A 57,671-nucleotide genomic window follows, 5' to 3' on the forward strand; every position below is an offset into this window, starting at 1 on the left:
CCGGAATTCCGGAAAAAAACCCCGGTACGCTGCTATAGTAAGTTTTTCCCGCACATACCGGACCGCTGATTCCGAAGGATCGATGCCCACACAGGAGAACCCTTCGGACCGGGCGGCTTCCAGGAAGGGGCCATAGGCGCAGCCGATATCCAGGAGCCGCGGGGGACCGCCTGAATCATCCGGGGTATTGCTCCGGGACGCCAGGGCCCGTATCCGGGAAATCCGTTTTTTTCCCGCTTCCACAAGATTGGGAAAATCCTCCAGGTAGGTTTTGCCGTACTGCCTGCGGTAATCCTCAAAAAAATAATCCTCGCCGTAGTGTATGGACGAAGGATACGCCCGGAGCATGTATACCATGCCGCATTCGGCGCAGCGCCGGTAGGTCCGGTGGGAAAACCGCCCTATATTTCCGTGGGCACGGGTCCGCTCATCACCGCAGGCAGGGCATTTTTCGGGAACCGAAAGGTTCAGTTTTCCGATAAACGAGCCCAGGGTCTGGACCGGGTCACCGGCGATTCCGTGGCGGGCGGCGCATTCACTGCAGATGGTACGGATTTTTTTTACGAATCCGGAGACCGATTCATATCCCGAGGTACACTGTTTCCTGAGATTTTTGAGTCCCCGTGTGCCGGTTCCCAGGGAAAAAAAACCCGCGGACCGGGCAAGTTTTTCGTGGTATTCCGTTGGAGAAATAAGCAGCACCGGCACTTTGGCGCGGAGCACCTCAAAGGCGGTAAGTCCGTAATGGGTTATGACCAGATCGTAGCCCGCCAGGGTTTCCCTGAGGGCCGGGACCGGCCCCCTGACCCGGATGCCCGATCCGCCCCGGGCCGGATCGGGGGGCCCTTCCCCGGAATGCCGGGGAAGGATCAGATCCACCAAAGTGCCGGGGATACGGCTGGCGCTTTCCGCGGCGGACATTCCCAGGGACGCGGAATCCTCCAGGCCGAAACTGACCAGTATGCGCAGCCGGCCGTCGGGACTGACCGTATCAAAGGAAGGCCGCCGGTTCTGGGGAAGGGGCAGCAGTTCCGGCAGGGTCCAGTTCGCCGGGGACGTTCCGGGCAGGGCCGGAAGCAGGTCAAGGAGGAAATCAAAATCATCCCGGCTGGGGCCGCCTTCATCGATGCCGAGCACCGGCCCCAGGGATGACCAGTATACAAATTCCTGCCGGTCCGTTCTGAACCGGTCAAGGACAATTAAATCCCAGGGAATCAAGCCGGGATCATCCTCCGCGGAAAACCGTATTCCGGGATCTACCGGAACCGCGGAGCCGCTCCCGGTTTCCGGCGTCCGGGGAATAAAAAGGTAGGATTCAAATCCCAGTTCCCGCAGTTCTTCCGTCAAAGAAACGGAACGGACTATATGGCCTCCGCCGCGGCCTTTTTCGAATGCCGGTACCACCAAGACCAGCCCGCGCTCATTCATTGATCGGCTCCATTTTTTTACATGCATCGACGGAGGGACCGCCGCAGGATTCCCGGTACGCCGCGATGATGCTGCTGCCCCGGAACCGGGCTTTCCCGGATTCTCCGTAGAGCCCGGTAAGCGCCCCATCAAGAACCGCTGCCTGTTCATAATCCGCCAGGGTATCCACGGTAAGCCGTATTCCGGGGCTGTTCCACCGGGCCGGGGCCGGGGGACGGTATACCGAAAACAGCTCGGGATGGTTGTACAGGTAGGGACAGACGTGTTCCCGTTCGCCGGGCAGATCCGCCTCACGCTCCGCCCTGAGGAGCGCCTCGGAGGAAACCGATTCAACTCCGGCGCCGTAGGGCAGCTCCAGGTACCCGCCGTAGTGGGCGCCCCGGGCAAGGGCTTCCCGGTGGATCTCCGCAGCGGCGTCCGCAAAAACAAAGGGATTATCCCCGGTGGCCCGGATTATCCGGTCCGGGGAAAAACGGCGGATCACGTCGCAGAACCGGCTGAGGACATCTTCCTTTGATCCGGCGACTATCTCGAATTCCGCGTCCTCGGCTAACAGGAGAAAATCGCCGGCGCTGTCCTCGGGGCACGCCAGAACCCGGACATCCGCGGGCACTTCCCTGAGGGCCGCCATGACCGCGGAAATCAGGGGGCGCCTTCCCAGAGGCAGGAGGGATTTCCCCGGGAGCCGTGAGGAGTCGATCCGGGCCTGGACAACAACGGCGGTCACGGCTCGGGATGCTCCCAGTTTTCCGTTAACGCCTTTGCGTCCGCCGCGAACCGGTACCGGTTCGTTTCAACCCACTTCCGTGCTTCTGAAAAATCATCCCAGGCGATAAAGGGACCGTCACCGGATTTCAGCACGTACCCGGGGTAGCGCCGCAGGGGCAGATGGGCGCTGTCGCCCCGGAAAACCGGGGCCAGGTTTTTCAGGTAAAACCGTTTGTAGCTTTCATCGGCGGTGCTGTCCTGGGGCGGCGCGTCCCCGTCATAGGAAACCCGGATAAGCTGGGTCGACGCGATGGATTCGCCCCAGAGATGGGCCCGGAAGCCGAAATCCATGAGCTGCCAGTACGTACTGGACAGGGTCGCATCGAAGCCCCCAAGCCGCACGAACCGTTCCCGGTCATAGATGCCGACCCCGTCAAAGGGATACAGCGTCGGGCTGCCTTCCCGGGACGGCGCGTACGGAAGCGCTTTTACGCTTCCCTGGTACAGCCCCGGGGAAACCAGGGTCGGCAGGGTTTCAAAATTTGAATTCTGGATAACCGGAACCGTACAGAGCCGTTTGTAGGGACTTTTTACCTGGGATTCCTTTCCGGCTTCCTCCGGGGAAACCAGGAGACGTTCGGCTATTTTTCCGGCGCTGCCGCCGTGGAGGATACGGATATCGTTCCACAGGACAAAAAAGAGCGGACTGGACAGTTCCGACGCGGCCAGATTTATCTGTTCTCCCAGGCTGATGGCCTGTTTAAGAAGGATAAACCGGACAAAGGGAAAACGGCCGGAGAGTTCCTCCAGATCGTACCGGTCCTGGGTTCCTTCGATTGATATAATAAAATCGAAACCGGTTTTTTCGAATTCCTGAAACAGAGTCCGCCGGGGATACCGCCCGCCGCGGTTGAGCAGAACCGCGGAAAGCCCCGAGGAAGCGCCCCGCTGGGTTCCGCCCACGGCGGTATAGGACGGCAGGGTATCGTTAAAAATTGTAGGTATAGTATTCATCACAGTCCGCGCAAATTCCGGGATATTTTTTTGAATAATGGGCTCCGTAGAGCTCATCTCCTTTTTTCCATATATCATCGATTGAATCGGTAAATAGATTCCCCAGAATACAGGTTCCTTCCAGATCCTCCCGGCAGACCCGGACAGTACCGTCTATGAGGACCGGCAAGTCCCGCATCAGGTGCCAGCAGGGAAACCGGTGCAGCGGGGATAAGTCCGAAGCCTGAAGATCCGGCAGGTACCCCGAGAAGGAATCGTATTTCTGAATAATGACCTGGGCTCCCGCTTCTTTCCAGGAACGGTAGAAAGCTTCGGTATCATCCTCGGAACCTTTGGTCCGTACCGCCTGCACATAGGTGTCACCGGGGAAAAGGCCGAGAACAGCTTTGGCGCAGCCGGCGGCTTCGGCATAACCGTCGCCCCGGACCTCGCGGTACCGTCCGGGATCGTGGGCATCCAGCGAAAGGATCCAGGAAACCGGCGCCATCCGGTTTTTCCGGGGTTTTGCCGCGGCCGCGGCTCCGGCAATGGCTTCCAGATCATCCGGACTCCAGCCGAGCCCCGAGGTTTCGATGATAAGGGAAAGCTCCGGACGGTCCAGAACGGCCTTGATAAGGGGGATCTTTTCCGGGTGGAGGGAGAGTTCCCCCCAGAGAGAAAGATCGATTACTCCGTCCCCGGAATATCCGGCGATGGAATCCAGGATGGACTCGAATTGGCCGAGGTCCATAAAATCGGCGCGTTCCGTTATGGGTGTTCCCCGGACCGATCCGAACTTTGGATAAGGGCACAGGGAACACGCCTGCGGACACGGTCCTGATACCTGGATGGGGAAAAAAGCCGGCAGAGTCCTGAGCAGTTCCGGATTGCCGGTGATCACTTCCGCGGCGCCGGCGGCGCCGGAAAGGCCCGCGCCGGCAAGCCTGGTTAACAGGAGGAGGTTCCGTCTGGAATCCGCCGCCAGGGTCAGGCGGCAGCCCCGGAGGTCAACCGGGGAAATTTCCGTTTCAATATCAAAGGCATTGATATCCTTCTGGATCACCGAAAAAAGCGCGTCCCGTTCCACCGGTCCGTCGCTGTCCCCGGTAATCTTCGCCAGGATCGCCGCGGTTCCCGGGGAAAGGATTTCCGGCGCGAACCCGTAGGGCCATCCGTCACCGTAGGAATATTCAGCGCCGTACCGTATATGCCGTTCCGCCATGGCACCGGCCAGGTCTCTGTCCAGGAAGGGGCAGTCCGCCCACGCAAAGTAGGTAAGGTCAAACCCGGCGGCAAGCTCACCCAGGCATTCCAGGAGGCGTTTTTTTGTCCAGTCTCCGGCGCGGATAACCTGGATGTTTCCGGAAATTCCCGGATACTCCCGGCCGTCGGCTCCCAAAAGCACGGTTTTGGTAACCCCGGGAAAAGCCGAAACCCCTTCCAGCGCCCGGGCCAGGGCGTGTCTGCCTGAGAAAACGGTCTCGAAGGCCTCATCCGAAAGCCGGCCTCCGTACAAAACGGCGATCGCATTCATACCTTCAATGTATCGGCAATTTCTTTGGCCCTCAATAGGGAGGGGGAGCACCGAGTATTCCAAGCCAGGAATCATCCGTGTTTAACCAGTGCCGCGGGGCCTGTCGGATATACCATTGCGGCCCGGATGATTCCTGGCTTAACCTGCTCGGTGCTGCCCCGGCCGGGGGGCTGCTCCCCCTGCGGACGGGCTTCCTCACCCGCTGTGCCGATCCCGCGGTGCGGTCTCACAGAGCCCGCACCGTTACAATTTTCCAACGGGTTCGGCGATCCCGTCCTACCCCCACTCCGGGTTTCCGGGTTATTGTTGAGTCCGGATCTGTCATCCATTCATACCTACCGTTAGGTATATTTTTTCCGCAAACATAATTCCATGTCACCGCCTATACTCCGCTCCAACCAAGCCCCTGACCACAGTATATCCGCATTATTTTACAGAAGGCAAAGAAGCATGGGTGTTTGATGGTAACGCGGGGTGTCCGGGTACCGGGGATATGAGCGACTTTCGAGGCCGCAGGCCGCTGAGGAGCCATATCCCCGGTACCCGGACAGGACCCCGAAACCAATCCCACCCATGCTTCTTTGCTTTTTTTAATAATGCAGATATACTGAATTCCCATGGAGCAGCAGAAACTGACCGTTTCGGAACTTACCGAACTGATACGCCTGAGCCTGGAGGGAAATTTCTCATCCCTTTCGGTGGAAGGGGAATTATCCAACTGCAGGCCCTCCAGCACCGGACACCTTTACTTCACCCTTAAGGATTCGGGGGCGGCTATTTCCGGAGTAATGTTCAAAAACCGCCTGCGGTATCTCGGATTCGAGCCCAAGGATGGTATGCTCCTGCGGGTAAAGGGCAGTCTGTCGGTGTATGCCCAGCGGGGAACCTACCAGATAGTATGCGAGGAAATGGAACAGGCAGGCACCGGGGAACTCCTGGTGATGCTGGAAAAACGCAAGCAGATGCTCGCCGCTGAAGGCCTCTTTGATGAAGACCGGAAACGCCCGATTCCCCGGTATCCCGGTACCGTCGGAGTCGTGAGCTCACCCACGGGCGCCGCGGTCCGGGATATTCTGAATGTCCTCGGCCGGAGGGCGGCGGGGCTCCGGATTGTGGTTCTCCCCGCCCCGGTCCAGGGGAACGATGCCGCCCCGATTATAACGCGGCGCATTGAACAGGCCAACGAATGGAAACTGGCTGATGTGCTCATCGTCGGACGCGGCGGCGGTTCTCTGGAAGACCTGCTTCCGTTCTCCGAGGAATCGGTGGTCCGGGCCGTGGCGGCTTCGGAAATTCCCGTAATAAGCGCCGTAGGCCACGAAATAGACTGGACCCTCTCGGATTTCGCCGCGGACCTCCGGGCCCCTACCCCGTCGGCGGCGGCGGAGCTGGTCAGCGAAAGCCGGCGGGAAACCCTGGACCAGGTCCGCGCCCTGGGAGAAACCCTGTATGAAACCCTCGAAGCCAGGCTTGACCGGGCCCGGCTCCTGCTCAAGCCCTTTTCCGCTGAGGACCTGGAATACCGGTTCCGGTCGATACTGCAGCCCCGGCTCGTCCGGTTCGATGACGCCAAGGAGGATCTGCTCCGGGCCCTTTCGGAGCGGATCGGGGAAATCCGGCGGCGCCTGGAGCTGGCCCGGACCAGCCTTGAAGCGGGAAGCCCCCTGTCCGTCCTGGAGCGCGGTTTTTCCGTGGTTATTAATGAAACAAACGGCAAACTCCTCCGGAGCGGCGGAGACGCGAAACCCGGGGATCGGCTCAAAATCCGGCCCCTGGAAGGAATTGTATATGCACAGACCGAGGCCTCCGGGCCGGAGGAGAATTCATGAAAAATTTTGAAGAACGCCTGGAAAAACTTGAAGCCCTGGGAGAAGCCATACGGCAGCCCGATATTCCCCTGGATGATGCCCTCAAGGCCTTTGAGGAAGGCATCAAGCTCGCCCAGTCCCTGGAAAAGGATCTTGAAAAAGTTGAAAGCCGCATAGAGCTCCTCATGAACGGCCCCGAGGCGGCTCCCCCGGCGCGGCCTGAACTGGATCTGTTCGACCAGGAGGACTGATTGATGGATAGCGCCGGGTCCGGAATTCCGCAGAGCCGTATTCAGATACTGCCTCCCGGGGAAGCCCGGAAAATCGCCGCCGGGGAAGTCATTGACCGGCCCGCGGCTCTGGTCAGGGAATTCATCGATAACGCCATAGACGCGGGGGCCGCGATGGTGGAGCTTGCCGTTGAAGGCGGCGGCATCCGGCGGACCGAGGTAATCGACGACGGAAACGGCATGGCCCGGGAGGACCTGGAACTGTGCTGGCACACCCACGCAACGAGCAAAATCCGCTCGGTGGAGGATCTCTCCACGTCCGGGACCCTGGGATTCCGGGGCGAAGCCCTAGCCGCGGCGGCGGCGGTTTCAAACCTGGAAATCGTGAGTTCCCAGGACGGCCGGGAAGCGTGGCGCCTCGAGGTGGCACCCGGGGGCGGTACCGCGGAAGTCCATCCCGCCCGGCGTTCACGGGGAACCACTGTCCGGTCACTGGGCCTTTTCGACGCCCTGCCCGCCCGGAAGCGCTTCCTCAAACGGGAAGGAGCCGAGGCGAATCTCTGCAGGCAGGCCCTGATAGACAAGGCCCTGGCCTTTCCGGAAATCAGTTTCCGCTTTGTGCAGGACGGCAGCCTGAAGCTCTTTCTGCCCGCGGCGCCGGACCGGAAATCGCGCTTCGGCGACGCCCTTCTGGGCCGGGCGGAATCGGCCTTCCTGAACGAGATTTCCTGCGCCGGGGAAGGTTTTTCGGTGACCGTAGTGGTGGGCGGCCCGGAACTGTTCCGGCGGGACCGGCGCCAGCAGTATGTCATCGCCAACGGCCGGAGAATCCAGGATTTTTCCCTGCTCCAGGCCCTGGAATACGGGGTCCAGGGATGGTTTCCCAACGGAACCCATCCCATTGGGGCGGTATTCGTCGATATTGATCCGGCTCTGGCGGATTTCAACATACACCCGGCGAAACGGGAAGTACGGTTCCGGGATCCCGGGGCCATTCACCACGCCGTAACCAGTACCCTTTCGAATTTTATGCACCACCGGGGAGTTGCCCAAAACCGGGAATCTACCGGATCCGCGGACAAGCCCGGAATCTGTTCCGGCGGCGGGTTCCGGTTTTCCGGCGCCGAAGGCGGTTCTTTTCAGCCGGAAACCAGCCAGGGCAGAAGCGGCAGTCTCGCCATGGAAGCCCTCCTGGAAGACCCTCCCGGTTTCGCGCCGCCCCCACGGAGTATTCCCGATACGCCCGGTTTCGCGGTACGGGATCAGGCTCCGCCGGGGTATCCTGCGGAAACCGGGGCAGTCCCGCCGGAGGGGTCAAAAATCCGGTACGCGGGAAGGCTTTTCGGCCTGTTTATCCTCGCCGAGCGGGGAGATGAACTGTACATCATAGATCAGCACGCCGCCCATGAGCGGATACTGTTTGACGGATTCCTTTCAAAACCCGTATCCGTACAGGAACTGCTCGTCCCGATTCCCCTGGAAACCGAAGGCCCCGAGGACGACCGATTTCTTGAAATACGCCGGGAAGAACTGTACCGCCTGGGTATCCACATCCGGAAGGACGAAGACGGCCAGTGGCTCATAGAAGCCCTGCCCCCGGCCTGGCGGGCGGGAGACCGGGAAACCGTAAAGGAAATTCTTGATCTCAAAAACGCTGGAGAAGATCTGGCCCGCCGCTGGGCGGCGACTCTCTCGTGCCGGGAAGCCGTCAAGGACGGAGACTACCTCGACCCGCAGGCAGCCCTGGATCTGGCGGAACGGGCCTTTGCCCTTCCCGATCCCCGCTGCCCCCACGGCAGACCCATCTGGATGAGGATCCGCCGGGAGGATATATTCCGGGCGGTACGCAGGGAGTAACAGGGGCCCCGCATTATTTGAATCGTCAAAGAAGCATGGGGAAACTGGTTAAGGGGGCCTGTCACATGAAAAAAATCCCGCGGCGCGGTATTTCTTTTCATGCGACACCCCGCGTTGCCATTTTAACACCATGCTTCTTTGCTGTTTCTGTATATCTAATGCGGGGTCCGTGTTTGAAAAAGGTGTTGGGTATTGTTATACCGGGAACCAGAAGTTAGGCAGCGCGGAAGCGATTACGTCACTTGTGGCACAAACATTCTGAGTGAGGAGCCGTGTCCTTCGGACACGCGCAGCCCCCGTTAACTGGGCATAAGGGTAACGCCAGGATCCGCGGCCCTAGTAAAACCGGGTGCTTTCCGGATTTAAAGCCCCTGCGCTCCCCCTTTATAATTGACGTTTTCGGAAAATACGGTAGAATACTGTGATATGGCAGCAGACGGTCGAAGAAAACGTAACCCCCTGATAATAGTACTGTGTGTTCTTCTTGTTATCGTAATCGGTGTTCCTTTGGTTTGTATCGGGATATCGTTTATTGGAAGAATAAGCGCCGAATCGGTCATTCCCGATTCTTTTTCCGCCTATTTACACATACCAAATCCGGTAAAGCTGGCGGACAATGTCCTTGCCCATCAGCCGCTTCCCGAGATACTGGCGGAGCCGGCCATGGCCTCCCTGCTCCCGGTCATAAACCAACTGGAAGAAAGCGGAATTTTGCAGAACAGCCTCTTCCGGTTTGCCGCCCGGGGATCCCTGGACGGCGCTTTGCTTCCGGAGGAGCGGATCCTTGCGGTCTGGGATGCGGGAATTGTATCGCCCTTTCTCCGGTTTCTGCCGTCAATAGTGGGAAGAATGACCGTTCCCAACCTTTACTATGTACAGGCGGGCAAACTTTCCCGGTTTGAGTACCGCATGGATGACGGTACGGTGTATTTTATCGGCCCCTACCGCAATCTCCTGGTAATCGCGAACAACCAGAAATTGTTTGAATCGGTACTGGACGGGACCTCCCGGGACGGCGACATCCGGGGTGCAGAGGGAAAAAACTTTACATCGGGGAATTTCGACATTGCCCTTCTGGTATCCTCCGCCTCGATCCTGGGCAACCTCGCAGACTCCGATCCCGCGGTCGGCCAGATTCTCAGCCAGATACAGCTCCCGGGTCTGGTGGAAGCGGCGATATCGTTTTTCCCGGATAAACTCGACATAGCCCTCACTCTGCCCCTCTCGTCACAGAACCCGGCGATTTCCGGGCTGATTGACCGGAATTCAACAACCTCCGCGCTGGTGCAGCTGCTTCCCGATACGACCCAGTACAGTACGATTCTGTCGGCCGGGTCCCTGGAGGACCTGGTTGCCGCAATATCCTCGGTTTCGGGGCCCGATTTTGACAGAATGCTCAAGACCGCGGATAATTCCTCCAGGATGCTCCTCAAGGTGGGCATCGAAGAGCTGCTTTTCTCCTGGACCGGAAATGAGTTGGGGGTATTCGGCCTGGAAGGACGGCCCGATCCTGTTTTCGCGGTTAAAATCGGGGATGAAAACAAGCGGAAGGAAATTTTCGACAGGGTATTTTCTTCATTCTTAATCAACGAAAATATTTCCGTCATTCTCGACGGAACCAGAATTCCCCAGATACGGCTTCCGGGTTTTCTGGACTCGCTGCTGCGGATGATGGGAGCAACGATTCCCTCTCCCTACTATACGGTTCAGAACGGATACCTCTTTGTCTCCGAGTCCCCGGAAAACCTGCTGTCCGCCGTGAGCAGTATGCGGAAAAACGCGGTGCTCCCCAAAACAGCGGCGTGGAAAACCCTTTCGCAGTCGGGGTCGGACCAGAATTCCTTCAGCCTTTTTTATTCCCTGGACCGGTCCCTGCCCTTTTTCCTTAAAGGAAATACCGCGGCGGACGCGGTTCTGAAGCTCTACCGCCAGGGCCTCGCCCGGATGTCCGTCAGAAACCGGACCGCCATGGTCACGCTTTCGGTAATCCCCGGGCCGGGCAAAGGGATCCTGGCCATGCCCGGATATCCCCTTGACCTGGGCGGAAACGCCGGGAAAGAGGTGCACGGGATTTTCTCCGAGAAAAAAGGCGAAAGCCGGCTCCTGCTGACCCGGGGTACGGCCGCGTTGGCGGTGGACCCCGCAAACAATACCATACTTGAATTCAATGACACCCATCCCGTGTGGAATATTCCCGCGGAGGGAATCCGCACCGGAACGATGGCGGATCCCGCGGCCTGGGTAGTTAATAGCCAGGGCATTGTGACCCTGGTAAACGGGAATATGCAGCCCATGGAGGGATTCCCCCTGATAACCGGCTGCAGGCCATCCGCCCCGCCGGCGGCCTTCGGCGGGAAACTGTTCCTTCCCGACGGGGATGGCTCCCTGTATACGGTGGACGCCAGGGGAACCATTTCGGAACTGCCCCTGCCCTTCCGGGAGGCCCTCAGGGCGCCGCCGGGATTCCTGCGCCTGGGCGGAGCGGTCTACATGGCTTCGTATCCTAAAAGCTTCCTCGGCGAGATATGGCTTTCTTCGGAGACCGGAGAAGTTTATCCGGGATGGCCGGTTTTCGTATCGGGAATAGCCTTCGGCGCGCCCCTGGTATTTACCGCTGGAACGGAACCGAATGTCGCTTTTATAACCCAGGCGGGGGCTCTGTCGGTATATGATAAAAACGGCGGTCTCCTTCCGGGTTTCCCCGCGGACATCCCCGGGGTATTTTACGTACAGCCTGTTTTTGACGGGCAGTTCCTGTGGACAGTTTCCGGCGACGGTATTCTGTACAGGATTTCCCTGGATGGAACCATTCTGTTCCAGCAGATCCCCGGGTTCAGTGTCGGCGAAGGCGGCAGCATAATCGCGGCGGATACCGACGGAGACAAAGTACCGGAAATATTTGTTACCGGGGACGGAAACCTGCTGTACGGCTTCTCCCGGAATTTCATATCCCTGGAAGGGTTCCCCCTGCCGGTCTGGGGCAGACCGTTCTTCGGCGATCTGAACGGTGACAGAAAAATTGAATGTTCCGGTGTGGGGCTCGATAATAAGCTGTACCGCTGGCAGTTCAAATGATTCTTTGCGCCGCGGAGGCTCGTTCGAGAGGGAATGTATTATACAGTCCGGTTTAAACGCGGCCTGCCGCGTTTAAACCGGACCAGCGAATAAAGGGGTGTCTATGAAAACCACGGCCTGGAAAACTTTCTGCCGCATTCTAAGATCCCGGCAGCTTGCGGTGTGCCTCCTGGCGGGCTTTTTCGTTTCCTGCCAGAGCATACAGAAGGATATGCTGGTCTCGACTATTGAAGAAACCGGCTCTTCGGATATCACCGAGCTGGAACGGATGATCATTCCCATGGACACGGGGTTTACCCGGCAGGAACTTCAGCAGGCCCGGCAGCAGATACAGGGGATTGAAAAAAAAGCCATCCGGGACGCCGTATTTGAGGCGCAGCTTGCCGCGTGGTCCGGGAGACTGTACGTCCTGGAAGGGAAAAGAAGCGACGCGGAAAAACAGCTTAAACAGTCCCGGGACCTGTACCCGGGGAATATCCAGGCTCTGGTCCTGACGGTCCGCCTGGAGACAGACCCCGAGAAACGGCTTGCCCTAGCTGATCAGGCGCTGGCCCTGGAAAGCCGCTCCGGGGAACTCCAGATAGAACGGGCACGGGTTCTCCTTGAACTGAACCGCTACCGTGAGGCGGTCGCTTCCTTTGATACGGCCTTCGCGGCGCTCAATTCCGATATTTACGAGCAGACCTACCGGAACGAACGGAACCGGGCGTGGGAGCTGCGGGATGTGGCTCCCGGGACCGGTACCCTGACCGCGGATATTCTCCGGAAAGAAACTCTTACCTGGCGGGATGTGATTGACCTGACGAAAAACGAAACCGACCTTCTGGGGTTCTTTACCGCGGGCCGGGACTGGCCCAGCGACCAGCTTTTCAGCCGCCTGGCGGAACGTTCATTTATACCGGTTCTCCAGGACGCGGAGCAGACGGAATGGCCGTCCCGGAGGTCTCCTTCTTCGGATGAGACGGTGCTCCGTTCGGGAGCCGCCTGGTTCCTCTGGCACCTTACCGCCGAAAACCAGGCGGATAAACAGCTGCTTACCAAATATTCGTCCCGGTACAGGAGCATCAGGGATGTCCGGAGTCCGATTCCGGATATTCCCGTGGATTCGCCCTATTTCGATTCCGTTCTGGGCTGTATTGAATGGGAAATCATGGCCCTTCCCGACGGCCGGAATTTTATGCCCCGGGAAACGGTAAAGCCTTCTTCATTTCTGCAGATGCTGAATAAGGTCCGCAGGTAATTACAAAACCGAGCCGGAAAGCACCATAGTACCGGTTCTGCGGGGCCTGTCATAGAGAAAACGAAATGGCTCCTCGTCGGCCTGCGGCCTCGAAAGTCGCTCATTTCCTTTTCTCTATGACACCCGGCGCTACCGAATATGCACGTGCTTTCCGGCTCGGTTTTGCCCTTTGGGGGTGATGGCGGCGCCAGTCTGTTTCTTTGCGGCACCCGGACGGGAACGGAGGCAGTACGGAAGCCCCGCGAAGCGGGACAGAACCCAGGGAGTGGTCGAAAGGACATACCCAGCCCCCGCGAAAGGCAGTATAGAGCCGGTTAAGGCGGAAAGCATCCGGGCCGTAATGGTAACGCCGGGTGTCACATAAAGTTAGGAATGAGCGACTTTCGAGGCGAAGCCGCTGAGGAGCCATCCCTAACTTTATGTGACAGGACCCGCAGAACCGGTATACACGGATGCTTTCCGGATTGTACGTCTCTGTGCTCCTACTTATCTATCCAGTTCCGGCTTCGGCCAACGGCTTTGTGCCATTCGTGAACCAGATGGTCCCTCCGGGGGGCATCCATTTCCGGCAGGAACAGCTTGTCGCATTTCCACATGGCCTTTACTTCATCAAGATTCTTCCACACCCCCGCGGCGATACCCGCCAGATACGCGGCCCCCAGAGCGGTGGTTTCCCGAACCACCGGCCGGCGGATGGAGGCATTAATCATATCCGCCTGGAACTGCATCAGGAACGCGTCCCTGCTGGCCCCGCCGTCTACTTTTAATTCATCCATAGTAAAACCGGTATCCTTTTCCATGGCCCGTACCAGATCAAGGGTCTGGTAGGCAATGGATTCCTGGGCGGCCCGGATAATATGGGCTCGTTTCGTGCCCCGGGTAATGCCGATAATGCAGCCCCGGGCGTACATATCCCAGTAGGGCGCGCCCAGCCCGGTAAATGCGGGAACCAGATATACCCCGCCGTTGTCGTCAACCTTTCCCGCAAAGTATTCGGCTTCGCTGCTGTCGGTGATGAACCGCAGTTCATCCCGGAGCCATTGGATAACCGCGCCGCCGACGAAAACGCTTCCTTCCAGGGCGTATTGGATAGTATCGGTGAGTCCCGCGGCGATGGTGGTTACCAGCCCGTTTTTGCTTTCGTAGGCTTCGTTCCCGGTGTTCATGAGAAGGAAACAGCCCGTACCGTAGGTGTTTTTCGCCTCGCCCTTTTCGAAGCAGCACTGCCCGAAGAGCGCCGCCTGCTGGTCCCCGGCGGCCCCGGCAATGGGGATCTCCGTTCCCTGGATATTGGCGTTGCCGTAGACCATGCTTGAGGGTTTTACCTCGGGAAGCATGGCCCTTGGTATATCGAGAACATCGAGCATGGTCTCGTCCCAGTCAAGTTTATGGATATCGTAAATCATGGTCCGGCTGGCATTGGTATAGTCGGTTACGTGGACCTGGCCGCCGGTGAGTTTCCAGATGAGCCAGCTGTCCACGGTACCGAAGAGCACCTCCCCGCGGCGGGCCTTTTCCCGGACCCCCTGAACATTGTCCAGAATCCACTTGATTTTGGTTCCGGAAAAGTACGCATCGGGAACGAGGCCGGTGGTTTTCCGTATATGATCCCCAAGACCCTGTTTTACCAGGTCATCCACAATGCCCGCGGTCCGGCGGCACTGCCATACGATGGCATTGTATACTGGCCGGCCGGTTTCCTTGTCCCAGAGGATGGTGGTTTCACGCTGGTTGGTTATGCCGATGGCGGTAATATCCTGCACCCTGATATCGCTTTGGGCGATAAGCTCCATCATGACCGCGTACTGGGATGAGTAAATTTCCATGGGATCGTGCTCAACCCAGCCTTCCTTGGGGTAAATCTGGGCGAACTCCTTTTGGGCGGTGCCGATGATATTCTGTTCCTGGTCAAAAAGAATAGCCCGGGAACTGGTGGTTCCCTGGTCCAGCGCTAAAACATACTTACCCATTGAAATCGCCTCCTAAATCTATCCTGGGTCCGGACCTCACAGGTCCCGCACGGCTATAAAGGAAATCCCCGTTCCGCAGACATCTTCTATTATAGCCTGCCCGCGGCGAATCGGCGAGTAAAGATGAACCGAATCAAGCAATTTTACCGCGTCCATGACGAGATTTTTCGGCAGGGCGCCGTTTGTTTTTACCGGACACCGGCGGATCCGGGCACCGTTAATCCGTACGGTGGAGGTCACAATTCTGACCGGATTGGAGAGTTCATTTTTTCCGTAGGTTTCACCCCGGCTGCACCCATGGCCGCTCACCGAGTACCCATGGTCTTCGACTACCCGCAGATGGCAGCCCCTGGGACATACAATACAAATAAGTTCGGTCATACCGCTTCCTCCTCGGCTTCAATGGTTATGCAATCGGATACACCGCGGAGAAGAGTCTTGGGTATGGTGATGTGTTCCATTTCTCCGGGGACCATGTGTTCCCGTTTGAACCGGGCGATCTGCTCTCCGCCGGCGGAAACCCTGACGGAACTTCTGCCGTAGCGGCGCTGTACCCGGAAGAAAACCTCAAGACCGTTCTCGAGATTGTCCTTCCGTATGAGCTGCGGGACGGTATAGCCCACTCCCGGGCCGCCGCTGACGGCCACTGCGTCTGCCGGGACAGATCCGCCCCGCAGCACATGCCGTGCCGCGGCCGCTCCCGCCCGTTCGCTCTCGGCGGTAACGAAGTCCACCAGGTCATGGACGTGGACAACGTTTCCGCAGGCGAAAATACCCGGGACTGAGGTTTCCATATTTTCGTACACCGCGGCGCCGCTGGTCTTCGGATCAATGGCGATACCCGTTTTGCGGCTCAGTTCGTTTTCGGGAATAAGCCCTACCGAAAGCAGCACCGTATCGCAGTCAAAGTACATTTCCGTTCCGGGAACAGGCAGGCGGTTTTCGTCCACCTTGGACACGGTTACCCCTTCCACCCGTAAACTTCCCTTTATTTCGGTAATGGTATGGGACAGGTACAGGGGAATACCGTAATCCTCCAGGCATTGCACGATATTCCGGGTGAGCCCCCCGGAATAGGGCATCACTTCAACGCAGGCCAGGACCTCGGCGCCTTCCAGCACCATCCGGCGGGCCATGATAAGGCCGATATCGCCGCTCCCCAGGATGACGATACGCCGGCCCACCATATAGCCTTCCATGTTTACGTAGCGCTGGGCGGTTCCGGCGGTAAAAACCCCCGCGGGCCGCGCGCCGGGGATGCCGATGGCTCCCCGGGTACGTTCACGGCAGCCCATGGCCAGGATAATGCTTTGGGCTTTGAGTATCTGGTATCCCTGGGTTTTGTTGACAAGGTGCACATCTTTCTCCGGGGAAATTTCCAGCACAAAGGTATCCAGCATAATTTCAATGGAAGTTTCCTTCAGCATATCCACAAAGCGTCCGGCGTATTCCGGGCCGCTGAGTTCTTCCTTAAAATAATGGAGACCGAATCCGTTATGGATGCATTGGTTGAGAATACCCCCGAGATCTTTGTCCCGTTCGGCGATGAGAATCTTCCTGAGTCCCTGCCGGTGGGCTTCCAGTGCGGCGGCAAGGCCGGCAGGGCCGCCGCCGATCACGATAAGTTCATACTGCATGGAGGACCTCCTGGAGGACGGGACTGTCTTTCGTTTCCCCGGTGAGTATTACCGAACCTTCCCGGTCCTGGAGTATTTCCGTGGGATCCATACGGTGGTGCTCCGCAAGCAGCTGAAGCACCCGGGGACTGCAGAACCCGCCCTGGCACCGGCCCATGCCGGGATTGCACCGGCGTTTTACCCCGTCCAGGGTTACGGGAGGGATCGGGGAATTCAGGGCGTCGATGATTTCGCCCTCAGTTACGGTTTCGCAGCGGCAGACAACCTGGCCGTAGGCAGGGTTTTTCCGGACAAGTTCCGTCTTTTCCCGGGGGTCCAGTTCTGCGAACCGCAGCCGCCGGCGTGCGGCGATGAAGGACTCTTTTTCCGTGAGGGTGAGCCCCGCGGCCCGGAGTATTTCCAGGGCGTACCGGGCAATAGCCGGGGCAGCTGAAAGGCCCGGGGATTTGATTCCCGCGATATCGATAAATCCCGGCGCGTCCGGCGCTTCAGCTATGATAAAATCGGGTTTGTCCGCCACCGCCCTGATCCCGGAGAAGTTCCGGATATTCGCCCTGAGGTTGAGATCCGGAACGGAAATCCGGGCTTTTGACGCGACCTCGGCGAGGCCGTCGCCGGTAACCGCAACATCATCGCGGCCTCTGGGTGTTTCGTTGTTGGGCCCCACAATCAGGTTGCCGTGCACCGTGGGAGACACCAGGGTCCCCTTTCCCTTGAGCGACGGGCACTGGAAGATTACGTGGCTGACGCACTGGCCTTCGCTTTTGTCCAGAAGGTAGTATTCGCCGCGGTCCGGGGTTATGGTGAAGTCAGGGGCCGCGGCCATGTTGTGGATTACGTCCGCGTTTATTCCTGCGGCATTTACCACGTACCGGGCGCAATAGGTCCCGCTCCTGGTCAGTACCTGCCATGAGTCCGCCGAACGGGTTATGCCGAGAACTTCGCTTGAAAGGAAAAGCTTCGTGCCGTTCCGGACGGCGGTCTCCGCCAGAGCCAGGGCGTATTCCCAGGGGCTGACAATCATGGCTGATTTTGCCAGGAGCGCTCCGGCGGCGGATTTACTGAGATTCGGCTCCAGGCGGCGGAGCTCTTCGGGGCCGAGAAGTTCCAGACCGGGAACTCCGTTGCTGATCCCCCGGCCGTACAGTTCCTCGAGCACCGCGGTCTCTTCGGGAGAAAAGGCCACCACCAGGGAGCCGCATCTGCGGTGGGGTATGTCGAGCTGTTCAAAAAGCTGCCCCGCGAGTTCGGTGCCTTCAGCATTCAGTTTTGCCATCAGGGTCCCCGGCTCGGGGTCATATCCCGCGTGGATAATCGCGCTGTTGGCCTTGGTGGCCCCGCAGGCCACGTCGTTTTCCTTTTCCAGCACCGCAACGGACAGCCGGTACTTCGACAGTTCATACGCCGCGGCGGCGCCCGCAATACCGCACCCGATGACAATAACATCAAACATACAGCCTCCCAAAGCAGCGAAAAGAGCAAAAAAAAGAGTACGGCAAAATACCCCCGAAGGGCTATTTCGCTGTACTCTCAAATCTCTTCAGCAAATAGACTTCTATGACAGAATTAAAATTTTATAGCTGATCATACCACCGTTTTGCGGTTTCCGCAAGAGGTTTTTATGTACCGGAGAGTGCCTTCATAATATCCGTGTTTGATGAAGAAACCGATACGGCTCCGGCGCTGATGGCGCTCCGGGCGTCTTCCGCGTCGAAGATAAGCCCGCCGGCGATTATGGGCTGTTTTGAAATATCCGCGATTCTCCGGATAACCTTGGGCATCGCGCCGGGAAGAATCTCCACGGCGTCGGCGTGTTCCAGGGGAAACTGTTTTTCAATATTAATCAGAGCCATGGAATCGAGAACAAAAAACCGCTGTATGGTTAAAAGCCCCTTGGCCTTGGCCCTGCGGATCAGATTCGCTTTTGTGGAAAGGATTCCGTCGGCCTTGGTGTTTTTAACCATAAAATCCACCGCCACATCCCTGGCCGCGAGGCCGTCGATAAGATCCATGTGCACAAAGGCGTGTTTCCCGGAATCCTTTATTTTCGATACGATTCCGGGGATACTTAAAACATCCCCGAAAAGTACAAAGACAATCTCACCGTCCCTTTTAAGGCACTTTTCCAGGCCGTCGGTGGTTTTTACCGCTGAGATAACCGGTGTCCTGCGCAGAATTCCGTAAAAAGCTGAAGTTTCCATAGCAGCTGATTTGCTCCCTAACAAAGTATTACCTGTGGCTAAGGTGTACGGCAAACCGCGGGCAATGTCAATGATTACCGTAAAAATCGCCGGTCAATCAAATATATTGCTTTATTTTATGTTCTGGATTATTCTGTTATTCTATATATATACAAAAGATGGGGAAAAAATATGCCGGTTGTCTCCCCTGTTTCTGTTTTTACCCAACTAGTACGTATCACCCATCAATTCTCAGTACGGATATGGCCGGCCGGCGGCGGTATTCAGGAAAATGACGTAAAAGGGAACCGAGAATGAGGAAAACAGAAAAGGACACGGCCCGGCGGGTGCGCTACCCTATCGGCGCGAAACTGGTTGTCATCATTTCCATTTTAACCCTTGTGTCGCTGGGGGCAATTACCGCCCTTGTATCATGGATGGTAACCCAGGACATACGGGTAACGGCGGAGGAAAACAACTTTGCCGTCAACAAACGGTCAGCCGCGGAAGCGGAATCTATTTTCTACAACGCCCGGTCGAACGCGCTGGTTCTGCTGAACACAATTTACGGCGCCGGTTCCTCCGAAACCCTGGCCCGGAACGCGGTGGCGTATTTCTTTGACGAACACCGGAGTACCGCCGCGGTGCTGGCCTTCGGACTCCAGGGCGCGGTGCTGACCAACGAACGCTTCTTCCGGGAAAACGGGCTCGATCCCACCGCCATCGATACTTTTACCGCCGCCCAGCGGGAAACTATTGAACGGGCTTCGGCGGGCGAAGTACTTATCCGCAACGCCGGCCCTGATTTTGGCATTCCCCTGCTGTGCCTGTTTTTTCCCAGAACCGGCGCCGGACAGCGGGGCGCGGGGGCGGTATTGTTTTCCTCCGAAAGCCTCGCCGAAACCTTCGGAACCGGGGCCAACGCCAGCTACATGGTCAATGACCGGGCGGACATCCTGAGTTCCCCCAACGCGGAGCTGGCGGCGGCAGGGGTGAACATGGGGAACCGGAACTTTGTCCGCGCCATGCGGGAAAGTTCTTCGGCGAGCCAGCAAACCCTCTATACCGATGAGGATGGGGTTCGCCTGTTTGGGGCCTTTACCAAACTGCCCGTAGGAAACGCTGCGGTTATCACCAACATTGAATACGACAAAGTCTTTGAGGGCATTGCCGCCACAACCCGGCGGAATATTTACCTGACCCTGGCGGTGCTCTTCGGGGCGGCCATTTTTATATGGCTTTTCAGCAAAACCATTTCCCGCCCCATGCGGACCCTGACCGCCGCGGCGGAGCATATCGAGTCGGGACAGTTTGAAGTTGATATTGAACCGAGGAGCCATGACGAAATCGGCGCTTTGACGGAAAGTTTCAAAAAAATGAGTACCGCGCTGGGGATCTTCGGCCGCTTTACCAACCGGGAAATCGCGGTGCGGGCCATGCGGGGCGAAATCAAACCCGGCGGCCTTCCCCGCCACGGGACGATTTTCTTTTCCGATATCCGGGGCTTTACTGAAAAAAGCGAGAATTTCACCAAGGAATACGGCGACGGGGCATCCGAAAGAATTGTCCACTGGCTTAATGATTATCTTACCCGCATGGTGGACTGTGTCGAAAAGACCGGCGGCGTGGTTGACAAGTTTATCGGTGACGCGGTCATGGCCCACTGGGGCACGGCCTACAGCGCGGGCAGCCCGGAGAAGGACGCCCTAAACTGTGTAAAGGCGGCGCTTTTGATGCGGGCGGCCCTGGTTGACATGAACAGAAACCGGAAACCCGGGGATATCGGAAACCCGCCCATACGGATAGGCTGCGGAATAAATACCGGGGTTGTAACCGCGGGGCAGATCGGCAGCGAAAAGCGCATGGAATACACGGTTATCGGTGATCCGGTAAATCTGGCGAGCCGGACCGAAGCCCTTAACAAACCCCTGGGGACGGATATTCTCATTACCGAGAATACCTTTGACCTCATCGGCAAATACCTTATTACCGAGGAGATGCCTCCGGTTACGGTAAAGGGAAAAGCCAAACCGGTCCGGCTCTTCGCGGTGGTGAACATCCGCACCAAGGCGGGGGAGCCTCAGAAGCATCCTGCGACCCTTGGGGAAGTGCGCAAGCTCCTGGGTATTGAGCCTCCGGATATTTCATCGGCGGATACGGGTTCCGAAGAAAAAAAATATAAAATAGGGGGCTGAACAAAGTCATGCGCAGCAAGACAGGGGAATCAAAAAGGCCCAGGCCGGAGCAGAAAAACACCTCTCCGCTTTTACCGAAGATTCTCGGCCCCGCGGATTTTGTTTATATCGGCTTCTGTATCGCCGCCCTTCTCGGGGTTTCCTTTCTTTTTTGGAACGATCTGAACCAGACGCTGACCCGGCTGTCCGAACAGCCCGTGGGAATCGTCACGTACAAATACCGCGCCGCCCAGCGGCGTTTTGTAGACCGGGTCCTGTGGGACCGGCCGAAACAGGGAAGCCCGGTGTACAACGGCGACTATATCAGAACCGCCGAACTTTCCCAAACCACGGTAACCATGAACGCCGGGGGAATTATCACCCTGGAGGAAAATACCCTGGTTCAGATTTGGTCTGAAATCGGGAAACTATGGATAGACCTTGCGGGCGGAACCCTTTCCGCTGATGCCCGCTCCGGCGCGCTGAGCATCAAATCCGGCGGTACGGTGGTTGAGGCCGATTCCGGGAGTATGGTCCAGACAGCGGCTTCCGCGGAAGGCCTGGACGTCATTGTGCTGGAAGGTACCGCGCAGATACAGGATAAAAATGAACGGATCACCGCGGGGGCCGGTGAGTTTTATTCCTCCAATTCCGGGGATGCTTCCCGCGGAACAGCCCGCGTGGCGGCGCTCTCTCCCCGGCCGGCGGCAAAATTTCTCAATACCACCGGAGACCCTCTTTCCATAACCTTCCGCTGGAACCGTATCGGCTTCGCGTCCCAAGAAACCGTTACACTGGATATCGCGGAAGACCGGAATTTCACCAGAATTGTTGCGGGTATGGAAAGTTCCTCCGATGAAGCCCGGGTGCCGCTGGCCGACGGCATGTATTACTGGAGGGCGTACCCTTCTTCGGAAGCGGGCGGGAAAATCAGGCAGGGAGGCGTGAGCGGCAGGTTTGCGGTAATCCATGCCCTGCCGCCCCGGCTCGCGGAGCCCCAGCCCGGGGCGGTATACCGTTTTGCCGCCAGCAGTCCCGGTATCCGCTTCCTGTGGACCGCCTGTGAAGGGGCGATGGCCTATCTGGTGGAAGCGGCGGACAATCCCGGCATGGCCGATGCGGTTTTCCGGAGCCAGGTTCAGGCCGTGGGCGGAGAAACGGAGTCGGTGGTGCATTCCGGTCTGGAAGCCGGAACCTACTACTGGCGCGTGACGCCGGTATACGCCAGGGATTATGAAGGTACGCCAATAGCCTCCGCCGTATCGAATTTCCGCATAGAAAAAACAGCCGCCCTTTCAGTGCCCGAGACTAGGGCCGGGCAAGGGGCAGTATACCTTGACGGGCGGTCAGAGAAAACCTATTTTACCTGGGAGCAGGAAGATGAAGCGGTTTCGTATACCTTTCTCCTGTCACAGCAGGAAGATTTAAGCCGGCCGGTCGTCAGGGAAACCGTGCGGGATAATTACTACGCCTTTGATATAAAAGCCGCGGATCTTGATTCCGGCCAGTACTATTGGGGGGTTTATCAGACCGACATAGCGGGGAACAGTTCGGTAACTTCGGAGGCCCGTGTACTGGTAGTGCATGCCGGAGCCCCGCCGGAACGCAGTCCCGCGCCGGCAGCGGCGGTGATTCCAGCAGCGGCGGAGAAACCGGCGGCGGCAGAGCCCGAAGTATTGCCTACGCGGCCGGCAGCCGTTACGGTACAGCCCGCGGCTCCGCCGGCTGCCGCTGAGAAGCCTCCGGCCAGGCCATCGGCGCCGGTAACGCCGCCCCCCGCGGCGCCCCCTGCCCCTTCGGAGACGGTTCCGGCAACGGCGGCGCAGCCGGCAGCGAAGCCTCCCGAACCGGTAAAGCTCCCCCGCCCCGGCAGTCTCCGGCCTGCGGCCGGTTATGTGCTGACCGAGGAAATAATCATCCGGGACAACCGTATGGTTTTCAGCTGGGAACCGGTAAGCGGAGCGGCTTCTTACATCTTCTCGATATCCCAGGGGGGACAGGAAATTATCCGGCAGACGGTACAGTCAGCCTCATTCACCCTTCCGGGTTTCAGAGGTCTCGATGAAGGCACCGTCACATGGCGGGTGCAGGCCATTCCCGCGGATCAGAATCGTTTCCTGCCAAGTGATGTATCGGAAAGCCGCTTCACCGTAGAGCTTGACGATGTACAGGCCGCCGAAGGAGTACAGGGCGGTCTTATGTTCGGAAAGGAATAAAGGAAAACTAGGATGAACCAAAAACGCTTGCGCTTTTTTCGTGGTGATGTGATTCTGGCTGTGCTGTTGCTGTTTCTGTCAGCGGCTGTGTCCGCCCAGGATATAAACTCCGGACAGGATTACTGGATGGACGAAAACGGCGAGTTTCATCAGGTGATCCGGTGGACCAGAACCAACGCCCTGTACTACGACGTGGAACTTGAACGCCGGGATCAGTATGGCAGCTGGCATCCGCAGGAAACCCAGCGGACCGACAATACGTTTCTTGAATTAATACTCCCTCCGGGGGCGTACCGTTTTCGGGTGCATACCTACAACGTACTGGAAAGACTCGTCGGCACTTCCGACTGGACCGGCATCCGGATCTACGAAGCCAAGGTTCCCGAGGCGGATACTTTGCAGGAAGTGGAAATAATCATCGGTGATTCTTCGTTCTCCATAAACATCACCGGCCGGGAGCTCGCCGAAGACGCCGAGGTATACCTTATTTCCCGCAGGAAGGATTCCGAACCCATAGTTCCTCTATCCATGGATTACAGTTTTGACGGATCGTGGATCACTGCCGTATTCTCCAGCGATACCGTCAGCCGGGGGACCTATGACCTGGTGATCACGAATCCTGGAGGTCTCAATCAAACCATTGAAGGAGTGCAGCTTAAGTTCAGGAACGCGCCGGGAGTGGCGGGAGATTTCAACCTGGACAATATGAAAAACAGGACCTTTGGTATTGCGGGGAATGCCGGTCTCAATTTAGAGCTCTTTGGTTCGGATTCGGACTATAAAGACGGCATGTCACGGTTTATTTTCGGCGGCGCCTTGAATTCGTATTCCGAAGAATATAAGGAATATGGAAAATTCTTCTGGCTGCCTAATTCATATTTTGTGGAATTGTCTTTCACCGCGAAAAATACCTATATGGACCGGTACCACCAATCCCCCAACAATCCCTATAAAGAAGCCGATCAGATGGCGGCATCCTTTGATGTGGGATTTTTGTATAAAATCCGTCTGGGCCGGGCCCAGCGTTTTCTGCTCAACTTCGGCGTCAGCGCCGGGTTCGGGATAAACAGCTATGACGGCACCGAGTATGATTCCGACGGGGAAGCCGTGGGTGATCTTTCCGGTATGTCCTTTTATTTCTATCCCGCTTTCAGAACCGGGATTTCTTTCAGAATTACCCCCAAATGGGCCCTGGATCTGGGGATCGCAGCGGGGATGAACAAAGTCCTTTTGGATACCGGAGACTTGGACTACGGCGCCAAACCTTCCATGGTAAACCTTACCCTTGGTTTCAGCCGCTGGTGGGTTAATTAGTAACACGCTGACTGTTTTCCCCGGATGTTTTGCTTATATACCGAAATAAGTTGACAGTTCCGGGGATTGCGCCTTAGCATTATTATTAAGAAAAATGAATTTAATAAATAGTCTTTTTTTCATACATTGATTCAAGAAATGGGTGTGGCAGGCGGTACGTTTGTCATGCCCATTTTTTAGATTCAAACAAACCAGGAGGCGGGAAATGGACATGGATCAGAGAAAGTCATCGACAAAAAAATGGCTTATCATCGCGTCGGTACTTTTCGTGTTAAGCATGGCGGGGTCTTCCCTTGTGCAGAGTTCCGGGGGAAAAGTCACCATCAAGGATCTGCGGTGGGAAACCTCCCTGGGGCGCCAGATGAGCGCCCTGCTTCTCATTCCCGACAGCGCGACCCCCTCAAATCCCGCGCCCGCTATCGTGACAAGCCACGGATGGTACAACAACCGGGAAATGCAGGATCTCAATTACGTGGAATACGCCCGGCGGGGATACGTGGTGATGTCCATTGATATGTACGGCCACGGCAACTCCGATTTCTTTTCCGGCAACGGCTGGAACGAGCACGGCACCGGTATGTACGACGCGGTCCAGCTCATGGCGACCCTTCCCTATGTGAACAAATCGAAAATCGGTATAACAGGGCATTCCAACGGGGCCCGGGCCTGCAACCTTTCTGTGGATGACGACAACAAAGCGGCGGTTCCGCTGATCGCAGCGGTGCTGCTCGTGGCCAACGACGCGACCTACCGCAACCCGGATACCAATGAATACTGGAACAAGTACGGCAGCCGGGATACGGGAATTATCGCCGCCAAGTACGATGAATTCTTCTTCCGGAGGGAATTTGCCGACGGTACCGTCAGTGTTCCCCGTACGTATATCGGGACCATGGACGCCCAGTCGTTCCTAAACTTCGGGCAGGATCCGTATAAGACCAATCTCGAAAAACGTACCGAAGGCACCTTTTACACCCAGAACGTAAACGGCAGAAATACAATCCGGGTAATTTACACGCCGAATCAGATTCACCCCTGGAACCATTTCTCCAAGGTCTGTGTTGAGGATGGGATCGCGTTTTTCGATAAGGCCTTCGGCGCTCCGAAACTGATTTCCCCGGGAAACCAGATATGGCAGATAAAAACAATTTTCAACCTCTTCGGGGTTGCGGCCTTCGGCATCTTTATTGTAGCGTTCACCATACTGATGACCTTTACCCCGGTATTCGCGTCCCTCAGGGCGCCGGAGACGGTACAGCCCGCACCGGCTCCCAAAGGACAGGGAGCCATCTGGTTCTGGGGCGGCCTTGCGGTATCGGTGATTTTTTCCATGATCATATACTTCCCGTCCCTGGTCTGGGCGTCACAGTACAAGCCGTCCATTTTCTGGCAGGCCCCGCCGCTCGGAATCGGCATCTGGGCGTTCCTCTGCGGATTGCTGAGCATTATCATCATGGTGGTTTCGTATAAGCTCTACGGAAAGAAAAACGGCCAGGATGCCGCGTCCCTGGGAGTAAAGATCAGTCTCCCCGCCCTTGGTAAAACCCTGCTTCTGGCCCTCATCACCATTACCGTTACCTACGGATGGGTTTTTATCGCGGATTTCTTCTTCAAAACCGACTACCGGTTCTGGGTACTGGCGATAAAAGCCTTTACCGCGGATAAGCTGATTATTCTGCTTCCCTACCTGCCCCTGTTCCTGACCTACTACATAGCCAACTCAATTTCGGTGAACTGCTTCAATTACAACGGCATCGGAAAAAAGGAATGGGTCAATACGGCTATACTGGCGGTGTCCAACGCCCTCGGTCCGGCGATACTGGTTCTGATCCAGTACATTACCTTTGCCATAAAAGGTGAAATGTTCTTCGCCCGGCCCGCGTCCCCCATGGGGCCCATCGGCGGAATCTGGCTCTTCCCGATTATTGTTATCCTTCCGGTGGCGGCTATCATATCCCGGAAAATTTACCGGGTTACGAAAAACCCCTATCTGGCGGGAATTATCAACGGAGTCCTGGTGGTTATCATCAGCTGTACCAACACACTGACGATTATTCCGTAATTAATAAAATTCCGCATAAAACGCTATAGTGTATTTCCGGGCAACGGCAGGGCTTCGGTTCTGCCGTTTCTCTTGTCTGCAGACCATTCAGCAATGAAAACAGGGAGCTCCCGACCGTCATACGAAATGGGACTGTCCTGTATGCATTCACTATTTTCATCCCTGTTGCTTTGCGTAAAAACTGTCGATGTCCTGAAACAGTGTTGCGTGCGCGGGGGTCCAATCCAGCAGCTTTTTTGTTGCCGCGCTGGATGTTGGATTATCCAAGGACACCGACTGCGCAAACCAGCCGAAATGCCCCTGCGCTTCCTCGGAGGTGATTCCTCTGACAGGGATATTCAAGTTTCGGCCAATTACTTTTGCGATATCCTTCATGGGCAGTCCCTCCTCAGCCACCGCGTTCAGGCGTGTCCCCGCCGGCGCAGATACAAAAGCCAGGCAGAACAGGTGAGCCGCGTCGCGCCGGTGCACAGAGGGCCATACGTTGCGGCCTTCGCCGATGTAGGCTGAAAAACCTTTCTCCGCGGCAATTTGCTCCAGTATTGAAACGAGACCGTGCCTGTCAATATCATGAACACACGGCGCCAGCCGGACAACGGATGAACGGACACCCTTTGCCGCCAGGCGGATGGTTTCTTGCTCCGAGGCAATACGGGGCATTCCTTCCGGTCCGTGATCTTCCTCGGTGGCTGTCCTGCCCAGGCCGGAAACTCCCAGAGTACCCGCGGTGTTTACAAAGGGTTTATTGGTACCCTCCAGCACAGAACCTATGGCTTGTACCGCTGCCAGGTCCATGGCGACCGCTTCATTGTAGCGGCTGAAATCATTGGAGAAGCCCATGTGAATGACCCCATCGGTGAGGGACGCTCCGCGCTTCAGCACTTCAATATCATCAAGTTCTCCGCGCAGCACATCCGCGCCGGCGTTTTTAAGTTTTTGTTCCGCCTCACCGGAACGCGCCAGTCCCAGAACCTGGTGCCCGCTGCGAATCAATTCCCCGGCCACGAGGGAGCCGATAAAGCCCGTTCCGCCTGTCACAAATACATTCATTTTTTACCCCTTTCAAAGTCAGGATTTTCTGCCTGAACCTTTACTGATACGATCGTTAAGTCCCTTACTCAATTTTCCGAGCAGATGAAAAAGCTGTTCTTTTTCCCGCTCTGTGAGATCAGAGGCCCATTCCTCAAGTTCAACGACACAGGTTTTTTTATACTGCTTTGCCAATATGCGCCCGCTATCGGTGAGATACACATTAAAGGTGCGCTTGTCGGCGGGACTGCTGCGCCGTTCCAAATAGCCAGCCTGTTCAAGTTTCGTGATGAGTTCCCCGCAGGAGGAGGAAGTGATTTCGAGGCGGCTGGTCAGTTCTTTCTGGGTCAATCCATCTTCGCTGAGCAGGATTTTAAGAATTATCCCTTGCCGTGTGTTAATCCCTGTTTCCCGCAGTTCCTTTGCCGGCTGATTTTTCGCGCGCATCAGTTTTAAACATTGTTCATGGCAGCGGTGAACCAGAACGTAGATTTTTTCCGCATAACCCCGCATTGTACGTCACCTCTCCTTCCGGGCATCGCGCGGCATGACAGCTCTTAAATACTATCAAGGCGCCTTGTAATCATTATAGTATGGAAAACCCTTTTGTCAAGGCGCCTTGATATCAGACGATAAAACAGAATATGTACTTGTTTCCTGTTTTGGGATTTTTTCTTGACTCAAAAACAATATGATTATTTTTGGCGGGAATACGGAAACAGTTTTATAAAAACCGTCGTAATTACCAGGCGGGAAGAAGAAGCTGATTGTCTATAGAGAAAGGCTCCGCGCCAACAAAAAAAACAGCGCACCGCCGCTCCGGCAGTACGCTGCATTTTCATTCCGTAAATGTCAGTCCACGGTTACCAGTTCATAACTGCCGGTACCCAGACCAATTTTTTCAGCGTGGCTGATCTGCACGCGCCAGTCGGTAACCGGATGGATCGCCGTAAAGTGGTCCGCTTCGGGATGATTCTGTTCGGATAAAACAGTGCCGGTAATCACCGGGGCTTGGTTTACCGCGTCGATACAGGCTTTGTCCACGGCAACGGGATCGAATCCCGCGAAAATACCGATATCGGGAATCACCGCAGCGTCGTTTTCATTGTGGCAGTCACAGCAGGGTGAAACCTGATTTACCACGCTGATATGGAAATGGGGCCGCCCGTCCAGGACGGCTTTTGTGTATTCCGCCATCTTACAGCACAGCTCATCGCCGCTCCCTTCATTGGGATTGTGAATGGCATGGTAATTGCACGATCCGATACAGCGGCCGCAGCCTACACAGCGGTCGTGGTCAATATAAGCTTTTTTATCATCCCCAAAGGAAATAGCGCCGTAGTTGCAGAACCGGGCGCAGACCCGGCAGCCGACACAAACGGACGGTTTAACCTCGGGCTTTCCGTTGTTGTGCATGATCATTTTTCCCGCACGGCTGCCGCAGCCCATGCCGATATTTTTTATCACACCGCCGAAACCGGTTCCCTCATGGCCCTTAAAATGGGTCAGAGAAATTACGATATCCGCATCCATTACCGCCCGGCCGATCCGGGCGGTTTTGCAGTAAACCCCGCCGCTGACAGGAACTTCAATATCATCGGTTCCCTTGAGGCCGTCGGCTATAATATTCTGGCATCCCGTTGACAGGGGTGAATAGCCGTTCTCAAAGGCTGCGTCGAGGTGGACCAGCGCGTTGTTGCGCCGCCCGACATACAGTGTATTGCAGTCCGTAAGAAACGGCTTCCCGCCCAGGGCCTTGATGCGGTCCGCCAGGGTTTTTGAAAAATTGGGACGGAGAAACGACAGGTTCCCCGGCTCACCAAAATGGATTTTAATTGCCGCGTATTTTTTGTCAAAATCAATTTGATCGATCCCGGCCTTCAGAATCAGACGGTCCATCTTATTCAGAAGACTGTCACCGACTTTGCAGCGCATACTGGTAAAAAAGACTTTTGCCCCACTCATAATTGCATCCTCCCCATTCAGGTAATGATTATACAGGAAAAGAATTCTCTGTCAAAGGGACACCCCTTTGCCGGGCAGGGTATCCATAATGCAGGTATCTTTTTCAGGAATTTTCGGTTCCCTGCTTGCGGATATCCTTGGGGGTAACGGAATAGAATTTTTTAAATATGGTCGTAAAGTAATTGACATTTTTGAATCCGCATTCCGCGGCAATCTGCTTGAGAGGCATATTCGTGTTCTGAAGCATTACCAGGCTCGATTTCAGGCGGCAGGCGTTGATGTAGGAAGCCAGGGTCTGGCCGGTCTGTTTATGGAACTGGCGGCTCAGATATTCCGGACTCAACCCCACCTGGTACGCGATTTCCGTAACCCGGAGTTCCCTGGAAAAGTTAGCGGCCACAATCTGCTTTATCTGTTTGAGCAGCCCCGTATCGGAAGCGCTGTCCCCGGATGATTCATTCCGTATTTCCTGGATCAAAGTAATCAGGTTGTACAGCCGGCCGCGGGAAATCGGGAGGTCCATCACGAACTCTCCGACGATTTTTTTCAGCAAAGCCAGGAGTACAAGCTGTTTTTCCTCGGGAACCTGCGCCACAAAGGGTTCCTTGGGAATGCTCAGTTTCGGATCATCCAGGAATTTGAATTTCACGCTGTAATTATCGATCTTGCTTTCCGGGGAAAACATAATTTCATGGGAAACCTGGGGCGGAACAAAACAGAAGGAACCCTGGGAATATTCAACCCACCGGTTTCCGATAAAAATACTTCCGGAACCGGAGGCAAAATAATCGATCTGGTATTCATTAAAATGGAAGTGACGGGGAATGTCCCGCATCATCCGGTCCACATTCCGTGTGGCGAAGGCGATACTGCTTTCATGGGTCATCTGGTCCATGACCCCGAGGATCTGTTTAAGCTGGCCCACAGCCTGGTCCCGGTTCATCCGGAGACAGGCTTCGGCAAGCTTAATATTCATGGCTATGAATTCTTCCCGCATATCCTGGGGAACGATCATAAAAAACGGGGTGTCCGATTCGTTCTCCCCGGCGGAATCGAAGCTGATATGGAAACAGTCCACCGGGGTATCGGCGCAGTCAATGTTGAATTCCACATCCGGGGATACGAAAAACAGCCGGTTGTTTACAATATCCTCCCAGTTCCCGTTGAGCATGAAGGATCCTGAATTCTCCTTGAGAAAAAAGAAGATATTGTAATGTGGGCTCCGCTGGGACACACAGTTCAGGTACCGGGCATTTTGGAAACGGTGGGAACTGACGGAACCGACGGCGTCAATCATCAGGGAGTCCCTCCGGAAAAGTCCGATGACTGTTTCGAGACAATGCGGGGCTTGGCGTATTCGCGGTTCTCCGCGGGGTAATCTTCGCGGTAGTGGCTTCCCCGGCTTTCCCTGCGTTCCAGGGCCGATTCCGCCATGATGCGCGCCGCCAGGAGCATGTTGCGGTACTCAAAAGGCGCAAAGGGATTATCTCCGGCGGATTTTTCGGACAGGCCCTCGCCGCTGAGTTTCCCGATGCATTCAAGGCATTCGGTGAGCCCCTTTTCAGTCCGGAGTACCATCATGTTTTTCCACATTGTTTCCTGAAGTTCCTCTTTCATTGTGTTCCAGGGGCGTCCGCCGGAACCGTTTGTCAGGGTTTCCTGCTGTTTAAAAATACCATCAGACAAGGAGTCTGTCACCGGGTCCGTCCCGTTTTTTTCCAGGGCGTTTTCCGCGGCGTTTGTCCCGGCTATTTTGCCGAAAACCATACAGGTGACCAGCATATTCCCGCCCAGGCGGTCGGCGCCGTGGGGGCCGCTGGCGGCCTCGCCTGCAGCGTACAGCCCTGAGACGGTTGACTCCGCCCGGGGATTTATCCGTACCCCGCCGTTTATGGCGTGGGCAAAATCCGCTATCTCTATTGGACCCGCCATTACATCGATTCCGCGGGAAAGGTACCATTCGTTGGTAAGTTTCCACATATCCTCAAAAAGCTGAAATCCTTTCCGGCCTTTGCTGCGGGCCATGGCCTCACGCACATCCAGGTACACCCCGCCGTGTTTCCCCTGGTGGCCTTCGGCTATGGCCTTCTGTATGCTGACTTCAACGTATTTCGACAGACTCTCCGAACTGAAGGGATAGTGGGAAGCCTTCGCGTCCATGACGGCTTCTTTCGTGACGCCTTCGGGAAGCTGGCCGGAGAAAATATCCCTGTGACCGGCATCATAGGCATCGGGATGAAGGGACCATATCCACGAGTTCAGTATGGAAAATCCGGGATGCAGAATGCCGCAGCCCACCTGCATAAATTCCATATTCATCAGTTCCGCTCCGGCACGGAACCCAAGAGCGTAGCTGTCCCCGGTAACGTCCCCGGGATTGAGGGAATATTTGAACAGCCCCCCGGCGCCGCCGGAAGTCAGAACCACCGATTTCGCGTGGATGGTGATTTTCCGTCCGTCACCGAATACGCCTGCCGCGCCGCAGCAGCGGTTATCCGCAACCAGGAGCTCGGTGATCATGCAGTCTTCACAGATTGTAAGGGACTCCTTTTTAAAATGCCGCGCCAAAGATTCAACGAGCTGGGTTCCGTGGCCTTTCAGATTGTAATTACGGGGGATGGAACCGAAACAGCCCTGGGTAATAAGGTAGGTTCCGTCTTCCCGTTCAAAATGCACGCCGAATGATTCCAGTTCGCCTATGGTTTCAGGGGCCTTTTCGGCAAGAGTTTTGGCGACCTCGGGAATGCACATGCCGCGGCTGGCCGTCATAATGTCCTCAAAATGCACCTTCGGAGAGTCGGCGGCAACCCGCCGGCCGTCGGCGGCTCCGTATCCCGCGGCTTCGGTCACCCTGAACGTACTGGCTCCGCTGCTGCCTATCCGCCCTTTCATGGCGAGAACCACCGTTACCGGATATTCCTGGGCGGCAGCCACCGCCCGGGCTCCGGCGCTTCCTCCGCCCACAACCAATACGTCACAAAACAGGGTTTCCATGTTTGACAACTCCTTTTATATTTTTTGAACAAAATAGAGATATATCAAAATCACTGTGATACACCCCGAACTACACAGCATAATACCATGGTATTATGGATCCATAAATCATTTTTTCAAAGTTTTTTTTATACTTTTTTGATATTTTCTTGACCCAGGATAAAAACGAGGACACTATAATACCCAACTAACCCTATAAAGGAGATTACGGATGAATAAAAAAATCAGCACCCTGATGATTCTGTTCCTTTTGCTTCCCCTGGCGGTGGTCTTTTCCGGGGGAGAAAAAGACGCAGCCCCGAAAGGTCCGGTAAAACTGGTTTACATGACCGAGTGGGAACAGATGACGGAATTCAACAATTACTTTGTTGAAAAAGGCAAGGAATTCGCCGCGTTATACCCTAATGAATGCAGCGGCGTCGAAGTCATCACCGTGCCCTACTCCGGCTATGAGGCGAAATTTCTCAGCAGCTTCCATTCCAACACTCAGGTCTGCGACTTCTTTAAGGGAATGCCCCATATATGGGCGGGGCTCTACAATTTTGCCGATCCCATGCCCAAGGCGCTGGCCGACCGTCTCAACCGGGAACTAGTTTCGTACCTGGAACCGATTGGTATGTATGAAGGTGTCCGTTACGGCTACCCCGTGGAAGCGGGCAATTTCCAGCAGCTTTATATTAATGAAGATATGTTCCGTGAAGCGGGACTCGATCCGGCAAAACCGCCGAGGACCTTCGACGAACTTCTGGAATACGCGAAAAAACTCGTTAAATACGATGCCAGCGGCAATGTCACCGTGGCCGGTTTCGCTCTCCGCTATTCCGGGGAAGGCCAGGGAGTGGCGGACAAGAACCTGACCATCCTGCACGCCTTCGGCGGAAAAATGTTCGATCCCGACCGGAAGGTCGCCACCGGCGTGGTCAACAGCCCTGAATCAATCCAGGGACTGGACTGGATCAAAAAATGCCTGGACGAAAAAGTTACCAGCCTTGAAATCGGCGTGCCTGAAACGGCCTTCGGACAGGGACGGGCGGCAATGATCCTCCGGGAATCCTGGGTAAGCGGCTGGCTCGATCTGAATGCCCCCGACATTAATTACCGGATATACCCTGCCCCGGCTCAGAAGGTTGCCATCGGCGGCGGAAACCTTTTCCCCTGGGCGAACATGGTGTACAGCAACAGTCCCAACAAGGAACTGGCCTGGAAATTCCTTGACTTCCTGCTGACCAGTGAAAACGATCTCGAACAGTCAAAACGCCAGGGCCTGCTTCCGGTCATGGCCGCGGGATACGAAAGCGACTACGTGAAAAACAGGATCGATTACCAGTCCGTCAGCGAAGTGATCAAGCGCGGCCCCGGTCCCGCCTATGATTATTACATTCCCGAAATGAACCAGCTTGCCAGTATCTTCGGGTCGGCGATTCAGGAAGTGATGTACGGCCGGGCGACATCCAAGTCTGCCCTGGACAATGCCGCCAGAAGCATGGACCAGGTTCTGAAAAACTAACTTTTGATATACAGCCCGGCGGCTCAGCCGCCGGCAGCCTGCCGCGTCCGGCCGGCTTTCGGAACCGCTCCGGTTCCGCAGCCGGTCTGCCCGCAGGCAGAAACAGACTGTGAATTATTATCTGGAGAACGCGGCATGATTAAGAGTCCTTCCCTTGCAGGAAACGGTGCCGGAAAAAAATACGCGCCAAAAAAACACCTGAGTATAACAGGGTTTTTGTTCGTACTTCCGGCGGTTCTTTATTTTCTCGTGGTGTACATGTACCCGTTTATAAACTCCATCATCCTGACGTTTATCGAAACCAGGGGTGCCAATACGAGCTTCGTGGGGTTCAAGTTTTATACCCGGGTTCTGCAGGATCCCCTTTTCTGGCGGAGTATGCTCAATACCCTGTACCTCACGGCAATCTCGGTTCCCGTGACAATTCTGCTTGCCCTTATTACGGCGCTGCTGATGGATAAGATGACCTCCCGGGTTTTCAGAAATACCCTGCAGATAGCGAGCCTTCTGCCGATGATGATGTCCCTTATCGCGGCGGCGCTTATTTTTCAGTGGATCTTTGATCCCGTATACGGCATTCTCAACAACCTTCTCGAAGTCCTGGGCTTTAAACGAAAGGGCTGGCTGACGACGCCGGAACTGGTAATTCCTTCTTTGTCGGTAATTACCATCTGGCTCAGGATCGGTTTTGACGCCACCATTCTGCTGGCCGGCCTCCAGGCAATCCCGTCCCATTATTACGAAGCCGCTATTATTGACGGCGCGTCACCGACAAAGTCCTTCTTTAAAATAACCCTTCCGCTGCTCAATCCGCAGCTGGTTCTCGTTTTAATCTCGGAAATTATTTTTACAATTAAATCTTTTGAGCAGGTCTTTATAACCACCGGCGGCGGGCCCGCCAATGCGAGCCGGGTAATAATTCTCCATCTGTATGAAGCCGCCTTCAAGTGGTTCAATTTCGGCGAAGCATCGGTAATCGCCCTGCTCCTTTTCATAATGCTTATGCTGCTCAGTATTTTTCAATGGGTAGTACTCCGCAAGAAAGTGGAATATTGAGGAAGCCGATATGAAGATGAAACTGCATACCAAATTTTTTATGTACCTCCTGGCCGCAGCTCTGATCGTGGTACTGGTTTTCCCCTTTGTGTGGATGTTCCTGACTTCCTTCAAAACACCGGCGGAAATCCAGCGGGTTCCTCCGGGGTTTTTCCCCGACAGCTTCGGCAACCTTTCAAATTACCGCGAAGTTCTTGCCCGGCAGCCGTTTTTCAGGTTCATTCTGAACAGCATGATTATTTCCACCTTAAGCTGCCTGGTAAGCATCGCCATCACTTCCATGGCGGGATACGGGTTCTCAAAGTTCTCTTTTAAAGGAAAGGAAATTTTCTTCTTCGGGATTCTTTGTTTTCTCATAGTGCCCTTCCAGGCGGTGGTGGTGCCGCTGTACCAGTGGGTAACGAAATTTCATCTTATGGATACCTATATCGGGCTGGCCCTGCCCCTTTTGGTAAGCGCCTTCGGTGTTTTCCTCATGCGCCAGGGTATGGATACGGTGCCGGATGAACTTATCGAAGCGGCCAGGATCGACGGGTGCAAAGAATTCCCTCTTTTCGCCATCATTGTCTTTCCCATGGTGAAATCCTTTGTGGCTACTCAGGCAATTATAAAGTTTATGTGGTCATGGAATGAATTCCTCTGGCCCCTGGTGGTCAGCAACAAGGCGACCATGAAGGTTGTCACCGTAGGGCTGCAGAGTTTTACGAATATGTACTTTACCGAATACCACCTTATAACCGCCGCCACCGTATTCAGCGTGCTGCCCATGGCAATTATGTTCGCGGTGTTCCAGAGGGGTATTGTTCGGGCTGTTTCAATGAGCGGGTTAAAAGGCTGATCCCATCCTCGGACGGGGTTCGCCCCAGAGGAAATTCCGGGAAGATATAAAATACAGGAGACTACAATGGGTAAAAAGGAAAACTACACGCACGTACTGCTTAAACCCGAAATGGCACGGATGAGGGCGCTCTCCAAGGCGATTGGGTACGATAATGAGGATCTGCACCGGTTCCGTATCGGTATCCAGAATACCTGGAGCGAGACCGCGGCCGGGCATACGCACCTGAAACAGGTTACCGAAGCTGTCCGCGCGGGAATCTGGCAGGCCGGCGGAACTCCCATAGAATTCGGCGGGTACGGCGGATGCCCCATCGCCCTGGGAATGAACGGACACCGGTACGATACCCCTTCCCGGGATATCATGGCCATGGATGTGGAAACCTGTTCGGAACTCCATTCCTTCGACGGCCTCGTACTTATTTCAAGCTGTGATAAAAACGTACCCGCCCATCTGCTGGCGGCGGCGCGGATGAATATTCCCACCGTAATCGTTCTGGGCGGCCCCATGGGAAGCGGACGGTTCCGGTTCAGGAATGTCGATATGAGTGACCTCGATCCTTTTTCCTGGGCCTGCGAAACCGATCCCGCTTCGGTAAACTACGACTCGGTGGAAGAGATGACCGAATGTCTGTGCCCCGGTCCCGGCGCATGCGCCCTTATGGGAACGGCCAATACGATGCAGTGCATAAGCGAAGCCCTGGGAATGAGTCTTCCCGGGAACGCGACCACCGTGGCGGGTTCCGGTTCGCTGCTGCGCCTGGCGAAACAGGCCGGCAGGGCAATTGTCCGCCTTATTGACGAGGATGTAAAACCAAGCGACATCATTACTCCGGAGGCCATGGAGAACGCGATCCGTATTCTTCACGCCATCGGCGGCGGAACAAACGCGGTGGTTCACCTGCTGGCGCTTTCCCATGAGCTGGGAATGCTTGACCGGGTCAACCTGCAGCTCATCGAAAAACTCGGAATGGATACGCCCTGCATAACCCCGATCAAACCGAGCGGACCGTACCACCTGGAAGACCTCGGCGAAGCCGGCGGCATCCAGGGTGTCATGAAACGGCTCGGAGAAAAAATTCACCCTTCGCCGGTTACCGTAAACGGAAAAACCGTGGGGGGAAATATCGAAGAAGCCCGTATCAGGAACGAAGAAATCATCCGGCCCCTGGAAAATCCGGTATTCAGTGAGGGGCTGTACGTGCTCCACGGCAACCTGGCCGACTCCGCGGTGGTACGGCCTACGGTCATCGCCAAGTCGATGCACCAGGTTACCGGTCCGGCCCGGGTTTTTGAATCCATGGAAAGCTGCCTCGACGCGATACGGCTTCATAAGATTAATCCCGGGGATATTATCGTCCTCCGGTATGAAGGCCCCAAGGGCGGTCCGGGACTGACCGATGTTTTCAAAATTATGGGATACCTGGTTTCCCTCAACCTTCACGAAAGCTGCGCGGTCATATCCGACGGCAAAGTCTCGGGATTCGCCAAGGGCCCCTTTATCTGCCAGGTGACGCCCGAAGCAGCCGAAGGCGGTACCATTGCCCTGGTACATGAAGGCGACGCCATATGCATTGACCTTCCCGCCAGAAGTCTCGAACTGTTGGTTTCCGATGCGGAGCTTGCGGAACGCCGCCGAACATGGAAACCGAATCCGCCCAGGGTTACCAAAGGGCTGCTGACACTGTACGCCAAATCGGCCCTCCCCGCCACCATGGGCGCGGGACTGCCCCTCAATCTGGACACCGCCGAATAATCTCGCGGCTGCTGAAATTAAGGAGAAACTTATGTCGGACAAAAACAGAAAAGTAGCTGCCGTCTGCGATGACGGATCCATCCGGCTCGTCACCGAGCCGGTCCCCGAGGTTACCCCCGGTACCGTGCTGGTCAGGGTTTTCGCCTCCCTGGTCAGCCCGGGAACCGAGCTCGGCGGATGGAAGAATCTGCTTAAAAAGAAGGAAAGCGGCAGTCCTCCGGGAACACCCAGAAAATTCGGGTACTCCAACGCGGGTATCGTGGAACGCACCGGCGCGGGGGTAACGAAATTCAAACCCGGCGACAGGGTCGCGTGCATCGGATACGGTTTCGCCCTGCACACTGACTTTGCGGTAGTTCCCCAGAATCTCTGCGTGCCACTGCCGGACAATACGAGTTATGAGCAGGGTTCTTACGCGATGCTTCTCGCCACGGCCATGCAGTCCCTGCGGCGGTGCGAGCCGGAATTCGGTGAGCGGGCCGCGGTGGTCGGTCTTGGACTCGTGGGACAGCTTACGGCGCAGCTGCACCAGCTTGCCGGAAACGCGGTCATCGGCTGGGCCCGGCATGAGCTCCAGATTGAAGCGGCGAAAAAATGGGGAATCGACGCAGTGGTAAACACGAAAACCGCCGACCCTGTTCCCGAGACCCGCCGGTTTACAAAAGATTACGGCTTGGACACCGTGGTTCTGGCATTCGCGGGTCCCGCCGGAGACGCGTGGAAACAATGCTGCGACTGCTTCAAGAAAACCCCCGACGGGCATCTCATGGGAAAGGTCGTTATTGTCGGCGGATCAGGCGTTGAGCTGGCGTGGATACCCGCCAACATAGATATCCGTATCGCGGCCAGGACCGGCCCAGGATACCATGACGACGACTGGGAACTGGGCAAGGATTATCCCCCGGTTTTCATGCGCTGGACGACCCAGACAAACCTTGAACTCTGCATGGATCTTCTGGATTCAAAAAAAGTGAACACCGAAGCCCTGACCACCCACCGGATTCCCCTGGCCGGCGCGGAAGAAGGAATAAACCGTATTATCCGGGAACCGGACAGGATTCTCGGTCTTGTTTTTACCAATGAGGAGTGACAGCGTGAATACCCGAATTTGTTTTATCGGCGCCGGAAAAATGGCGAACATGGTTCATTACCCTTCGGCGGCGAGCTTTAATGATGTTGACATCGCGGGAGTCTGCGACCTGGATGAAAACCGGCTCAAGGAAACCGCGGATCAGTACAATATCAGGAACCGGTATTCCGATTACCGGAAAATGATCGACACGGAAAAACCCGACGGAGTGTACGCCATCGGGCCGTCAAATTATATGTACGATATCATCCGCTGGTGCATCGAACAGAAACTTCCGGTGTTCTGCGAAAAACCCCTGGGACTCAATTACCATCAGGCGCAGATGCTGACGGAGCTGGCCGAAAAGAATAAAGTCATAACCCAGGTAGGCCACCAGCGCCGGTCCAGTCCGATCCTCGGAAAAATGGCGGAACGGTGCAGAACCCACGGACCGGTCAGCCACGCGGTATGCGAATTCTATAAGTTCGATATGAATCCCATGTACGGAGCCTGTGACCATATCCATGACGACTGTTCCCATTCGGTGGACACCATCCGATGGATCTGCGGCGGCGACGTCACCGGAGTGGAAAGCACCTGCAAGAGAATCGGCACCCCGGATATCAACTGGGTCCAGTCGGTCCTGCACTTTGACAACGGCTCCACCGGAATTATCATCAACAGCTGGGCCAGCGGCCGCCGGGTATTCCGGCTGGAGCTGCACTCCCCCGGAATTTACGCGGACGTGGAAATAGAAAACAAAGCGTATCTCTACGAAAACGGAAATTACGAAGGCGAGGTTTTTGACGCCAAGGAAGTAAGCGGAAGTGATGAATTCTTCATTTACGGCGGCTTCCAGAAAAAAAGCAGGGAGTTTATTGATTCAGTTCAGTCGGGAACGGAGAGTACATCCTCACCGTTCAGAGACGTGCTGAAGACCATGAAAGTGATAGAGACAATCACCGCCCAGACCCTGACGCAGGGTATTTGACCAAGGAATAACCATGGAACGGAAGGAACAGTTTTTACGCATCTTGGGGGAAACAAAAATCATTGCCGTGGTGAGGACCGATTCGCAGAGCGATATGGTCCCGGTAATGCATGCCCTGTATAAAGGCGGAGTCAAGATCATTGAAATAACTTCCACGAGCCCCAATTATCTGGAGACCATCGGTTCCCTTAAAAATGCCTTTGGTGATTTTGATGACGTCTTTATCGGAGCGGGTACCATCCTCGATGCCGCCATGGCCGGGGAAGCGGTTTCCCGGAGAGCCGATTTTATTGTCAGCCCGGTGTTTGAAAAAGATGTCGTTGCAGGCTGCCGGGACAAAGGGATTCCGGTTATGGCGGGATGCATGACTCCGACCGAGATTTACGCGGCATGGAAAGCCGGCTCCGACGTGATAAAAACCTTCCCTGGGGGAATCTGCACACCGGGGTTCTACCGGGATCTGGCGGGACCTTTTCCGCAGATCAAAATGATGCCCACGGGAAACGTAAACACAGAAACCGCGCCGGAATACATACGGGCCGGCGCCGTGGCGGTGGGAATCGGGAAAGCCCTGGTAAACAAGGACCTCATTGCCCGGGGATCGTATGCGGAAATAACCGGAAACGCCGAACGGTATTCCGCGCTGCTTACAAAAATATAATCCGGAGCTAACCATGGATACGGGACAGAAGAACATTGTTTTATTCGGAGAGCTGCTGCTTCACCTGGGAACAAAGGGCGTTGAGCGGATACTCCAGGCAAATGAATTCGAAATACGCTTTACCGGCGCCGAGGCCAATGTCGGGGTATCCTGCGCCAATTACGGCATGGGGGCCTACGCTGTAAGTAAAGTACCCGAAGGGGATATCGGCCAGGCATGCCTCAGTTATCTGAACCGTTTCGGGCTGGATACGTCCCTGGTAGCCCGGGGAGGCGAACGGCTCGGCCTGTTTTATTCGGAAACCGGCCATTCCCAGCGGGCATCCAAGGTTATTTACGACCGGGCCCACAGTTCATTTTCCGAAATACACCGGGGCGAATTCGACTGGGAGAAGGTTCTCGCGGGAAAACACTGGCTCCATTTCTGCGGCACCGCTCCGGCCCAGGGAGAAGAAGTTGTTTCAGTACTGATCGAGGGGCTTAAAGCCGCGCAGTCAAAGGGCATCACGGTCAGCGTTGATTACAATTACCGCAGCAAACTCTGGGACCGTGATACCGCCCGGGCAGTGATGGAGCGGCTCATGCCCTATGTGAATATCGGCATCGGAAACGAGGAAGACTGCGAAGCCATGTTCGGTATCAGCGCTGAAGGAAGCGACTATGGAACGGGAACGATTAATACCGATTCTTATGAAATTGTCGCGAAGAAGATGGTGGAAAAATTCGGCCTTACATGTCAGGCTATAACCCTGCGGGAAAGCATATCCGCGAACCGCAACGGCTGGTCCGCCATCGTTCATGACGGAAACGACTGTTACCGGAGCCGGAAATACACCATTGATATCATCGACCGCATCGGCGCCGGAGACTCCTTTTCCGGAGGATTTATCTACTCCGTTGCGTCCGGGAGCGGCTTTCAGGATGCCCTGGAATTCGCCGCGGCGGCATCATGTCTTAAGCATACCATCCCCGGGGATTTTAATCTTGTCTCGAAAAAGGATGTAGAAGCCCTTATCGGCGGAAACGCCACCGGGAGGGTCCAGCGGTAAACATATCTCCTACCGGTAAAAACATACCCTATTGACGCAGCCCGCGGGCTGCGTTTTTTTCCGCAAAATTTCCCTGACTGATATGGTAAGATAGTCATTTTGTGGTAGAATTACAGAACCGGGAAGACCGCGGTACTCCCGGGATGACATTATTCTTATTTTGCTGGGGTAATCAGGGATGCCTGAAAACAACGTTGACATAAGCCAGTCACTGGACAACCTTACGGAAATTCTCAACGGCATGGATTCATACGTCTATGTCACTGAACTTGGAACCGATAAAATTCTCTATATCAATGAAAAGCTCGCGGCCCAATACGGAGCGAAGGTTCCGGATGTTATCGGAAAAGTATGCTGGCAGCTGCTGCCCACGGGACAGACCGGCCGCTGTTCATACTGTCCGCTGGAGAAATTAGAAAAATACCCCGATAAAGTAGTTTCCTGGATACACTCAAGCAAAATCACCGGCGTTCACTACCGCAAGACCGACAGGATTATTTCCCTGGGAGGGAAAAAGGTCCATCTGCAGTACGCGGTGGACATCAGTGACCTTATCACCGCGGAAGAAGCGCTTAAAAAACAGCTGGAACAGCAGGAACTGATGACCGCTGTTTCCCAGAGTTTTATCTCCACCGATGATACTCCGGTTCTGGTTGAACAGGCGTTAAATCTGGTGGGAAACTTTATGAATCTCAGTAAAATAGTGATCGCCGGACTGGATGAGAAAAAAGAGTTCCTGAGCCGGCGGTTCGGGTGGGCCAATAATTCGGCGGGGGTTACCCTCGGGCAAAAGCTCCAGATGCCCTTCCTTCCGGGCAATATTATTTACGATACCTTTGTCGAAAAAATGCAGCCCCAGGTTGTCTGCAATGATACCGAGGGCTACCGGGATTTCGAATACCTCGCCAAATTCGGGGTAAAGGCGTTCATCATAATTCCCATTTATATAACCGGAAAATTCTGGGGTACCATCACCGTGGACGACTGTGTCAGCGCCCGGGAATGGGACTACAGCGATATCAATCTTGTCCGTCTTATCGGCAGTGTTATTTCCGAGCTGATCAGCCGGGGTGAAACCGAAGAGGAACTGCTCCAGATGTCCTCCATCGTGGACAGTTCACCCCAGTGCATTGCCTTTGTAAAGGAAGGCGGGATTCCGGTATACGTCAACCAGGGGGCCGTGGACCTGACCGGCTACTCCAGGGAAGAGCTGCTCCGGGGAGGACTGTACAGCGTTTTTGATGAGGAAACCAGCAGGAGAATCCGGGATGAAATAAAACCCGCGGTGCTCCAGGCCCGGGAAAATTCCTTTGAAGTCTCCATGATCCGCAAAAACGGTGAAGTGCGGACACTCCTGGTGGTGTGTTACGCCATGTCGTCAAAAGTACGGGGCCTCGGTATTATCGCTACGGATATAACCGAGAAACGGCGCCTCGAACGGGAACTGGTCAAAGCCAAGGAGCAGGCTGAACAGGCAAACCTGGCGAAAAGCAATTTTCTCTCCCGCATGAGCCATGAGATGCGCACCCCCATGAACGCCATAATCGGCATGACCAGCATCGCCCGGCGTTCCGACAGCATGGAACGGAAAGACTACTGTCTCGACAAGATTGATTCCGCCTCCAATCATCTCCTGGGGGTTATCAATGACGTGCTGGACATGTCAAAGATTGAAGCAAATAAATTCGAGCTCTCCTATACGGATTTTAATTTTGAGAAAATGCTCATGAAGGTTATCAATGTGGTTCACTACCGCATGGATGAAAAGAAACAGGAATTCGTCGTCCGGGGTGAACGGGATGTCCCCAAGGCGCTGGTATCGGACGAACAGCGTCTGTCCCAGGTGATAACCAACCTTCTCGGCAATGCCATCAAATTCACCCCCGAAGGGGGAAAAATTTCCCTCTTAGTCAGTAATCTTTCCGAAGAAGATGGTTTCAATACCCTGCAGTTTGAAGTGCGGGACTCCGGCATCGGGATATCCGAGGAGCAGCAGTCCCGGCTGTTCCGATCCTTTGAGCAGGGGGACGGAAGCGTTTCCCGGAAATTCGGCGGAACGGGACTCGGCCTGGCTATTTCAAAAAACATCGTCGAACTCATGGGCGGCCGCATCTGGGTCGAATCGGAGCCGGAAAAAGGTTCAAGCTTTTTCTTCACTATCAAAGCCCGCAGCGGTACGGCGGTTCCCAAAAATCTTATACATCTCGGTTTAAACTGGAAGACACTTCGGGTTTTGGCGGTGGATGATTCCGTGGATGTCCGGGATTATTTCAGCAGTCTTTCGGACCTTCTGAAAATGCAGTGTCTCACCGCGGAAAGCGGTGCCGAAGCATGCAGCATCATGGAACGGGACGGTCCTTTCGATATTATTTTTGTTGACTGGAAAATGCCGGGCATGGACGGTATAGAGCTTACCCGCCGTATTAAGGCGCAGTACGGTGAAAATACCGTGGTAATAATGATTTCCGCGGCGGAATGGAATACCATAGAAGCCGAAGCCCGCCAAGCAGGGGTCGCCCGGTTCATCGCGAAACCGCTTTTTGCGTCTACCATAGCCGACTGCATAAATGAATGTCTCGGAATTCCCGCCGTACCAAAAGGCGGCGGAGAGAGAGAAACAGCCATGCAGGACCACTTTAAAGGCTGCCGCATTCTTCTGGCCGAGGACATTGAGATAAACCGGGAAATCGTCACAACCCTGCTGGAACCCACCGGGGTTGTTATCGACAGCGCGGAAAACGGAAAGGTTGCCTTTGATTTGTTTGCCCAAAATCCCGAGGCGTACGACGCGATATTCATGGACATCCACATGCCCGAAGTTGACGGCTATGAGGCGACGAAAATGATCAGGGCTTCCGGTATTCCCCGGGGAGCGGAGGTTCCTATCATCGCCATGACCGCCAATGTGTTCCGTGAGGATATTGAAAAATGCGCCGCCGCGGGTATGAACGATCACGTCGGGAAACCTCTGGATCTGGACGAAGTCATCGATAAACTCGACCGGTACATCCGCAGGAAAGAATAAACGGCACCCCGGACACCCCTCACCGCCTGCCGGCGGGATGGGATAAGATAAAAAAAGGCAGCCCCCATGGGCTGCCCTGATACCAGTGACGGATCTTACTTCCAGACTTTGCCGAGAACCCTGAGGATATTCCCGCCGGCGACTTTGCCGATATCATCGTCGCTGTAGCCGTGGGCTACGAGCCACCGGATGATATTTTTTGAGGCTTCCCGGGGATTCTCCATACCCTTTACGTGGTCTACCCGGGGATAATCATCCTCCTGGTTTTTCGTGTACCCCGTGGAAAGGAATTTCGCGAAAATCCGGTGCAGTCCCGCATGGTCCCCGAAGTTCGTGTCGGGGCCGAAGCAGACGTGATCGATGCCAACCATATTCGCCACGTATTCAAAATGTTCCATAATGGCGTCAATGTCGTGAACCCTGTGGTTATTGGTGATCGTGGTATGGGGCGCCGCCTCGATTCCGATGACACCGCCGCCGGCCGCGATGGCCTTGATCGATTCATCCGTGGCGAGCCGTTTGGAATTCCAGAGAGCCTTGGCTCCGGCGTGGGACATACATATCGGGACTTCCGAGAGTTCCGCGGCATCAATGGCGGTGAGCGGACTGGAATGGGAAACATCGATAAGCATTCCCACTTTGTTCATCCGCTTGACAACTTCCCTGCCGAAGATTGTCAGTCCCGCGTCCCGCACTTCCTTAAGACCGCTGCCCACGGCGTTCGATTCCGAATAGGTAAGACCCAGCAGGCGGATCCCGAGGCCGTACATGATGTCGATGCGGTCAACCTCGTTCTCGATCGGCATGGCACCTTCGATACAGGCGACCCAGGCCAGCTTTCCTTCTTTATGCGCCCGGTGAATGTCGTCCACCCGTTTGCAGTGAATCACAAAATCCTGGTGTGCAATGTCGCACAGACGCATCCCCAGGTCATGGACGATGTCGGTCCACTTCCAGCCGTTGTGGGAAGTGATGACGCAGGAACCATTCATCATATTGTCGAAGATACAGTCGAGGTACGATTCCGCCAGGGCTTCGTAGGCAAAGCTCTGCCGCCCCGCGTGGCGGTACGGCCGGTATTCTTCCAGGTCCACGGGATTGTAGATCGGATGCTCGTGCATGGAGATGACGATCTTTTCCCGGGCGAGCTTAAGGGAACGCTCCTCCTGTTCCGGTGTAAGGGGAACAAGGTACTCAGGTATCCGGTCTTTGGGGGTGAGTTCAAAATATTTGTAATCCTCCCCGGGGGTAAGATAATCGTAGGCTTTATAGCCGGTATAGGCTGTCTTGATTCCCATAAATTCTTCCTTTGGTTATTTGGGACTGATGTTGATCAGGGATCCCATGGTGAGGGTTCCGTTAAAGGAGAAGTAGTACGGAATGTAACCGTCAAACTTCGCGCTGTTCACGTATATCAGGTTGGGAACCCAAACACCGATGGTCGGGCACAGATCCACCACGACTTTCTGGGCTTCTTCCATGGGTTTGATCGTATCGGGAATCGACGGAGATTCCTTGGCGGCTTTAGCCCATTTCTCCAGATTGGGATCGTAGAAGTTCGCGTAATTGAGATACGCGTCCTTTCCGTAAAGGTTGTAGAAGGAATCGTAGATTACCACGATGGCGCCCCACTGGACGAACATCATCTCGTATTCCTTGGTCCGGTTCTGCCGGTCCATGTACACCTGGCGGTCCACCGGATCGAGGATCAGCTCAATTCCGGCTTTAGCGGCGTCTTCCTTGATGACCCGGACACTGCGGTCGTAATCGGAGCGGGCGCCTTCGTACATTATCCGGAGGGACAGTTTCTTCCCGTTCTTTTCGACGATTCCGTCGCCGTTGGTATCGGCGTAGCCCGCGTTCGCCAGGGCCCGCTTGGCGGCTTCGATATCAAATGCCGGGTAGTTGATATTGGACGAGGTGAATTCCTTGTATATCGGCGAGACCGATCCGGGCATGGGGATCCCGTTTCCTTCCAGGGCGAGGCGAACAATTTTCGGCCGGTCCACGCACATGGCGATTGCCCGGCGTACCGCGGGATCAGCGGCGAATTCGCTTTTCTCGCCGTTGAAGCCCATATAGGCGTAACCGGGGGACTGCATTTCGAAAAGAGAGAAGTTCCGGTCGTTCCTGAACTGGTTGGCCACCGAAGGAAGCACATGCCGCGCGGCGGTATCGATTTCACCGGTTTTGAGCGCCAGGGCAAGGGAGTTCTCATCCTTGTAAACCCGGTATATCAGCCGTTCAAGTTTCGGGGTTCCCATGTCCGCGGGCCAGTCGGGATTGCGGTCGGCGATGTAATATTCACCTTTTTTCCATTCCGACATTTTGAATGGTCCCAGACCGACAACACCGGTGGATTCATAATTGAAATTCATCGGGTCCGTAACTTTCTCAAAGATGTGTTTCGGAACGGGGCTGACCCAGTACATGATAACATCCATAAAACCTGTCTGGGGATTGTTGAGCTTGTATTCTACCGTAAGATCGTCAATGGCCCGGGCGGACGCGACATTGCTGTACCGGGTATTCTGGAACAGCTTGTATTCCATAAGATATTCGCCGGTGAACACCACGTCATGAGCCGTAAACGGGGTTCCGTCATGCCATTTGAGACCCGGCTTTACGTGAAGAATAAAAGTCTTTGAATTGTCCTTTATTTCAATATCCGTAAACAGATGGGGTTTGATCATGCCGTCGGTATCCATAAAGCCGAACCGGGGCATTACCGCTTCCATTATTGCGGACATGTTGATGTCGTTGGACGCCCAGAAGTTGAGGGTCTGAATATCCCCCAGAAGGCCGACCTTGAATTCCACCGGTTTCGCAGAACCGCCGGAGGAACCATCACCGGAGCCCCCGGCGAATCCCGATACCGCGACAGCGGAAATCATCAGGATAAGAAACATTTTTTTAAGAGCCATTTTCTCCCTCCTCTCAAGAGATAAATATTACTTATCGGTCCGGGTCAGCATCCGGCCGGAAAGTTTATTAGTCAGTCCCTGTCCGTCCAGGGCAACCGTTCCGTTTACGACCACAGCGGCGGCGCCTTCGGCCATGGTCTGGGGTTTGCGGTAGTCCGCCTCCTCCGGAGAAGGGAACCGGTACCGTTCAAGATCAATTACCGCGATATCCGCGAAATCGCCTTCCCGGAGCCGCCCTCTCCGGACAAGGCCGAAGTGGTCCGCCGGCAGACTGGTGTTGCGCCGGACGATCTCTTCCACGGAAATACCGGCGCGGCGGTACATATTCATAAAGGCCGGGAACCCGCCGTACCGCTGCAGTTCATACCAGAAGAACGGATCAAAGGGATCTCCCATAATCCGGTCGGTTCCCACGGACACATAGGGATTCGCCATAATAACGGGACTGTGGTCCCGGCCGAAATCATCCCGCACCGGACCGCCCAGCCAGAAGGTATAGTTGCTGTCGTCACCGGTCAGGTCCAGCATGGTATCCACGGGATCGGCGTCGCCCCGTTCCCGGGCAATATCAGCGATGGACCGGCCTTCCAGGGCCGGATCATCGGAAAGCACAATGTATACCTTTTCCATGTCGGTTTTGAATTTGGGGCATTCGGTGCGTATGGCCTGCCGGCCCTCAGCGGTATGGAGCGCCGCCTTGACACCCTCAACACCCTGGTCGAAAAAAGTATCCGTCAGGGCCATGATAGACTGGATCAGCTTGTCCTTGCGGTTGCAGTGGCCGGTGCTTCTGGGGATCGTATCTATCCGGATGGGAAGTCCCTCCTCGATCGCTTTGCGGGCGATTTCAAAAGCATCTTCCGCGTCCGACCTGAGATGGGAAATCTGGACCTTGACCCCGGTTTCCCGGGAGACCTTGATCATCTCCTCCACGGCTTCGTTGACACCGATCCAGTGCCGGAGATGGGCGGTAACGGTACCGCCGTATTCGGCGACGATCCGGGCGCAGTCGATGATTTCCTCGGTTTTGGCGTACCGGCTGGGAACGTAGTCCAGCCCGAAAGAAAGCCCCCAGGCACCCTGCTCCATTCCGTCCCGGATAATCCGCTCAATAGCTTTCTTCTCATCCGGTGTCGGAGGCCGGTCATGGGCGCCGTTCATCACGTACTGGCGGATGGTTCCGTGGCCCAGAAGCACCCCCAGATTGACGGCGGTTCCGGTTTTTTCCGCGGCGCTGATATACCCCCGGAAAGTATCCCACCGGGGAAAATCCCTTTTGAACGTCCGCTGATTGTCCGGCGAGATGAGGCCGTTATTGTAAAAATAATCGACGATATACGATTCATTGCCGGGACTTACCGAGTGGCCGCAGTTGCCGTTGATTGTGGTGGTAACTCCCTGCCGCAGGAACAGTTCATAGTGGTTATCGGAAAAAAGAGTCAGCTCTTCATGGACGTGGGGATCGATAAATCCGGGAATTACGGTTTTTCCCCGGGCATCAATCTCCAGTTTTCCCTGGTCCGCGATTGCCGGGGCAATGCGGGCCACCGTATCCCCGGAAACAGCCACATCCGCAATAAAGCCCGGAGATCCGCTGCCGTCGATGACGGTACCGCCCCGGATAATCAGATCGTAGTTCACAGCATCCCCCTTAGTCTCTGGACTTCGGATTGAGAGTTTCGTTGATTCCTATTCCCAGAAGGTTGAAGGAAATCACGTACACCATAATCGCCAGGGACGGAAAAATTACGAGCCACCAGGCCTGGAAATGGTGTCCCGATTTAAAAGCGTTCTGAAGTATCACACCCCAGGACCAGGCGTTGGGATCACCCAGCCCCAGATAGCTGAGGCTCGATTCAGTCAATACCGCGGTGGCCATAATAATCGTAAGATCCACCAGAACCGGCCCCGCCAGGTTGAGCAGAATGTGTTTGAACATAATGAAAAAGGTCGGAACCCCGAGAATCTTAGCCGCTTCAATATACTGCAGCTGGGAAACCCTGAGGGAGGAATTCCGGACGATCCGCGCCAGGGTCGGCCAGGAGAAAATTCCGATCACCACCGCCACGATCCGGACGCTGGCCCCGGCAAGGGCGGAAATGAGAATCATCAGCGGCAGGGTCGGGATGGTCATGGCGATTTCGATGATGCTGTCAATGAGGGAGCCGATCTTTCCTTTGAAGTACCCCGAGATAAGTCCGAAGGGAATTCCGATTACCATGGCAACCACCACGGCGGTGGCGGAAATGAACATGGAGGTCCGGGCGCCCCAGACAAGCTCCGCGAAAAGGTCGAGTCCCATGGCGTCGGTGCCGAGCCAGTTTTCGCCGGAAGGTCCGGAGAGGGGCATGGCTTCGCCGTAGCCCCGCTGGTACGGCGCGATCAGGGGCGCGAATATTCCGGTGAGCACCACCAGGGCAACACCGATAAAACCGATAACCCCGAGCCGGTGTTTCAAAAATGACTGTATAAACGTTTTTTCCCGCATCCTTATCCTCTATTGCAGTTTGATCCGCGGATCGAGCCAGGCGACTATCAGATCCGTGATCAGAGTCATCACGATCACGCTGAAGGCCAGCAGGAGAAAAGCCCCCTGCAGCAGGGGATAGTCCTGTTTCTGTACGGCGTCGTAAATCATGGTCCCCACTCCGGGCCAGGAAAAAACCGTTTCCGTCAGCACCGCGCCGGCGACCATTTTGCCGAGCATCAGTCCGGTGACGGTCACCGTGGGAATCATGGCGTTCCGCAGGGCATGGCCCCAGGTAGTGAGGCGGTCATTGACCCCTTTGGCCCGGGCCGTCCGGATATAATCTTCCTTAAGAACATCGAGCATACTGTTCCTGGTGTACAGCACAATTGAAGCGAGATACAGAATCACCAGGGTCGCGCAGGGCAGGATCAGATGCTTAAGCACATCCAGGACAAAAAACGAGGAACCGCCGGGAGTGTATGCCCCGCCCACCGGGGTCAGCCGCAGTTTGTAGCTGAACAGGTAGAGCAGCGCGAAAGCCAGCAGCGGCACGAATATTGATATCCCTATGGTAACCAGGACATTGATCAGCTGATCGAGAAATTTGCCCTTATGCTTCGCGGCGTACACACCCAGGGGGATACCGATAAGAAGGGTCAGCCCCAGGGAACTTACCATCAGGAGCATGGTCCACCAAAGCCGGTTCCCCAAAATCGAAACCACCGTATCCTTATAAAAAAAGGAATACCCCAGATCGAGTTTTAAAAGGTTCTTCAGAAACAGGAAATACTGGGTATGGATCGGTTTATCCAGCCCGAAGGATACCTTGATAGCCTCCGCGTCCTCCGGCGTCAGGGAGTCGCTGATAAACGCGGTGGTGGGGTCTCCGGGGAGAAGCCGGATTATGAGAAAGGTTATGGTCACGGCAGCCAGAAAGGTTACAACCCCTTTCAGTATCCGCAGGACAATGTATCGCAGCATGATTACCCCCTTCCCTTTTCCGCGCACAGATGGCAGCGGACGAAATGGCCGGGGGCTACTTCCCGGAGCTCAGGTTCCGTTTCCGAACAGATAGGCATCTCTTTGAAACAGCGGGTGTGGAACCGGCAGCCCTTCGGCGGATTGAGGGAACTGGGGACTTCACCCTTCAGAATGATACGTCCTTTCCGCGTCTTGGTGCTCGGTTCCGGAGAAGCTGAAATCAGGGATTCCGTATACGGATGGTACATGGTTTCAAAAAGCTGTTCCTTGGGAGCAAGCTCCATGATCTGTCCGAGGTACATCACCATGATCCGGTCGGAAATATACCGCACCACCGAAAGGTCATGGGCGATAAATATATAGGTCAGGTTGAGTTCCCGTTTGAGCCGGTTGAACAGATTAAGCACCTGGGACTGGACGGAAACATCCAGGGCGGAAACCGCTTCGTCACAGATAAGGACCTTCGGGCCCAGGGACAATGCCCGGGCAATACCGATCCGCTGGCGCTGGCCTCCGGAAAAACTGTGGGGATAGAGGTTCGCCATCTCCGGCTGAAGCCCTACCCGGAGGAGCATCTCCGAAACCGCCGACTTGGCTTCGTTGTGGCTGCGGACTTTGCCGTGGATCCGCATGGGTTCGGCGATGGCGTTTCCCACGGTAAGCCTGGGATTGAGGGATGAATAGGGATCCTGGAAAACCATCTGAAAGCATTCCCGGAAAGCCCGCAGATCCTTACCGCTGAGGGAGGTCACATCATTGCCGTCGTAGGTAATGGTGCCGTCCGTAGGGGTTTCCAGGCGGAGAATGACCCGGCCCAGGGTTGATTTGCCCGAGCCTGACTCGCCCACCACCCCGAGGGTTTCACCCTCACGGAGATCGAAACTGATATCTTCCAGGGCATGGACGTACTGCCGGGATTCGCGGAAAGTCTTTTTCTTAACCGGAAAATACTTTCTGAGATTCCGGACTTCAAGCAATACCTTCATCTACGCTCCTCCCAAAACCCAGCAGGCAATTTCGTGGTCCGGTTCAACCGTCTTTACCGGGGGAACACCCCGGGAACACTCCTCCCGCCGGTGTTCGCACCGCGGAGCGAACCTGCATCCTTCGGTAAAATGTTCAATCGTGGGGACGGTCCCGGGAATTGAGTACAGCTCATCGCTGTCCCCGGAAACCGTCGGTATCGACGCGATAAGGCCCTGGGTATAGGGATGGCTCGGATTGTCGAAAATGTGCGTCACCAAACCTTTTTCGACGATCCGGCCCGCGTACATGACGATAACCTCATCACAGGTTTCAGCCACAACCCCGAGGTTATGGGTTATCAGCATTATGGAACCCCGGGACTGGGCCTGAAGTTCCTGCATCAGTTCGAGAACCTGGGCCTGGATGGTTACATCCAGGGCAGTGGTCGGCTCATCCGCGATAAGAAGCCGGGGGCTGCAGGCGATAGCCATGGCGATCATAACCCGCTGCCGCATTCCTCCGGAAAGCTGATGTGGGTATTGGTTAATCCGTTCGCCGGGATTGGAAATACCCACCCGGGAAAGCAGATCCAGCACCGCGGAATGGATCTGCTCATCGGACATATCCTTCCGGTGGATCTTAAAAACTTCCCCGATCTGGCGTCCGACGGTATACACAGGATTAAGGGAGGTCATGGGCTCCTGGAAGACCATGGCGATGTCTCTGCCCCGGATGCTTTCCATTTCCAGTTCCGTTTTGGACAGTAAATCTTCAGAATCAAAAAAGATCCCGCCGCCCTGGACAATCGCTTCGGGAGGAAGGAGGCGCATCACCGAAAGGGAGGTCATGCTTTTTCCGCAGCCCGATTCCCCTACAACCCCGAGAACGGAACCTTCCCGGATCGTGAAGGAGAGGCGGTCGATCAGATTATAGGTTTCCCCGTCAATCCTGAATCCCATACAGTAATCTTTAAATTCCAGAATGGTATCACCCTGCTTCACCCTGTCATCTCCCGCTGATTTGCCGAATACGGTATATTTTCTTAATATTTATACAATTTTTATGCATAAATATGGTGAATAGATATATTTGATATATTAGCTTATGTCAATATATCTATGGTTACTTTTCCACTTTTTACGATATTTTTTTGGTGCAGATGCATATTTATGATTTTTTCACTCTAAAAACGGAAAAAACTTGACATTATCCATCCGCAGCGGTATTATTCAAAACGAACGAATGATTCATTTAGTAGAGGAAAAACCATGGTAGACCATAGGCTTGAAAAAATATTCCACGCCGCCAGCCGGTTGTTTATCAATCCCGGGTACGCCCAGACCCAGGTGGATCATATTGTTAAAGCCTGCGGTATTTCCGTGGGAGCGGTTTACGACCTTTTTTCCGGGAAAAAGGCGATTCTGAAATTCATCCTTAAATGTGTCCTTGATCCGGATTACATTGAACGGGATTTTGAGCTGCCCATTACTGAAGACCAGTTTGCGGGACTCGAGGATGATGTAACGGCTTTTTTTGCGGAAAAATCCCGGGCATTCGCGGAGCCCCTGAAAAACAACGCCGCGGATTACCCCTTTTCCCGGATGCTTTCCGATGCCTTTGACACAATCCAAACATACGGCGTGGGGCTCCTGATCCTGGAAAAAAACCCCAAGGTATTCGGAAAACTTTTTACGTTATACACGGATTACCGCCGGCGGTTTTTCCAGATAATTGTGGAATACCTGACCCGGTACACGGAAAACGGCACAGTCCGGCTTGTGGCGCCGCCGCAGCTGTCCGCCATGTTTATCATAGAAGCCATGACCTGGTGGGGAGTGGATATCACCTATGACTCATTTGAGCCCAGGGATGATGTATCCGCTGATACAGCCAAAGCGGTCTGCACGGACACCCTGCTCGCGGCGTATCAGCTGTAATTTTTTTGGAGCGGATCAGAACCGCTCCAAAAAATAGTCATAATTATGAACGAATTATTCGTTCATAAGAGTAAGGAGAAATACCATGAAAAAGAGACTCTCCGCGGTAATTGCACTTCTGCTGTACATTCCCGCCGCATGGATTCAGGGACAGGTGATCCAGGAAAAAATTATGCCGGTCAATTCCAGGGAAATTGACCTCAGCGAAATCCGGGAGATCCGGGTTTCGGCGGGTCGGGATACGGTTATTATCCGGGACGGCGCTTCGGAAAAGCTCATTATCAGAGAATATATGAATAAAAACAGGGAACAGTATTACGCCCGGATAGATTCCCGGGGACCGGTTCTTACCGTAAACCACGGGGCGCGGCCGGTATTTTCAGGCGGGTTTACCAGACACATGGAACTGTATCTGCCGGCGTCATTCCGGGGTACCATTGCACTGGACACCTCCGGCGGAAACATTGACAGTACCGCCGCTGTTTTAAACCTTTCCCGGTTTTCGGCCGGAACCGCTTCGGGAATTATGGAAATAGGCCTGGTCACCGCGGATTCCATCGGGCTTTCCAGCACCAGCGGTTCTATTGCCTGCGAAGGACTTTCCGGGGACACGGAGATCAGCACCACCAGCGGATCGGTCCGTATAAACAATTCCGTGCAAAACCGGAAGGAAGACCGGTTCAGGCTGACATCCACCAGCGGCCCGGCGGAACTCGGGACCATCCGCTTCGATGAGATCATCCTGAAAACCACCAGCGCGGCGATACGCTGCGGCGAACTCGCGGGCACCGTCAATTATTCCGCCACCAGCGGAACCCTGGAAATAACGGCCCTTTCGGGTTCCGGTGTTTTCCGGACCTCCGGATCGGGTTATATCACCGCTGCTTTCGGCCGGGTCAGCGGCGATATATCGGCGCACACCAGGAACGGTGAAATCCAGCTGGTACTTCCGGAGGATCTTTCTTTCAATTTCAGCGCCGAAACCCGGGAAGGCCCGGTGGATACGGATTTTCCGGACCTGCTGAAAACCCAGGGAACCCGTTCTACGGGCAGTATTGGGGATAGCCCGCGGTATACAGTGACCGCCGAAACCCGCAGCGGAGCGATCCGGATCAGGCGGGGCAATACGGAATCCCTATGAATACCGATACACGGAAATATTATCTGGACTGGCTGCGGGTTATCACGGTGGCGCTCCTGGTGCCCCACCACGCGGCCATCACGTTTTCCCATATCGGCGACGCCTATGTCCTGACCCGGGAACCGGTCAATTCACTGTATTTTTTTATTCAGTCAACGTTTTTAAATCTGTGGTTTATGCGGCTCCTGTTTTTCATCTCCGGGATTGCCGCGTTCTACGGCTTAAGGAAACGGAGCCACCGGGAATTTCTAACCGAGCGGGTAAAGCGGCTGCTGGTCCCTACCCTGTTCGGTGTCGCCCTGCTCTGCCCGGCTTCGGCGTATATGCTGGCAAAAAACACCTATGGGTTTACGGGTTCGCTGCTTCAGTTTTACCCGGTGTTTTTTTCAAACTTTGAGAAATACCTTGGATGGGGCCATTTCTGGTTTCTGGCCTACCTCTTTGTGTATTCGGTGATACTGATTGGTATCCGCAAATACTGCGGCGGAACATGCAGCCGGTACCGGGAGCGGATGGGCCGCCTGCTGTCCGCGGGGAACGGAATATTTCTTCCCATGGCGGCGGTGGTTTTTCTGGAAATGGTATTCCGGCCTTTTTATCCGGGACGCCAGAATCTCTACGCCGATTGGGCCAACGTAACGGTGTATCTGCTTTTTTTCCTTGCCGGATACGCATTCGGATCCCGGGAAGACTTCCTGGAGGCGGTCACGAAAAAAATCGGCGGGTTCGGGCTGCTGGGAGGTATTTCCGCGGGCTGCTATATTGTTCTTGCCTATATCCAATGGCGGAGCCCGCAGTACGCCGGAAGGATACATACCGCGGGTTACGGCTATGCCGCGTTTTCGGCCTTTTTCAGGGGAATCGCCGAATATTCCCTGGTGATGGTATGCGTCGGAACGGCGCGGAAGTACCTCAACCGCCGGGGGCCGGTTTTTTCATACCTTACCAAAACATCGTTCGCTCTGTATATCTTCCATTTTGTATTGCTCAGCCTGATTATGTATTTCCTCATCGGGATACCCGCGAATCCCTTTCTTCTCTACGGGATTGCCGCTGCCGGGACTTATCTCCTTTTTATCCTGGTTTTTGAATTGATCGTAAAACGGATCTCGCCTCTGCGGTTTATCTGCGGGATTAAATCCGATCCGCCGGAACAGCAAAAAAAGCCGCCCCAGCGGACGGCTCCTGAAGATCTAAGCCATGAAAAAGCTTAGGTCCTGCTTACTCCCCGGAATACTATCCACAGGGCGGAAAGCACCACCAGCTGGGGAGAAATATTCCCCAGCCACCGGATAAAATCCGGTTTGAGGAAGCCGTTAAAAAAGTACTGGAGAACGATGGTTACCGCCCAGAAAATAAATATCACCAGCAGCAGCACCGATGTGATGGGGTTAGGAAAAACATTGAAAATACTGATTATCAGCAGGAATCCCGCGATGAGTTCAATAACCGACATAACAATGGGAATAACATTGTTACCCCTGCCGAATATCTGATTCAGCCCGCGCATGAATTCCGATGTTCCCGAGCTGTAGGATGTAATTCCCGAAATGCCCAGGGCGATAAACATCAGCGCCAGGCTCAGCTGCAGACCTAAGTACGAAACGGTCAGCCTTCTCATAAATCCTCCATTATGCAACAAAATATTTGAGTCTTTTTGAAATATCGGCAGTTTACGGGAGGCCCTTACAGGTATTTATTCTCAGTCCGGTTTTATCGCCGGCCGCCTGTTCAGCAGGCTTTTCAGTTTTTTCTATCCATAGTTGAAAACTTATGATAATATGTATATATGTTATCGGAAAGATTACGCATAAGGATGTTTCCATGAAAAAAATACTTCTCGACTGCGACCCCGGAATGGATGATTCCATGGCCATTGTTTTGGCCGCTAAATCCCCGGATATAAACCTCCTGGGGATCACCGCGGTGAGCGGCAACTATCCCGTGGACGTGACCAGCGCCAACGCCCGGAAGGTTCTGGAAATGATCGGATGTACCGGTATTCCCGTGGCCCGGGGCATGGCAAAACCCATGGTCCGCAACCCGCCGCCGGACCCTTTTACCCACGGAACCGACGGCCAGGCCGAGAATTTTCTGCCCGAACCGGAAATGCCCCTGAGCAGTCTCCACGGAGTCGATCTTATCATCGAGACGGTAAAAAACAACCCCGGGCAAGTAACCATTGTCGCCACGGGGCCCATGAGCAACATCGCCATGGCTTTCGCCAAAGCACCGGAAATAATTCCCCTCATACCGGAAATTATCGCCATCAGCGGGTCCTTCGGGCTGAATGATTACGCCTTCATCAACGCCACCGGGGATACGCCCCAGAGTGAGTGGAATGTCTATGTCGATCCCGAGGCCGCGGAAATGGTCTACACCAGCGGTGTCCCCCTGACGGCATTGGGTCTCGATGTGGCCACCCATTTTGACGTTAATTTTTCTCCCGAAGATATTGAATGGTTCCGGTCCAGCCCCAGAAAGGAGGCACGATTCCTTGCCAGGGCAATAGATTTTGTAGGGAACCGGGGGTTTGATGCGTACTGTACCATCATTGACTGCATGGCCGTGGGTTACGCCATTGACCCTACCCTGGTAGAAACCATGAAAGGCCGGGTGGGGATTGAAACGAAGGACGGGCTGACCCTGGGGATGACTGTCCTTGACCGGCGCCATCACCACGTATGGACCCAGCTCCCGGAAATTTCCATCGGGAAAAAAGCCGACCACGGCCGTTTTCTGGAACTGGTTTCAAGCCTGGTTCTGGCCTGAAATACGGGAGGGAAACAGATGAATCGGTACGGTGAATTGGGACTCTACATCGCGGGGCCGGAATGTTTCTATCCCCGGGGATATTCTCTGTGGAACGCCCAGAAAAAACTCGCGGA

The 57,671-nt window shown here is 55.2% G+C and carries 45 protein-coding genes (2 of these 45 cut by a window edge); 23 read left to right on the forward strand and 22 right to left on the reverse strand.

Annotation, left to right across the window (positions count from 1 at the left end; genetic code table 11):
- The 4 genes in view from JFL75_RS05655 to JFL75_RS05670 are tightly spaced (each overlapping or abutting the next) and all read right to left on the reverse strand, a layout consistent with a single transcriptional unit that may run on beyond the window.
- Nucleotides 1-1,428, reverse strand: the 5' portion of a protein-coding gene (locus tag JFL75_RS05655; RefSeq protein WP_215625715.1) for a methyltransferase domain-containing protein. 456 nt of this gene lie to the left of the window's left edge; only the first 1,428 of its 1,884 coding nucleotides appear in the window; the start codon lies at nucleotides 1,426-1,428; the stop codon falls past the left edge of the window.
- Nucleotides 1,421-2,155, reverse strand: a complete 735-nt coding sequence (locus tag JFL75_RS05660; RefSeq protein ID WP_215625716.1) for a cytidylyltransferase domain-containing protein — start codon at nucleotides 2,153-2,155, stop codon at nucleotides 1,421-1,423. The genes JFL75_RS05655 and JFL75_RS05660 overlap by 8 nt, the downstream gene beginning before the upstream one ends.
- Nucleotides 2,152-3,150, reverse strand: a complete 999-nt coding sequence (locus JFL75_RS05665; protein WP_215625717.1) for a hypothetical protein — start codon at nucleotides 3,148-3,150, stop codon at nucleotides 2,152-2,154. The genes JFL75_RS05660 and JFL75_RS05665 overlap by 4 nt, the downstream gene beginning before the upstream one ends.
- Entirely contained in the window at nucleotides 3,125-4,663 is a 1,539-nt protein-coding gene (locus JFL75_RS05670) for a spiro-SPASM protein (RefSeq protein ID WP_215625718.1), read from the reverse strand. The genes JFL75_RS05665 and JFL75_RS05670 overlap by 26 nt, the downstream gene beginning before the upstream one ends.
- Nucleotides 4,664-5,280: 617 nt before the next feature.
- Between JFL75_RS05670 and xseA the strand changes: the two genes are divergently transcribed.
- The 5 genes from xseA to JFL75_RS05695 all read left to right on the forward strand — a co-directional run bounded on the left by xseA (nucleotide 5,281) and on the right by JFL75_RS05695 (nucleotide 12,873).
- Nucleotides 5,281-6,492: an exodeoxyribonuclease VII large subunit gene (gene xseA / locus JFL75_RS05675; RefSeq protein WP_215625719.1), complete on the forward strand. Its 1,212-nt coding sequence runs from the start codon at nucleotides 5,281-5,283 to the stop codon at nucleotides 6,490-6,492.
- Nucleotides 6,489-6,722, forward strand: coding sequence for an exodeoxyribonuclease VII small subunit (gene xseB / locus JFL75_RS05680; RefSeq protein WP_215625720.1), 234 nt, complete (start codon nucleotides 6,489-6,491; stop codon nucleotides 6,720-6,722). The genes xseA and xseB overlap by 4 nt, the downstream gene beginning before the upstream one ends.
- 3 nt (nucleotides 6,723-6,725) lie before the next feature.
- A complete protein-coding gene (gene mutL / locus JFL75_RS05685; protein ID WP_215625721.1) occupies nucleotides 6,726-8,558 on the forward strand; it encodes a DNA mismatch repair endonuclease MutL in 1,833 nt (610 codons plus the stop codon).
- 426 nt (nucleotides 8,559-8,984) lie between these two features.
- Nucleotides 8,985-11,633, forward strand: coding sequence for a PQQ-binding-like beta-propeller repeat protein (locus tag JFL75_RS05690; protein ID WP_215625722.1), 2,649 nt, complete (start codon nucleotides 8,985-8,987; stop codon nucleotides 11,631-11,633).
- Nucleotides 11,634-11,736: 103 nt separating this feature from the next.
- Complete coding sequence (locus JFL75_RS05695; protein ID WP_215625723.1) at nucleotides 11,737-12,873, forward strand: tetratricopeptide repeat protein; 1,137 nt, start codon at nucleotides 11,737-11,739, stop codon at nucleotides 12,871-12,873.
- A 482-nt stretch (nucleotides 12,874-13,355) separates the two neighbouring features.
- Here the strand turns inward: JFL75_RS05695 and glpK are convergent, their stop codons facing one another.
- From glpK to JFL75_RS05720, 5 genes are all read right to left on the reverse strand, one after another.
- A complete protein-coding gene (glpK, locus tag JFL75_RS05700; RefSeq protein WP_215625724.1) occupies nucleotides 13,356-14,843 on the reverse strand; it encodes a glycerol kinase GlpK in 1,488 nt (495 codons plus the stop codon).
- 36 nt (nucleotides 14,844-14,879) lie between these two features.
- A complete protein-coding gene (locus tag JFL75_RS05705; protein WP_215625725.1) occupies nucleotides 14,880-15,224 on the reverse strand; it encodes a DUF1667 domain-containing protein in 345 nt (114 codons plus the stop codon).
- Nucleotides 15,221-16,480: an NAD(P)/FAD-dependent oxidoreductase gene (locus JFL75_RS05710; protein WP_215625726.1), complete on the reverse strand. Its 1,260-nt coding sequence runs from the start codon at nucleotides 16,478-16,480 to the stop codon at nucleotides 15,221-15,223. The genes JFL75_RS05705 and JFL75_RS05710 overlap by 4 nt, the downstream gene beginning before the upstream one ends.
- Nucleotides 16,470-17,933, reverse strand: a complete 1,464-nt coding sequence (locus JFL75_RS05715) for an NAD(P)/FAD-dependent oxidoreductase (protein ID WP_215625727.1) — start codon at nucleotides 17,931-17,933, stop codon at nucleotides 16,470-16,472. Before JFL75_RS05715 ends, JFL75_RS05710 begins: the two co-directional genes overlap by 11 nt.
- A 166-nt stretch (nucleotides 17,934-18,099) precedes the next feature.
- The gene (locus tag JFL75_RS05720; protein ID WP_215625728.1) at nucleotides 18,100-18,681 is read right to left on the reverse strand and encodes a glycerol-3-phosphate responsive antiterminator; all 582 of its coding nucleotides are present in this window, start codon (nucleotides 18,679-18,681) and stop codon (nucleotides 18,100-18,102) included.
- Nucleotides 18,682-18,974: 293 nt separating this feature from the next.
- On the opposite strand from JFL75_RS05720, the gene JFL75_RS05725 reads away from it, so the two are divergent.
- From JFL75_RS05725 to JFL75_RS05740, 4 genes are all read left to right on the forward strand, one after another.
- Nucleotides 18,975-20,855 carry an adenylate/guanylate cyclase domain-containing protein gene (locus tag JFL75_RS05725; protein ID WP_215625729.1) on the forward strand — a complete coding sequence of 627 codons (1,881 nt, stop codon included), beginning with the start codon at nucleotides 18,975-18,977 and terminating at the stop codon, nucleotides 20,853-20,855.
- Between the two features lie 8 nt (nucleotides 20,856-20,863).
- Nucleotides 20,864-23,050, forward strand: coding sequence for a FecR family protein (locus JFL75_RS05730; RefSeq protein ID WP_215625730.1), 2,187 nt, complete (start codon nucleotides 20,864-20,866; stop codon nucleotides 23,048-23,050).
- A gap of 12 nt (nucleotides 23,051-23,062) precedes the next feature.
- Nucleotides 23,063-24,364: a hypothetical protein gene (locus JFL75_RS05735; protein ID WP_215625731.1), complete on the forward strand. Its 1,302-nt coding sequence runs from the start codon at nucleotides 23,063-23,065 to the stop codon at nucleotides 24,362-24,364.
- Nucleotides 24,365-24,569: 205 nt separating this feature from the next.
- Nucleotides 24,570-26,426: an alpha/beta hydrolase family protein gene (locus JFL75_RS05740; RefSeq protein ID WP_215625732.1), complete on the forward strand. Its 1,857-nt coding sequence runs from the start codon at nucleotides 24,570-24,572 to the stop codon at nucleotides 26,424-26,426.
- Nucleotides 26,427-26,582: 156 nt separating this feature from the next.
- On the opposite strand, the gene JFL75_RS05745 is transcribed toward JFL75_RS05740, so the two are convergent.
- The 5 genes from JFL75_RS05745 to JFL75_RS05765 form a co-directional block, all read right to left on the reverse strand.
- Nucleotides 26,583-27,476, reverse strand: coding sequence for an SDR family oxidoreductase (locus JFL75_RS05745; RefSeq protein ID WP_215625733.1), 894 nt, complete (start codon nucleotides 27,474-27,476; stop codon nucleotides 26,583-26,585).
- 18 nt (nucleotides 27,477-27,494) lie between these two features.
- Nucleotides 27,495-27,968: a MarR family winged helix-turn-helix transcriptional regulator gene (locus tag JFL75_RS05750; protein WP_215625734.1), complete on the reverse strand. Its 474-nt coding sequence runs from the start codon at nucleotides 27,966-27,968 to the stop codon at nucleotides 27,495-27,497.
- A gap of 339 nt (nucleotides 27,969-28,307) precedes the next feature.
- The gene (locus JFL75_RS05755) at nucleotides 28,308-29,420 is read right to left on the reverse strand and encodes a DUF362 domain-containing protein (protein ID WP_215625735.1); all 1,113 of its coding nucleotides are present in this window, start codon (nucleotides 29,418-29,420) and stop codon (nucleotides 28,308-28,310) included.
- A 103-nt stretch (nucleotides 29,421-29,523) separates the two neighbouring features.
- The gene (locus tag JFL75_RS05760; protein ID WP_215625736.1) at nucleotides 29,524-30,717 is read right to left on the reverse strand and encodes an AraC family transcriptional regulator; all 1,194 of its coding nucleotides are present in this window, start codon (nucleotides 30,715-30,717) and stop codon (nucleotides 29,524-29,526) included.
- The gene (locus JFL75_RS05765) at nucleotides 30,717-32,414 is read right to left on the reverse strand and encodes an FAD-binding protein (RefSeq protein WP_215625737.1); all 1,698 of its coding nucleotides are present in this window, start codon (nucleotides 32,412-32,414) and stop codon (nucleotides 30,717-30,719) included. Before JFL75_RS05765 ends, JFL75_RS05760 begins: the two co-directional genes overlap by 1 nt.
- Nucleotides 32,415-32,625: 211 nt before the next feature.
- Between JFL75_RS05765 and JFL75_RS05770 the strand changes: the two genes are divergently transcribed.
- The 9 genes from JFL75_RS05770 to JFL75_RS05810 all read left to right on the forward strand — a co-directional run bounded on the left by JFL75_RS05770 (nucleotide 32,626) and on the right by JFL75_RS05810 (nucleotide 44,364).
- Nucleotides 32,626-33,921, forward strand: coding sequence for an extracellular solute-binding protein (locus JFL75_RS05770; RefSeq protein WP_215625738.1), 1,296 nt, complete (start codon nucleotides 32,626-32,628; stop codon nucleotides 33,919-33,921).
- A gap of 135 nt (nucleotides 33,922-34,056) precedes the next feature.
- Nucleotides 34,057-34,977, forward strand: coding sequence for a carbohydrate ABC transporter permease (locus tag JFL75_RS05775; protein WP_215625739.1), 921 nt, complete (start codon nucleotides 34,057-34,059; stop codon nucleotides 34,975-34,977).
- A 10-nt stretch (nucleotides 34,978-34,987) separates the two neighbouring features.
- Nucleotides 34,988-35,815, forward strand: coding sequence for a carbohydrate ABC transporter permease (locus JFL75_RS05780; RefSeq protein ID WP_215625740.1), 828 nt, complete (start codon nucleotides 34,988-34,990; stop codon nucleotides 35,813-35,815).
- Between the two features lie 66 nt (nucleotides 35,816-35,881).
- Nucleotides 35,882-37,570: a dihydroxy-acid dehydratase gene (gene ilvD, locus JFL75_RS05785; RefSeq protein ID WP_215625741.1), complete on the forward strand. Its 1,689-nt coding sequence runs from the start codon at nucleotides 35,882-35,884 to the stop codon at nucleotides 37,568-37,570.
- Nucleotides 37,571-37,601: 31 nt separating this feature from the next.
- Nucleotides 37,602-38,660 carry a zinc-binding dehydrogenase gene (locus JFL75_RS05790; RefSeq protein WP_215625742.1) on the forward strand — a complete coding sequence of 353 codons (1,059 nt, stop codon included), beginning with the start codon at nucleotides 37,602-37,604 and terminating at the stop codon, nucleotides 38,658-38,660.
- Between the two features lie 4 nt (nucleotides 38,661-38,664).
- Entirely contained in the window at nucleotides 38,665-39,630 is a 966-nt protein-coding gene (locus JFL75_RS05795) for a Gfo/Idh/MocA family protein (protein ID WP_215625743.1), read from the forward strand.
- Between the two features lie 13 nt (nucleotides 39,631-39,643).
- Nucleotides 39,644-40,291, forward strand: coding sequence for a bifunctional 4-hydroxy-2-oxoglutarate aldolase/2-dehydro-3-deoxy-phosphogluconate aldolase (locus tag JFL75_RS05800; protein WP_215625744.1), 648 nt, complete (start codon nucleotides 39,644-39,646; stop codon nucleotides 40,289-40,291).
- Nucleotides 40,292-40,304: 13 nt separating this feature from the next.
- The gene (locus JFL75_RS05805) at nucleotides 40,305-41,339 is read left to right on the forward strand and encodes a sugar kinase (RefSeq protein ID WP_215625745.1); all 1,035 of its coding nucleotides are present in this window, start codon (nucleotides 40,305-40,307) and stop codon (nucleotides 41,337-41,339) included.
- Nucleotides 41,340-41,517: 178 nt separating this feature from the next.
- Entirely contained in the window at nucleotides 41,518-44,364 is a 2,847-nt protein-coding gene (locus tag JFL75_RS05810) for a response regulator (protein ID WP_215625746.1), read from the forward strand.
- Nucleotides 44,365-44,459: 95 nt separating this feature from the next.
- On the opposite strand, the gene JFL75_RS05815 is transcribed toward JFL75_RS05810, so the two are convergent.
- Genes JFL75_RS05815 through JFL75_RS05845 form a run of 7 tightly spaced genes read right to left on the reverse strand, consistent with a single transcriptional unit; the run spans nucleotide 44,460 to nucleotide 52,706 of the window.
- Nucleotides 44,460-45,662 (reverse strand): dipeptidase, encoded by a 1,203-nt coding sequence (locus JFL75_RS05815; RefSeq protein ID WP_215625747.1) that lies wholly within the window; start codon nucleotides 45,660-45,662, stop codon nucleotides 44,460-44,462.
- Nucleotides 45,663-45,677: 15 nt separating this feature from the next.
- Nucleotides 45,678-47,288: an ABC transporter substrate-binding protein gene (locus tag JFL75_RS05820; RefSeq protein WP_215625748.1), complete on the reverse strand. Its 1,611-nt coding sequence runs from the start codon at nucleotides 47,286-47,288 to the stop codon at nucleotides 45,678-45,680.
- 27 nt (nucleotides 47,289-47,315) lie between these two features.
- Nucleotides 47,316-48,929, reverse strand: a complete 1,614-nt coding sequence (locus tag JFL75_RS05825) for an N-acyl-D-amino-acid deacylase family protein (RefSeq protein ID WP_215625749.1) — start codon at nucleotides 48,927-48,929, stop codon at nucleotides 47,316-47,318.
- Nucleotides 48,930-48,939: 10 nt separating this feature from the next.
- A complete protein-coding gene (locus tag JFL75_RS05830) occupies nucleotides 48,940-49,776 on the reverse strand; it encodes an ABC transporter permease (RefSeq protein WP_215628725.1) in 837 nt (278 codons plus the stop codon).
- A gap of 9 nt (nucleotides 49,777-49,785) precedes the next feature.
- Nucleotides 49,786-50,739, reverse strand: coding sequence for an ABC transporter permease (locus tag JFL75_RS05835; protein ID WP_215625750.1), 954 nt, complete (start codon nucleotides 50,737-50,739; stop codon nucleotides 49,786-49,788).
- A 2-nt stretch (nucleotides 50,740-50,741) separates the two neighbouring features.
- Complete coding sequence (locus JFL75_RS05840; protein WP_223292774.1) at nucleotides 50,742-51,725, reverse strand: ABC transporter ATP-binding protein; 984 nt, start codon at nucleotides 51,723-51,725, stop codon at nucleotides 50,742-50,744.
- Nucleotides 51,726-52,706, reverse strand: coding sequence for an ABC transporter ATP-binding protein (locus tag JFL75_RS05845; RefSeq protein ID WP_223292775.1), 981 nt, complete (start codon nucleotides 52,704-52,706; stop codon nucleotides 51,726-51,728).
- 267 nt (nucleotides 52,707-52,973) lie between these two features.
- On the opposite strand from JFL75_RS05845, the gene JFL75_RS05850 reads away from it, so the two are divergent.
- From JFL75_RS05850 to JFL75_RS05860, 3 genes are all read left to right on the forward strand, one after another.
- Entirely contained in the window at nucleotides 52,974-53,642 is a 669-nt protein-coding gene (locus tag JFL75_RS05850) for a TetR/AcrR family transcriptional regulator (protein WP_215625751.1), read from the forward strand.
- A gap of 85 nt (nucleotides 53,643-53,727) precedes the next feature.
- Entirely contained in the window at nucleotides 53,728-54,783 is a 1,056-nt protein-coding gene (locus JFL75_RS05855) for a DUF4097 family beta strand repeat-containing protein (protein ID WP_215625752.1), read from the forward strand.
- Entirely contained in the window at nucleotides 54,780-55,997 is a 1,218-nt protein-coding gene (locus JFL75_RS05860) for an acyltransferase family protein (RefSeq protein ID WP_215625753.1), read from the forward strand. The genes JFL75_RS05855 and JFL75_RS05860 overlap by 4 nt, the downstream gene beginning before the upstream one ends.
- Here JFL75_RS05860 and JFL75_RS05865 read toward each other — a convergent pair.
- Complete coding sequence (locus JFL75_RS05865; protein WP_215625754.1) at nucleotides 55,994-56,404, reverse strand: hypothetical protein; 411 nt, start codon at nucleotides 56,402-56,404, stop codon at nucleotides 55,994-55,996. The two genes, JFL75_RS05860 and JFL75_RS05865, sit on opposite strands and share 4 nt — an antisense overlap.
- A 203-nt stretch (nucleotides 56,405-56,607) precedes the next feature.
- Here JFL75_RS05865 and JFL75_RS05870 point away from each other — a divergent pair, with 203 nt between their 5' ends.
- Both JFL75_RS05870 and JFL75_RS05875 read left to right on the forward strand, forming a co-directional pair.
- Nucleotides 56,608-57,555 (forward strand): nucleoside hydrolase, encoded by a 948-nt coding sequence (locus tag JFL75_RS05870; RefSeq protein ID WP_215625755.1) that lies wholly within the window; start codon nucleotides 56,608-56,610, stop codon nucleotides 57,553-57,555.
- An 18-nt stretch (nucleotides 57,556-57,573) separates the two neighbouring features.
- Nucleotides 57,574-57,671, forward strand: partial view of a nucleoside 2-deoxyribosyltransferase gene (locus JFL75_RS05875; protein ID WP_215625756.1) — the beginning only. The gene runs 994 nt beyond the window's last position; 98 of the gene's 1,092 nt are visible here — the first part of the coding sequence; it begins with the start codon at nucleotides 57,574-57,576; its stop codon lies beyond the right edge, outside the window.

Source organism: Breznakiella homolactica, assembly GCF_016616095.2.
GTDB classification, from domain to species: Bacteria; Spirochaetota; Spirochaetia; order Treponematales; family Breznakiellaceae; genus Breznakiella; species Breznakiella homolactica.

Excerpts from the sequence above, each read along its gene's own strand:
- JFL75_RS05665 (WP_215625717.1), bottom strand. The coding sequence starts at position 3,150 with ATGAATACTATACCTACAATTTTTAACGATACCCTGCCGTCCTATACC.
- JFL75_RS05670 (WP_215625718.1), bottom strand. The coding sequence starts at position 4,663 with ATGAATGCGATCGCCGTTTTGTACGGAGGCCGGCTTTCGGATGAGGCC.
- xseA (WP_215625719.1), top strand. The coding sequence starts at position 5,281 with ATGGAGCAGCAGAAACTGACCGTTTCGGAACTTACCGAACTGATACGC.
- xseB (WP_215625720.1), top strand. The coding sequence starts at position 6,489 with ATGAAAAATTTTGAAGAACGCCTGGAAAAACTTGAAGCCCTGGGAGAA.
- mutL (WP_215625721.1), top strand. The coding sequence starts at position 6,726 with ATGGATAGCGCCGGGTCCGGAATTCCGCAGAGCCGTATTCAGATACTG.
- JFL75_RS05690 (WP_215625722.1), top strand. The coding sequence starts at position 8,985 with ATGGCAGCAGACGGTCGAAGAAAACGTAACCCCCTGATAATAGTACTG.
- JFL75_RS05695 (WP_215625723.1), top strand. The coding sequence starts at position 11,737 with ATGAAAACCACGGCCTGGAAAACTTTCTGCCGCATTCTAAGATCCCGG.
- glpK (WP_215625724.1), bottom strand. The coding sequence starts at position 14,843 with ATGGGTAAGTATGTTTTAGCGCTGGACCAGGGAACCACCAGTTCCCGG.
- JFL75_RS05705 (WP_215625725.1), bottom strand. The coding sequence starts at position 15,224 with ATGACCGAACTTATTTGTATTGTATGTCCCAGGGGCTGCCATCTGCGG.
- JFL75_RS05710 (WP_215625726.1), bottom strand. The coding sequence starts at position 16,480 with ATGCAGTATGAACTTATCGTGATCGGCGGCGGCCCTGCCGGCCTTGCC.
- JFL75_RS05715 (WP_215625727.1), bottom strand. The coding sequence starts at position 17,933 with ATGTTTGATGTTATTGTCATCGGGTGCGGTATTGCGGGCGCCGCCGCG.
- JFL75_RS05720 (WP_215625728.1), bottom strand. The coding sequence starts at position 18,681 with ATGGAAACTTCAGCTTTTTACGGAATTCTGCGCAGGACACCGGTTATC.
- JFL75_RS05725 (WP_215625729.1), top strand. The coding sequence starts at position 18,975 with ATGAGGAAAACAGAAAAGGACACGGCCCGGCGGGTGCGCTACCCTATC.
- JFL75_RS05730 (WP_215625730.1), top strand. The coding sequence starts at position 20,864 with ATGCGCAGCAAGACAGGGGAATCAAAAAGGCCCAGGCCGGAGCAGAAA.
- JFL75_RS05735 (WP_215625731.1), top strand. The coding sequence starts at position 23,063 with ATGAACCAAAAACGCTTGCGCTTTTTTCGTGGTGATGTGATTCTGGCT.
- JFL75_RS05740 (WP_215625732.1), top strand. The coding sequence starts at position 24,570 with ATGGACATGGATCAGAGAAAGTCATCGACAAAAAAATGGCTTATCATC.
- JFL75_RS05745 (WP_215625733.1), bottom strand. The coding sequence starts at position 27,476 with ATGAATGTATTTGTGACAGGCGGAACGGGCTTTATCGGCTCCCTCGTG.
- JFL75_RS05750 (WP_215625734.1), bottom strand. The coding sequence starts at position 27,968 with ATGCGGGGTTATGCGGAAAAAATCTACGTTCTGGTTCACCGCTGCCAT.
- JFL75_RS05755 (WP_215625735.1), bottom strand. The coding sequence starts at position 29,420 with ATGAGTGGGGCAAAAGTCTTTTTTACCAGTATGCGCTGCAAAGTCGGT.
- JFL75_RS05760 (WP_215625736.1), bottom strand. The coding sequence starts at position 30,717 with ATGATTGACGCCGTCGGTTCCGTCAGTTCCCACCGTTTCCAAAATGCC.
- JFL75_RS05765 (WP_215625737.1), bottom strand. The coding sequence starts at position 32,414 with ATGGAAACCCTGTTTTGTGACGTATTGGTTGTGGGCGGAGGAAGCGCC.
- JFL75_RS05770 (WP_215625738.1), top strand. The coding sequence starts at position 32,626 with ATGAATAAAAAAATCAGCACCCTGATGATTCTGTTCCTTTTGCTTCCC.
- JFL75_RS05775 (WP_215625739.1), top strand. The coding sequence starts at position 34,057 with ATGATTAAGAGTCCTTCCCTTGCAGGAAACGGTGCCGGAAAAAAATAC.
- JFL75_RS05780 (WP_215625740.1), top strand. The coding sequence starts at position 34,988 with ATGAAGATGAAACTGCATACCAAATTTTTTATGTACCTCCTGGCCGCA.
- ilvD (WP_215625741.1), top strand. The coding sequence starts at position 35,882 with ATGGGTAAAAAGGAAAACTACACGCACGTACTGCTTAAACCCGAAATG.
- JFL75_RS05790 (WP_215625742.1), top strand. The coding sequence starts at position 37,602 with ATGTCGGACAAAAACAGAAAAGTAGCTGCCGTCTGCGATGACGGATCC.
- JFL75_RS05800 (WP_215625744.1), top strand. The coding sequence starts at position 39,644 with ATGGAACGGAAGGAACAGTTTTTACGCATCTTGGGGGAAACAAAAATC.
- JFL75_RS05805 (WP_215625745.1), top strand. The coding sequence starts at position 40,305 with ATGGATACGGGACAGAAGAACATTGTTTTATTCGGAGAGCTGCTGCTT.
- JFL75_RS05810 (WP_215625746.1), top strand. The coding sequence starts at position 41,518 with ATGCCTGAAAACAACGTTGACATAAGCCAGTCACTGGACAACCTTACG.
- JFL75_RS05815 (WP_215625747.1), bottom strand. The coding sequence starts at position 45,662 with ATGGGAATCAAGACAGCCTATACCGGCTATAAAGCCTACGATTATCTT.
- JFL75_RS05820 (WP_215625748.1), bottom strand. The coding sequence starts at position 47,288 with ATGGCTCTTAAAAAAATGTTTCTTATCCTGATGATTTCCGCTGTCGCG.
- JFL75_RS05830 (WP_215628725.1), bottom strand. The coding sequence starts at position 49,776 with ATGCGGGAAAAAACGTTTATACAGTCATTTTTGAAACACCGGCTCGGG.
- JFL75_RS05835 (WP_215625750.1), bottom strand. The coding sequence starts at position 50,739 with ATGCTGCGATACATTGTCCTGCGGATACTGAAAGGGGTTGTAACCTTT.
- JFL75_RS05840 (WP_223292774.1), bottom strand. The coding sequence starts at position 51,725 with ATGAAGGTATTGCTTGAAGTCCGGAATCTCAGAAAGTATTTTCCGGTT.
- JFL75_RS05850 (WP_215625751.1), top strand. The coding sequence starts at position 52,974 with ATGGTAGACCATAGGCTTGAAAAAATATTCCACGCCGCCAGCCGGTTG.
- JFL75_RS05855 (WP_215625752.1), top strand. The coding sequence starts at position 53,728 with ATGAAAAAGAGACTCTCCGCGGTAATTGCACTTCTGCTGTACATTCCC.
- JFL75_RS05860 (WP_215625753.1), top strand. The coding sequence starts at position 54,780 with ATGAATACCGATACACGGAAATATTATCTGGACTGGCTGCGGGTTATC.
- JFL75_RS05865 (WP_215625754.1), bottom strand. The coding sequence starts at position 56,404 with ATGAGAAGGCTGACCGTTTCGTACTTAGGTCTGCAGCTGAGCCTGGCG.
- JFL75_RS05870 (WP_215625755.1), top strand. The coding sequence starts at position 56,608 with ATGAAAAAAATACTTCTCGACTGCGACCCCGGAATGGATGATTCCATG.